Origin of the sequence: Pseudoalteromonas byunsanensis (assembly GCF_001854475.1) — a bacterium.
Lineage (GTDB): Bacteria > Pseudomonadota > Gammaproteobacteria > Enterobacterales > Alteromonadaceae > Pseudoalteromonas > Pseudoalteromonas byunsanensis.
Window position 1 is genome coordinate 173015 of sequence record NZ_MNAN01000032.1, and the last position, 55236, is coordinate 228250.

Consider the following 55236-nt stretch of genomic DNA (forward strand, 5'->3'; position numbering starts at 1 on the left):
GCAGAGCATGGCGCAGCATATTGTTGCTGGTTGTTCACACTGTTGATACCAAATACACCGATTGAGGTTTCACCCGTGGCCAGGTTATCTGTAGCGGCTGGAATGTCATAAACCGTCCAGTAAGAATGTGCTTTTGAAAAGTCGTCTGCGTCATTTGGATTAGGAAAGTGATGCATCGAAAGTGCATATGATTGTACGCCAGATGGTGCGCCACTCCATTGCAATGGAATCGACATTCCTCCATTAGCACCATCACATGTTGCTGACAGTGGTACTATGTTGTCGCTTTTCACTGCTTTACTCGTCAACTGAAAATCGCCGCTACCAGTGTCACCGCCGTCATCTCCAGTATCACTACCGACTATGCCTCGCACTAACACTTCATTATCTAATACTAAATTTGAGCTCCAGATAAACTGTGCATCACTTTGGGCGTCATCAAATACAGCTGTAAAGTTGGTATAAGCTTGCTTGTTATCAACACCAACAGTGTCGTTGGTATATGTTACTGCACTTGGCCAACTACTGTCGTCAAAGCTTGCACTCATCCAATTAGTTGGTCTACTCCAATGCACACCATAAACAGTAGCAATATCACTGACAGCCCCTGTACTACAAGTTGCAGACAAACGCTGAGTACCCGATTCACTCAAACAAGACTTTTCAACAATCGGAGCTGTATAAAAAGTTTGTGCTTTCCACTGATTGTTTGTTACCCCAACAATTTCACCATTGCTGTCTTTGAATACCGCAACCATACCACCGTCACCAGCAGCATAAGCGCTTCCTTGATTATTTTCAGTCCCCGTCCCCAAGGTTTCTTCCCAATCGACTAATGCCATTGCTACAGTAAAAGGCTGCTTTACCTTAAAGCGTATAATGTTGGAATTAAACTCTGTAAATGGAACTGGGTCTTTACCCACCGCGTTACCATTAACATACATCTCAAAATAATTGTCTGCGAAGATATAAGCGGTAATAACCTCACCATCGCTGTCTATTTCAATAATATCAGTACCATCCAACGCAGCCTCGGCAGCAGCAGCATTTGAATAATTGTGTCCTGATACATAACTGTTATATAAATCCGATGCAAATGGCATCGTATTGTCTTGAAATAGCGTATCAGCAGGGACTACCCAACTTTGTTGATTACTATCGGTGATAGTACCAACCGCCGCGACACGGCTACCCGCAACAAACAAGTTGTTTATGGTTGTCGTCGCAACACCCTGAGTTATAGCACCAGACCCACTATAAGTACCATCATCGCCTGAATCACCGTCGCCTGAATCACCGTCGCCTGAATCACCATCGCCTGAATCACCATCACCAGGGGTATCACCTGAGTTATTGTCTGTTGGAGGGTTAACGGTACTAGAATCGTCACCGGATCCACCACAGCCGCTTAACAGCGTGATGGTTAACAAGCCTAGAAGTAGACTTGAAGTAAGTTGTCTGATTACTTTTATCATTGTGTTACACCTTAATACATATTATTAGGGAAGCATTAAAGTTAAGCACAAAATGTGGATGAATTATGCACAGAGTAGGAAAATGATACTGGTCAGATGAATTTAGCTGATAATAAATAACTAATATAGGAACGTAGCTCAGCCACGCCTCGGGTCACCTAGAAGATTTAGCGTTCAATAGTAAACCTGTGATTCTTTCTCACTTTAACTAGAAGGTCACAGTGTTTTGGCAAATACTCAAACCCCCACTCTGTGAGGCGTTGAAAGTATTGAATAAAGTCAAATACTTGGGATTCTGTCATTCCTGTCCCCATTATCTCTTTGAGTTGCAGCTCTTGTTTTAAACGCCAATCAAATACGCGCTCAAAACTGCCAACATTGAGGTAGATCAGCTTATCCAAGTAGACAAAAGCATTTTGATATTCACTAGCTAAAAACCTATTTACTTGCGTTCTAAATTTACCATCTCTATCTTGTTTTTGCTCAAAAGCGTTCACACTTTGAAGCAGTCGCTTATCGGGTTGAGCAGCTAGACCTAAGCACCACCCCTCTAAAAATAGTACTTCAAGTTTTTCTTCACACTTTAACCATTCGTATTTTGGTTTGGGTGAATCTGTTGACTTATCAAAGCTTGGCAGTACTACTGGCTGTTGATTTTTAAAACTGCTCAAAACGGTATGTAATAGTGCCACGTTATGAGTTCCCGGTACGCCACGGGTTGCAAATAGTGGATGGTATTTGTTTGCCACAGCTTCACGTTCAGATGGAGATAGATAAAAGTCATCAAGCGACACACTTTGCGCCTTGTAGCCTAGGTTGCGCAAATGCACAGTCAAAAATGCTGCCAAAGTTGACTTACCCGATCCCTGTGCACCATTGATCCCAATACACAGAGGCTGCGAAGCGGATTCAACAAGCTTTGTAACCCACTGACAAATCTCATGTACATCTTCGACATAGCTAGATGGAAGTTGTTGCTGAACAATAAAATGTTGTTGCCAAGGCGTCACGTTTTACTCCTTAGACAATATAAAGGCCACTTAGGTGGCCTTTATATGCTGCAGAAATTTTATGCTTGTCTTGCTTCAAGCATAAGACGTTTCATATCTCTTACTGCTTTTTCCAATCCGTCTATTGCAGCACGAGCGACAATAGCATGACCTATATTTAACTCGTAAATTTCACTCATCTGCGCTATGGGTTTTACATTGTGATAGTGTAAACCGTGACCCGCATTGACGATAATACCCAAGCTATGTGCATACTTAACCCCTTCACGAATACGCTCCAGCTCTAGTGCTTGCTCTTTATCGTTATGTGCGTCTGCGTATGCCCCTGTGTGAATTTCGATATAGGGTGCGCCTGCAGCTTTGGCAGCATCAATCTGAGCCTTATCTGCATCAATAAACAGCGAAACTTTGATACCCGCTTCAGAAAGCGTTTTAACCGCTTCTGTTATTTTCTGCTGGTTACCAATCACATCCAAACCACCTTCAGTAGTAAGCTCTTCACGTTTCTCCGGTACTAAGCATACATATTCTGGTTTGACTTCTTGCGCAATCGCCAGCATTTCATCTGTAACAGCTATCTCAAGATTCATGCGAGTTTGAATCGTTTTTGCCATCACGTATACATCCCTATCTTGAATGTGGCGACGGTCCTCGCGCAAATGAATCGTGATACCATCAGCTCCAGCATGTTCCGCCACACTCGCTGCATGGGCAGGATCTGGGTAGCTGGTACCACGAGCTTGTCTTAGTGTGGCAATGTGGTCAACATTCACGCCCAATAAAATATCTTTCATAGCCTTACCTTGATATAAATAATTCCCGACTTTTTAAAGCCTTGTTTCCTAATAATGGTTTCAATATGTACCGACTAAGATGTTTTGCCGCTGTTCGCACGGTAGATTTAGCAAAGTCATGCTCGGCCATCGCCAATAGCGCTGCGCCAGCAAAGCCATATTGAGGCACATCTGTTGGCACAAAACCCAGCTCAGGCACGTATTGATAACTAAAATTGGCACTGATGGGTTGCCCGTGAGCATCAATATCGAACTCAACGCCAAAGCCAAGCAAGCTAAGCAACTGAAACTCAAAACTGCGTAGTACAGGTTCTACATCAGTTTGCTCTGCCAATATATTCAAATGCTGCTGATAAAGCGTAAACACCTGTTCCTGAGGTTCATTACGAGGCACGATCCGATAAACCAATTCATTTAAATAAAAGCCACAATATAGCTGTTTACCATGTAATGATAATGGATTTTGAGCCAATTCAAATGAGTTTAGGTATTTCAAATCATGGCGGCCGCCATATTGAGCCAAAATGGGAGTGAAAGGTCTTAGGTGAGCATTATGTTTGAGCGCTTGTCGGCCCTTTATTCTGGCAATCATACTGAGGTGCCCGACTCCTTCAACAAGTGTATTAAGCATCAACTGCGAGTCGCTATGCGCCCGTCGATGCAATAAATACACTAGTCGAAAGTCGTTTTGCAATCAGTCTTCTCCATATCCTAGACTGCGCAGTGCACGTTCGTCATCGGCCCAACCAGACTTCACTTTTACCCAAAGTTCTAAAAATACCTTGTTATCCAACATATTTTCTAAGTCTTTGCGCGCTTCACGGCCAATCACTTTGAGCTTTTCACCCTTGTTACCAATCACCATACGCTTTTGTGATTCGCGTTCGACTAAGATCAGAGCATTAATTTGCCAAACACCGTTGTCTTGCCATTTAAACTGCTCTATTTCCACCGTTACGGAGTATGGCAGTTCATCTCCCATAAAACGCATGAGCTTTTCACGAACAATTTCTGCGGCCAAAAAGCGCATAGAACGATCGGTCACATAATCTTCAGGAAAGTAAAACTCGCATTCAGGCAAACGCTTATGCACAGCTTCTTTTACCAGGTCAACGTTCTTGTTCTGCTTGGCCGAAACAGGAACGATGCCAACGAACTCACCTTGCTCAGATAACCATTGCATATGTTTAAGCACATCTTCATGTTCTTTAACCTGATCAACTTTGTTCATCACCACAAGCACAGGACGACCACTTTGCATAACTTTGTTAAGCACCATTTCATCATCGCTGTTCCAAAGCGTTCCCTCAAGAACAAAAATGATAAGCTCCACATCGCCAATTGAGCTCGATGCGGCGCGGTTCATTAAACGGTTGATCGCTCGCTTTTCTTCAATATGTAGCCCAGGTGTATCCACATATACCGCTTGATAGTTATCTTCAGTGTGGATCCCCATAATACGGTGACGAGTGGTTTGAGGTTTGCGTGAAGTAATACTTACTTTTTGCTCAACTATTTTATTTAAAAGTGTTGATTTACCGACATTCGGGCGACCAACAATGGCAACCATGCCACAATGTGTATTAAGCGTCATTTTTTAAAATCTTCAATGCTTTTTCGGCAGCTTTCTGCTCAGCTTTGCGACGAGAGCTACCTACTGAAATTATGCTCTCCATCCCTTCCACAATACATTCGACCGTGAATGTTTGGTTATGCGCTTGACCTTTTGTGTCTATCACAGTGTAGCCCGGCAGCGGTAATTTGCGCGCTTGCAAATATTCTTGCAGTAAAGTCTTAGGGTCCTTTTGATTATGACCCGGTGAAATAGCCTCTAATCGTGTGGCGTACCAAGTTAAGATCAATTCACTGCAAGTATCTATATCTGCATCTAAGAATACGGCGCCAATAATCGCTTCTACCGCATCGGCTAAAGTTGACTCGCGACGAAAGCCTCCACTTTTTAATTCACCCGGCCCTAACCTTAAATAGTCACCTAAATTAAACTCAACACCGAATTCAGCTAAGGTTTGACCTCGAACCAAAGTGGAGCGCATTCGGCTTAAATCACCTTCGCGCGCTTTTGGAAATTGATGATACAAGGCATTGGCGATTACAAAACTTAAAATTGAATCCCCAAGAAACTCTAATCGCTCGTTATGCTGGCCTTTATGACTGCGGTGCGTCATAGCCTGCTCAAGCAATGCCTCGTTGTTAAAGTGATATCCTATCTTACTGTATAATTCTGCTACGTTTCTTTTCATTGTTACTGAATATTACCTAGGCGTCCAAAACGAACACCAGTTGGAACCCAACCTGGAAGCAGGCTATCTGGGCCATTTTCAAAATCAAAACTCATCCAAATAAAGACAGCTTTACCGACAAGGTTTTCCTTAGGAACAAAACCCCACATACGACTGTCTTGGCTATTGTTACGGTTGTCACCCATAGCAAAATAGCTGTTCTCTGGCACGACCCACTCGTCACGACGAGTACCATCTTGCTGATAATAACGCTCAGTCAGTTCGATAGCTTGTGGATTAATTAAAATATCATGTGGCACATTTGGCAAATCCTCAGTCAAACGTACCAACGGCATTGCCCCTTGCATATATTCGTCTCGGTTCACTATATCCAACTTAATCTTGTTATATTCACCACAAACTAAGCTACCTTGCTGTTGCTCGCCCTCGGCACAGTTAGGCTTGATATATAGCTGACGATTTCGGTAAACAATATGATCTCCAGGAAGGCCTATCACACGCTTAATGAAGTCAATGCGCTCGTCTAGTGGGAATTTGAAAACAGCAACATCGCCACGTTCAGGTTGTCCCACTTCAACTAATTGTGAACGCCATACTGGGTCTTTAATGCCATAAGCATACTTTTGCACCAGAATGAAATCACCATCAAGTAAAGTTGGCATCATAGAACCTGACGGTATTTGGAAAGGCTCAAAGATAAATGAGCGAAAAATTGTGATCGCTGCAATCATCGGGAAAATAGACTTTGCACCTTCAACAATGGCAGGTTCGGGTGCTATTTGTGCGATAACATCCTCATCCAAAGGTTGCTCTGACGCACCTTGAGCAATCGCGATCCGTTCTTTTCTCTTTGGTGCATATAGCAGGTGATCTAGTAACCACAGTAAACCTGAGCCTATGGTTAATACCACCAAAAATATTGAAAAATAGCCTGCCATTAAAAATTTCCTGTTATTTGCCTACTTTTAATATGGCAAGAAACGCATCTTGAGGAACTTCTACGTTACCCAACTGCTTCATGCGCTTTTTACCTTCTTTTTGTTTCTGAAGTAGCTTTTTCTTACGACTAACGTCACCACCATAACATTTTGCGATTACGTTTTTACGCAATTGTTTCACTGTAGTGCGTGCAATTACATGCCCACCTATTGCTGCTTGAATTGCAATATCAAACATCTGGCGAGGGATCAGTTCTTTCAGAGCATCTGCTAATTGACGACCACGGCTTTGAGCGCCATCACGGTGCGCGATAATCGCAAGTGCATCAACACGATCACCATTGATAAGAATATCAACACGTACCATATCAGAAGGTTGGAAGTGCTTAAAGTTATAATCAAGCGACGCGAAACCGCGGCTCGTAGATTTTAACTTATCAAAAAAGTCCATTACTACTTCAGCCATTGGTAGCTCATACGTCACCGCTACTTGCTTGCCGTGATAGGCCATCTTGGTCTGCATACCACGTTTTTCAACACATAATGTGATCACGTTACCAAGATATTCCTGAGGTACTAAAATGTTTGCCTCTACGATTGGCTCACGAATTTCAATAATATCGTTTACTGGTGGTAGTGCTGATGGATTATCAATCTGAATAGTGCCATGCTTGGTTTCTATCTCGTAGATTACCGTAGGCGCTGTGGTGATCAGATCCATATCGTATTCACGTTCTAGACGCTCTTGGATGATCTCCATGTGTAACATACCAAGGAAGCCAACACGGAAACCAAAACCTAGTGCAGTAGAGTTCTCTGGTTCAAAGAACAATGATGCGTCGTTGAGGCTCAATTTGTTCAATGCGTCACGGAATGATTCATAATCGTCTGAAGAGATTGGGAACATACCAGCATAAACTTGCGGTTTAACACGTTGGAAACCCGGTAAACGCTCTGGGGCTGCGTTTTTAGTTAACGTGATAGTATCACCCACTGGCGCACCGTGGATGTCTTTAATACCTGCTATCACATAGCCTACTTCACCCGTTTTCAGTGAACCGGTATTTGTTTGTTTCGGAGTAAAAATCCCCACTTTATCGGCAAGGTGTGTTTGGCCTGTCGACATTATCTTGATCTTATCACCCTGACGTAATTCACCGTGCTTGATACGCACCAATGACACAACGCCTTGGTATGAATCAAACCAAGAATCAATGATCAATGCTTGTAGGGGGGCTTCTGGGTCACCAACTGGTGGAGGAACATCACGCACGATGTTTTCTAATACATCATCAATACCCACACCTGTTTTAGCACTACACTGAACAGCATCTAGTGCATCGATACCAACGATATCTTCTATTTCCTCCGCTACGCGCAGTGGATCGGCTTGCGGCAGATCGATCTTGTTCAGAATTGGAATAACTTCTAAATCCATCTCGATTGCAGTGTAACAGTTAGCTAACGTTTGTGCTTCTACGCCCTGACCCGCATCAACAACCAAAAGTGCACCTTCACACGCAGCCAAAGAACGTGATACTTCATAAGAAAAGTCAACGTGTCCTGGTGTGTCGATAAAGTTCAACATGTATGTTTCACCATCTTTGGCAGTGTAATTTAAGGTAACACTTTGCGCCTTGATAGTAATACCGCGCTCACGCTCGATGTCCATCGAATCCAGAACCTGCTGTTGCATTTCTCGGTCTGTAAGGCCACCGCATACTTGAATTAGGCGGTCAGAAAGTGTTGATTTGCCATGGTCAATGTGGGCGATGATAGAAAAGTTACGGATATGCTTCATATACTGGATTCTAAACTTCTATTAAGTCACTAAATGGATTAAAGCGCAGATTTTACCTGTTATTTAACTCAATCACCATCTATTTGCGTCACAGCCATGCTAATTGGGTAAATTTTTACCACTTTTACATCATGCTTAATCGACTGGACGCGCCTTTTGGCAATTAAGAAACCCAAGAAACCACCAGCTATCGCTGATAATATCTGCCAAGGTTCACTGAGTTCTAGCCCCAGTGATGCAATAAATACGAATATAAATGCCATCAGCAAGGGTAACATGTAAACATAAAAGGCATGGTTTACCACTCTAGAGTCATCTAGGCTAAGTTTGACTTTTTGACCGATCTGTAACGTATCATCCATTTGTATTGGAAATGTTTTTTTATGAGTGCCGAAAAGTTTACTAAAGATTTGAGAGCCGCACTTACCATTACAGCCTTCACATGCGGTTTTTTGCTGGGCTTTTAAATAAGCTGTAGTGCCAGACACTGACACTACAGTCAAAGTTTGTTCAATCATAGCGGTCGCTTAACTGACTCAGCTATACTTTTTGCTGTCATCGCAGGAATGTTGCCCACCACCGACACATCAAATGCCCCTGAGTTGTGAACATATACCGTAGTTGCCCCAGAGGACAAAGCACCACTAGGTCGTTGTCCTGGTAACGGTCGCTGTACGAAGACAGAGACGTCAACTAACCCATCAGAAAACAAATAGTAATCAGCCAATTCATTGTTTAAATCTAACTTATGTCTGTCCGATTTTAACAATTTAAATCCTTCAGGTAACCAACCTATTCGCCAATTATTTTGCAACGTATCATCTTTATTTAATTTCAATGCGGGCAATGGTGTTGGAAATTCTCTTTGGGTTAATTCTAACAACTGCTCTGCTGGTTCTGGCGTAACGCTAATATGAGTAAGTTGTAATTGCTCAAGCAATTCACCTTGTTGGTTAACATATGCAGCCTTCAATAACAAAGAGGACTGAGTATCAATCCATAGCCAATAGTTGTACTTACTACTATCTTTTGCTTCCACCCTAACGAGCTGTGCAGGCCGTCCTGCAATACGACCTTTACCACCTAATACAAAATCATAGTGCTCTAAAAGTGTACTGACATCTTTAAACAATACTTCAGGGATTGGGCCTGCGATTGAGTCGGTTTTCACTGAGTAGGGTGCTGATTGGGGTTCGTAATAAGTGACTAGGTCATCAACTCTTACAATTTCTAGGCCTGCTCCGTTTAGCAAACTTAGTAACTCTAATTCTTTGTTTTCGTGTTTTGCATGAACCCAACGATAAGGCTCCATGCCTTTACCTTTGAGAACCACAAAAGAAGCATCAAAGTTTCTGTTGTGGACCGCTGAGGCCATGTTTTGTAGTAACTGCCTTGCAGAAACGACTTCCTCAGCATGTACCCATGAAGCCAAACATAAACCTAAAATACAGGCAAGTAATCTCATTTAACTACTTCTTTTCCTCTGGTTGTTCTGACTCAGTACTGCCCTTTTGTTGCAAAGCATAGGCAACACGAGACTGTCTTTGATGTTCAAGCACAAGTGCACCAATGCGTTGCTGCTGCAAATCACGAATGCCCTTTTCTGCGCTTTGTAGTGCTGACTGTTCCGTCGAAAAACTCACAGGCGCTACTCCACCAGCTAATGGTCTTGACTGTAAAACAGGCATTTCGTCGATTGCGGGGGCACTTTGTTGTGGCATGGTGTTGACCCCTAGCACTGCGACTAACGCCACACTTGCGGCTATTGCCACTTGAGAGATTGGTTTACGCCAAGCACTTAGCTTTACAACTTTGGTACCTTGAACAATTTGTTCCTGATACTCACTTTGCAGATTTACGTTATGACATGGCTCGTTTTCCAATGCCTCTGCCACTTTTGCAGTAATATCAATGCTAATACCACCCGTTTGAGCTTCACGCATTACATCACCTATTTTCGCATAGCGCGCAAATTTACTTGCGTCTATCTGACTCAAAGATGATTGGTCAAGCTGCAAATCGCCATCAAGTGCGCGTGATGCCATCTCTTGTGGTGATTTTGTGAGGTTCGCTTTTGTCATATTATGACTCACCTATTAGTGGGTTTAAATTGTTATCTATTGCCTCTCGCGCTCTAAAAATTCGAGAACGAACAGTACCAACTGGGCAATCCATTACCACTGCAATTTCGTCGTAGCTCATTCCTTCGATTTCTCTCAAGGTGATCGCTGTTTTTAAGTCATCAGGTAAACCGTCGATAGTTGCAAATATCACCGATCGCACCTCATCACTTAGCAATAAATTTTCCGGGGATGCATTTGAGCGTAATTGCTCAGCGCCATCATAAAATTCGGCTTCTTCAGCATCCACATCATTGGCTGGGGGTTTTCGCCCTTGAGCCACCAAATAGTTCTTTGAGCAGTTGACCGCAATACGATATAACCAAGTGTAAAACGCGCTCTCGCCCCTAAAATTGGGGAGTGCGCGATACGCTTTGATAAACGCTTCTTGCGCAACATCTGCCACATCACCGTGGTTTGACACATAACGTGAAATCAACGCGGCGACCTTATTTTGATACTTGGCAACTAAAAGGTTGAAGGCGTTTTTATCTCCTTGCTGAACCCGCTTAACCAGTTCTAAATCCAAATCCTGCTCGCTCATTCGAGCCGGTACTCCTCTTTGTTATCGTTATAACTTAATATTTCGTTGCCATTATTTACTGCTACTCTGACTAGGCTATGAATAAAAAGTTCTGTTTTTTTTGATATTTTTTTAAAATAATGGCAATTAGCACCCAAGACACATGTATTACAGTGCAAATACGACTCACATAAAGCGCATATGGTTTGACCCAATTAGGTGTATAATAGCAAAAAATGCTGTATGTAGCGCGTAAAAAAAGCGAAGATTCAAAAACATGAAGTCAACAAAAAATCATAGCACCGATGTGGTTGTCATCGGAAGTGGCGCGGCGGGTTTAAGCTTAGCCTTGTCTTTGGCAAATCATTGTCATGTTACTGTGATAAGCAAAGGCGCCTTGAAAGAAGGCTCAACTCTTTATGCTCAAGGTGGTATTGCCGCTGTATTTGACAAAAAAAATGACAGTATAGAATCACATGTGGAAGATACTCTAGCCGCGGGAGCTGGGCTTTGTGACCGTGATGCGGTGCATTACACTGCTAGCAACGCTAAAAACTGCTTGAAGTGGTTGATTGAACAGGGTGTTCCTTTTGATATGGAGTTTGACAGTAAAGGCAAAGAGCGTTTCCACTTAACTCGTGAGGGAGGCCACAGCCATCGTCGAATTTTACACGCAGCGGATGCTACTGGCAAAGCGGTGCAAACTACCTTAGTTAGCCAAGTGCAGGCGCACAGTAATATCACTTTGCTAGAACAATACAACGCTATTGATCTTATTAGCGATAAAAGTGCGTCAGAGCGCCGTGTTAACGGCGTATATGTGTTCAACCGAGAAAAAGACCAAGTAGAAACAATTTCTGCAAAATTTGTTGCACTCGCTACAGGAGGCGCCAGCAAGGTTTATCTATATACATCTAACCCCGATGTCTCTAGTGGTGACGGTATTGCTATGGCTTGGCGCGCAGGCTGTAAGGTAGCCAATATGGAATTTAATCAGTTCCACCCCACCAGTTTGTATCACCCTGAGCTACAAAACTTTCTAATCACAGAAGCCATGAGAGGCGAAGGTGCATTACTAAAAAGGCCAGACGGCACTCGCTTTATGCCCGAATTTGATGAGCGTGAAGAGCTGGCTCCTAGAGACATCGTCGCTCGAGCAATTGATTATGAAATGAAACGCCTAGGGGCTAATTGTGTATACCTAGATATTTCACATAAAGAAAAAGATTTTATCATTGAGCACTTTCCAACCATTTATGCAAAATGCCTAAGTGTCGGTCTAGACATTACCAAAGAAGCCATACCAGTAGTTCCTGCTGCCCATTACACATGTGGAGGTGTAATGACCGACTTTAATGGCAAAACGGATATAGGCAACTTATATGCAGTGGGTGAAGTTGCATATACGGGCCTTCATGGTGCAAATAGAATGGCCAGCAACTCACTACTAGAATGTATTGTATTTGCCCATGCAGCAGCTAAAGATATTCTAACTCAAATTAAATCAAGCCCAACACCACCGGAGTTGCCAGAGTGGGATGAAAGCCGTGTAAATGATTCAGATGAAGAAGTCGTCATTACCCACAATTGGCATGAATTGAGATTATTTATGTGGGACTACGTTGGTATTGTTAGATCAACCAAGAGATTAGAACGTGCATTGCGTCGTGTTGAGCTGCTGCAGCAAGAAATCCAAGAGTATTATGCACATTTTAGAGTCAGTAATAACTTGCTGGAACTAAGAAATCTAGTTCAAGTTGCCGAACTTATTATTCGTTGTGCTTTAGCACGCAAAGAAAGCCGCGGGTTGCACTACACTATAGATTACCCACAACAACGTCAGGATCCTAAGCCAACTATTTTGGCTCCATAGCCGCATAGTGCAGCAAACTTAGTCGACACAGGCGAGCCCAAGCTTGTGTCGAAAGTGCTGAGCGCACTATAAATACCTTTTTACGCTCGCCAGAATAACTTACTAACCGCAAAATTAAGATATCATAAAACACCATCGCTTTAGATATTTTTCCCACAAACTCAGTGCTGCCATCATGAAGCTCAATAAAATTGTCATCCTGCGCTAATAACACAACACCTTGTTTTGGCGTACACAAACGACATTGCCAAAGGCATAGCCAATAACCAGACATGCCCATCAGTAGCGAGAGCAAAATAGACATAAAATGAGGGAATAGTAGTATGCAAAGAAACGTCACACATGTGAACGAGACCACAACGGGCTTGTGGTCTAATAGGTTGTTTTTAAATTGAAACCTATACGCGGACTCGGTCAAGGATTAACTTTACCATGGCGTTAAGTTCAGCATCGGGGCAGCTTTCATGACCCATAAACCACGCGAACAAGTCTGGGTCTTCAACAGCTAACAAGCGTTGAAAAACAAGCTTATCTTGCTCGCTCAATGCGTCATAGGCTTCGTCTACAAACGGCCCCAACAACACATCCAGTTCTAACATACCACGACGACATGCCCATTTCGTGCGAGACTTTGAATACAGCTCTGCCATTAAAATACCCTTAATCTATCATTGTTTTGTTTGTCGCATGCTGGATTATATCTTAGTTTACTGAATGAAACACAGATCTTTACTTGAAAAACAATGGCAGTGTCGCCATCCATATATTTCTTTTGATACGACCGTTTATGCGATTGTAGATATAAGTTACCATTACGCCAGTTCTCTTTTTAAGGATTAGTTCTATGTCACTTGCGTGTGCCGTTAATCTCCCATATCAACTAATTGCCGTTTCAGGGCCCGAGCAATTAAGTTATTTACATGGTCAACTGACCCAAGATATGAACCTGATCACTGAGCATAATTTCTTATGGGCAGGTCACTGTAGTCCAAAAGGTAAACTTTGGGGCGCATTTCGTGTATTCAAACATCAGCAACGCTATTTGTTATTGGGTTCAGATGCTGAAGTTCAAGCCTCTGCTCGAGAGCTAAAAAAGTATGGTGTATTTGCAAAGGTTGAGATAGAAACAGTTAAGGATCATAGAGTCATTGGGGTACATAGCCAAACACAATTGAACAATGTATGTGATTTGCTAGGCTTAAAATTTAACAATGAAAACACGGCCTGTGACTTTGGTAACAACAAAGCATTAAAACTAGACGAACAACGTTTGTTGTTATACGTCGATAGTGAGTTTAGCTTACCAGATGATATCGCATTTAATGAAAACCCTAGCTTATTTATCGAAGCTGGGATCTTAGCGGGTGAACCGCAGGTCAATGAAGCAAATATTGAAGAATTTGTACCACAAATGATTAACTTGCAAGCACTCAATGGCATCAGCTTTAAAAAAGGATGCTATACGGGTCAAGAAACTGTAGCACGTATGCGCTATCTAGGAAAAAACAAACGAGCTATGTTCATCGTACAAGGTTCATGCCCTGAGGCGATTGAAGAAACAGAACTAGAATTACAACTTGGTGATAACTGGCGCCGTGCAGGTAAAGTTATTCATCAAGTGTTTAATAGTGCCACCAACACCTATAGTGCGTTGGCAGTATTACCCAACGATACGGAGCACTCAGTAAGTCTTCGTGCAAAACACTCACCAGAGGTCGCATTAACCATTATGCCCCTCCCTTACTCTCTAGATGACCAATAAACGGGATATATTATGAAAATCGCACCAAATAAAGTGGTAAGCATGCATTACTCTGTTTTAGATAATGACAACAACACCATAGACAATACATTTGATGGTGAACCACTGGTGTTTATCGTAGGTACTGGCTATTTAATTTCAGGCCTAGAAAATGCGTTGATTGACAAGCAAGCGGGTGACAAAATCAGCGTAACCGTAGACCCTGAACAGGGTTACGGTGAACGCCATGATAACCTCATGCAAGCTGTACCAAAGTCAATGTTTGAAGGTATGGAAATTGAGGTTGGTATGCAGTTTCGCGCAACCACTGACGATGGTGATCAAATGGTTATGATCATTGATATACAAGATGATGAGGTGGTCGTTGATGGCAACCACCCGCTATCTGGGATCACGCTCAATTTTGACGTTGAGATCCTTGACGTTCGCGATGCTACAGAAGATGAACTGGCTCATGGCCATGTTCATGGTGAAGGTGGTTGTGGTCACGACCACTAACGACATAATTGCAAGCGCTAATCGGCGCTTGCAATTTTTTCACTTAACGCGCTCAACAGATTAGTCTGATCATTCGTGCCCAATCTATACTTCATGCCATCGGGTAAACATACCTCTATCGCAGAAAAACCTGATGCGGAATAAACCCACCCGTCGTTGGTAATTCTCATCCCTACCCCATGACGAAACGAATTAGTAACCCCTTTGATTTCAGTAATATCATCAAAAAATAGCGTTTTTTTCGCAATTCCCGGACCAAACCACCAACTAAGCGTACGCTGTTCCTTGTCCACTTCAATGGTTAACGCATAGAATGTGCAACACAACAAGCCTAGAATAACGGCAAAAACCAACACCATTACGTTATATCCAAGCAACCACGTTGCCATTATTAAAAAACTCGCAATCCAAGCTAATATTGCCATAATTGCCCATGCAAATTGAGTATGTCGGTACATAACCTTCCTCTTTAAAAACTGTATACCAAAGTAGCGCCAAGTTCTGTATCTGTTTTCAGTTTACCTTCTTCTGGCTGAGAATTATAACGGTAGGTGTAAGATACCTTCAACGACACACCACCCAAAACCTGACTCACAATCGCCGTTTCGCTCACCATACGATCGTTTAATCCAGAAAGAGATATTTCCATACTCATATCGTGATTAAAGCGGGTCCGCTTAGAAATGCTCCGCTCCCATTGTAAAGCCAAACGCAACAAATGACCCTGCTGCAACCGTGACTGGCCTTTGGCTAACGTTGTTTTTTCATCCGTTCTCGACAAATACAAACCAGGTCCAATATCAAAATCAACTGTATTCTTACGTCCCTCAAAAAGTCGATTACCATAACCAATGGCTACCGTCGTAGTATAATCTTTGCCACTGAACTTATCGTTTGAGTAATCTCCGTAAATGAAGAAGGATTCATTGTCCTGACCGACCTTATAGTTCCCTTGAGCTGCAACAAAGTATCTTGAAGCCGTCACTTCGTTGTGCCCCGTGTCACTATCGGTATCCTCACGATACAACGCATCAATCTTGAATTGATTGCGCCATAGAGTAAAATCTTGATATACGTTACTTTTTAACTTAAACGCTGTGTTCTGAGAATTGCCCTTGTTAGCAATTAGGCCAAATTCAACATCCCCATAAAGTAAATCCCCAACATGCAGTTTATGAATTTCATCATCTGAAACTTCACCATACTGATGAAAATCTTCAAAAGGGTCAGCACTAAAGCCATACGGAACCCAAATCAGACTAAAAACAAAAATACAGGCTTTGAAGTATTGCACTACTTAACAACAACTCTTAGAAATAGTTATTCAGAACCGTTTTGCTTCCACAAAACATGACAAAATGGTGCATCCAGATCACGACTGATCAGTATTTTTGCGAAAACCTCATCACCGTCTTCGTACTCAATACCAATAAGTACTTGGACAAAATGCTCAGGCTCAATTTCCAGCGAAACGAAATCTTGCCAACTGTCATCTGGCTCGCTATCTTCGATAAAACCGTAATCCTCATAATGCAGATTAAATTGTTCAATATCTTGCTCTGATAAATTATCTGGCGCTAATTGCTGGAATATTTCATATGCTTGATGTGCGATTTCTTCAACGCTACATAAACGGGCTGACATGTTAGACGTACTCATTATTAATGCATTAATCGTTATGATAGCAAAACCTCAAAATTAAAGGCTATGGAGTTTCGTTAAATGGGCGAATTTCTATGCTGAAATTATTGTCGTTAGAATATAAACTCTAATTCAAGTACTTATAATAAAGAGAACAGGATGCCAAAATGCTAACTCTAGAATACCGCGGTGATGTGGCATGGCTAACGCTTAGTCGCCCAGAAAAGCAGAATGCACTTACTTTCGAGATGTTTGTTGCTATTGACCGTGCTATCAAACAGCTTGCTAAAAACCGTCAGTTAAGAGCCGTCGTACTTCAAGGTGCAGGTGAGAATTTTTGTTCTGGTCTGGATGTAAAGTCTGTCATGAAAAAGCCTTTGGCCATTTTCAAGTTGCTGTTTAAATGGTTACCCGGCAATGCAAACCTAGCACAAAGAGTTTGCCTAGGCTGGCGTAATCTGCCTGTACCAGTTATTGCATTAATTGATGGTAATTGCTTTGGTGGGGGTATGCATATTGCTCTAGGTGCTGACTATCGCATTGCCACACCCCGCGCCAAGCTCGCTATTATGGAGTCTCGCTGGGGGCTGTGCCCAGATATGGGCTCAGGTCCACTGCTACCCAATACAATTCGCTATGACCAAGCGCTCATGCTTGCCTGTTTAGCGACGCCTGTGAATAGTCAAGAGGCGCAGAGTCTCGGTTTAATATCCGTAGTGAGTGAAGACTTACATTTTGAATGCGAGAAGTTACTGTCGCAATTACTGACCCGCTCTCCCGATGCACTAGCCGCAATAAAAGCAAATAACCAAGTAGCCTATCGACAGAATCGCAGAGCAACACTTGCAAAAGAAACATATTCCCAAATACGACTGTTATTAAGCAAAAATACTAGAATCGCGATGCATAATGCCACCTGTGAAGATCACAAGCCTTATCAACAACGTGCCAAATGGTAAATCAGTACAATTGAGGTATCCTTGCTGGTCAATTATGATTGTCAGCAAGTCACACCTATCTGCGGAGAGTAATTTGTTAACTATCTCAAGGTTTTGTACAGCACTGGCACTGTTACTTATGTGTTTATTTAGCGCTAAGCTACTTAGCTCTTGGCTGCAATTATCGATACCAGCACCGCTTATCGGTATGGCTCTGATGTTTTTATTACTAAGCTCAAACCTATTAAAGCCACAATGGTTAGCCCCAGCTTGTGCACCCATTTTAAAATACATGGCACTTTTTTTTATTCCAGCTGGTGTCGGTATCGTGCAATACACCTCACTGCTAAGCACTCATTGGCCACTGCTACTGAGTGTATTAACTCTAGTGCCACTTACTGGGTTATGCTTGGTAGGGTGGCTCGCTAAAAAAGTGGCCTTTTATGATTAGTTCACTGTTTGTATGTGCCTTGATCTGCATACTTTTCGTACTCTTGCGCAAGTTATCTGCGAAGTACCAAACACCAATTTTTAATCCGCTATTACTCTGTATTGTAGTGATAAGTACATGGTTATTAACATTTGATGTTAACTACCATGATTTCTTCCAAGCGGCACAACCAATACATTTTTTTCTCGAAGTTGCAGTCGTCGCACTAGCCTACCCTTTGTACACCCAGTTTCGCAGCATTAAGCATTATTTTTTGCCACTCGTGGCTTGCAGCTTTGTAGGCGTAACCTGCGCTACTTTAGTTGCTTTTTTGCTTTGTCAGTTATATTCCGCCGATGCACAACTAAGTGCTTCATTAGCAGCACTGTCTGTCACTACCCCCATCACACTGCTGATCAGTGAAAGTTTGGGTGGCATGACTGCCATCGCCGCTATCATGGTGATCCTTGTCGGGATATTTGGAGGCATATTTGGCTTGACTATACTGACCCAGTTAAATGTTGTGCATCCACAGGCAAAAGGCATTGCGTTAGGTGTCTCTTGCCATGCAATTGGCACCGCAAGTGCGTTAGAATATCACCCAGCAGCCGGAGCTTACGCCTCTGCTGCAATGACTATTAGCGCTGTGGTGACCGCTGTGTGGGTTCCACCTTTTTACCATTGGCTTATTACACTCTCATAAAAGGATGCTTATTTTGATTGAACAAGAGATGAAACAGTTTGAACACTATTTCAATCTGCTCAGAGACTATCTAGTCACCTACAGTATGCAAGTATTGGGCGCCCTTATCATTTTATTACTCGGGCTATGGATATCTAATCGTATCTCAAAAATGGTTGAAGCGCTCATGCAGCGCCATCAAATAGATGTTACTTTAACTAACTTTATCAGTAATTTAGTTAAAGTTTTACTGATTGTAATGTTCGTTATTATAGCTCTTGGCAAAGTTGGAATAAGTGTTACTCCTTTTGTTGCGGCAATTGGTGCTGCTTCATTGGGTGCCGGCTTAGCACTGCAAGGCATGTTATCAAACTATGGTTCCGGGCTTGCTATTATTGCTACCCGCCCTTTTATCGTCGGAGATACCATCCAAATTAAGGGAGTCAGTGGCCAAGTTAAAAAAATTGAACTGGGACACACCATTTTGGTTAATGAAGAAAAAGTAGCAATTACTATTCCCAACAAACACATCATAGGTGAAATATTACATAACTCGTTTGAATACTCGCTTGTAAAAGGTGAAATAGGTATTGCTTATAGTGCTTGTAGCGATACAGCAATAAGTGAAATCGTCGCAGTTATTTTAGCCAATGAACAAGTTGCAAAAAGCCCTCAGCCACAAGTTGGTATCGAGCACTTCGGCGATAGTGCTGTGATCATCAGCTATCGTTTTTGGGTGCCGACCACGCAAATTATTGAAACCAAACTCGCTATCAATAAGCAAGTTTACAGCGCTATTAAAGCTGCTGAAATAGAAATACCATTCCCACAACGAGTTATCACATTAAAAAAAGAACATGAATAAAAAAGAAAAGGCACCTTGCGGTGCCTAATAGGTTGGGAATTCTTTTTAGCTGCTAGTAAACCAAAGTGCTTGCAAGTGCTCTAGCTGCGTCATGATCAGACATCATACGGCACAATAACTCTTGGGCACTCACAGACTCCTGAAACAATTCATTTTCTTCTAGGAAAAATGTCATTGACGGGCCTCTGCGAACCACGATAAACATGGGTAAAATGCTATGGCCTTGAGCCTTAAGCGCATCGACGACCGCTAATTCTTGCTCGCTCAAACTACAATCGAAGCTATCATGACTCGTGAGGGCAAACTCAGATACTTCTCTACAAATAAGGATAGTTTCGGCATCTCGAAATGGACTTTTACGCCGAGCATATAGACAAAACTGGACCCCGCTACGCGCCATAGTCCTGAATGTAAACACCTTGCTGCAAAGGTGACTGAGCCCGTTATTCATGGCGTCAATAAAGGTAGCCGTATGATCAAAATCAAACTTCACTACACCATCAGCCATAGGCTTAATCACTCAGTTAAATTACACTAATTTAACTATAATGCTAATTTCATTTTATGCAAAATTAATATTTACATGATGACAACTTTAATCTCAAAAAAGTTAAACATAAGACTAGAGCTGTTTATTCAAATGATACCTAAAACAAAGATTTATTAAAAAACTGTTCATTATAACAACAAACTCGAGACTTATTATCCCCACTTCTGCGATGCACGAGATTTCATCAACACCCCTTATTATTTAGTTATTCTGCACAATCTTTTATATCAACCGTTGACCGTATATGTATATCCCGCTGTGGAAATGGGATTTCAATACCATATTTGCGAAGTGCATCGTCAATAGCCCATAAGTAATCTGAGACCAACGCAGTAGGACGTTTCACTTGCTCAGGTTGCACCCACACACCCAAAGTGAAATTTAAGCTACTATCCCCAAAGCCAGTCATCCATACAGTAGGCTCCCTGCCGACACTGCTCAATGTATATGGCACGTTATCAGCAGCTTCTAGCACTGCTTGCTTGACCAATTCCTTATCACTGCCATATGCCACTGAAAATGAGATACGAAACCGCCTCACCTTCTCGGCTAATGTCCAATTTGTCACCAGCCCAGATACCAATTCAGCATTAGGTATTAGGATATCGACGTTATCGTTGGTTCTTATCAAGGTCGCGCGCATATAAATCGCCATTACCTCGCCAACAAGGTCATTGGACAGCTCCACAAAATCCCCTACTTTGACGGTCTTTTCTAGTAGTAATACCAGTCCGGACACAAAGTTGTTCACCATGCCTTGCAAACCAAGACCAATCCCAACTCCGAGCGCACTAGCAATCAAAGCAAGCTCGGTCATCTCCATCCCCAAAGCGGTCAGTGCGATGATAAAACCAATAAACAAAACGATATAATGAATAATACGACCTATAACATAAGCAGAAGTATGAGCTATCACTCCCTGGCGCATGGCTAAACGCTGAAACGCTGCTCGCAGCACACGTGATAAAACGAAAGTCACAATTATCACCACAAAAAATGATAACAACTCCCCCACTAGCAAAGAAAAATTGCCAACTTTTATCAACTCTTGATCCAGCCAACTCATATCCATTTATTTTTCCTCAAAAAAAAACGCCACACTTTTGAGTGTGGCGTTTACATTTAAAATTCGCAACTTATTTGCTTGGTGACTTAAGCCTTACGCCAAGTGGTTTTCCCAGCGCTATCTTCTAGCACCACGCCCAATGCATTTAGTGCATCACGAGCTTCGTCGGCGGCGGCCCAATCTTTGTTTGCTCGAGCTTCATTTCGCTGAGTAATGAGGGCTTCAATTTTTGCCACTTCGTCGTTATCTTGCTCACCCTGTAAAAAACGCTCTGGGTTTTGCTGAGCAATGCCTAACACGCTTGCCAATTGAACCAGCACATAAGCGTGCTCACCCGCCGTGTTTAGATCTTTATCTTTTAGAAGGTTTACTTCCTTCGCTAATTCAAAAATCACCGGCAGCGCTTCTGGAGTATTAAAGTCATCATTCATTGCCGCTTCAAAACGTTTAGCGTACTCATTCCCTTCAAGAGCCACTTCGACTAACTCTACACCACGTAACGCCGTGTAAATACGCTCCAGTGACGAGCGAGCTTGCTCTAAGTTCTCTTGTGAGTAATTTAACTGACTACGGTAGTGACCATTGATCAAAAAGTAACGAACCGTTTCGCGGTCATATTGCTTCAACACCTCACGTACAGTAAAAAAGTTGCCCAGAGACTTAGACATCTTTTCTTTATTTACCTGCACCATACCAGTATGGATCCACGTATTCACATACTTACCATTATTGGCACAACATGACTGCGCGATTTCATTTTCGTGATGTGGAAATTGCAGATCAGAGCCACCACCGTGAATATCAAAAAACTCCCCGAGGTGTTTTGAGCTCATCGCACTACATTCAATATGCCAACCAGGTCGACCCTCACCCCAAGGTGATTGCCAAGCAGGTTCACCAGCTTTGGCTTTTTTCCACAACACAAAATCTAATGGGTCATCTTTATCTTGCGCCACTTCAACACGCGCACCAGCTTGTAGCATATCTAAGTCTTGCTGTGATAATTGACCGTATTGCTCAAAAGTCGACACATCAAATAGCACATCACCACTGCCCGAAACGTAAGCGTGGCCTTTAGCGATAAGTGTTTCTATCATCGCTATAATTTCATCCATATGACCCGTTACCGTTGGCTCAATATCAGCAGGAAGAATATTCAGCGCGTCGAAATCTTCGTGCATGGCCTTGGTCATACGTACCGTTAAATCATTAATTTCTTCTTTGTTTTCGCCAGCGCGCTTAATGATTTTGTCATCGACGTCAGTAATGTTACGTACGTAGGTTACGTCATAACCAAGATAACGTAAGTAACGATTCATTACATCAAATGACACATACGTACGTGCATGGCCTACATGGCAGAAATCATAAATGGTGATACCACACACATACATGTCGACTTTGCCTTCGACGAGAGGTTTAAATGGCGCTTTTTGGCGAGTAAGTGTGTTGTATATCTGCAACATGTAGTGTTATTCCTAAACAAAATAGACATGAAACGTAATGATAACACTTGGCCCGTCACCACTCTATACCCAATTCGCTGCAATTTTCCCAAATATAGAACATTTTGGCGAATACACGATTAAATCCTTCTGGAAAATTGTCAGACAAGGCGATTCTGCTATAGAATAGCCTCTTTTATATATTAATGATTAGGAAGCCGAAATGGTTGTTCTACACACTAACTTTGGTGAAATCAGCATTGAATTATTCGCTGAAGACGCACCTAAAACAGTTGAAAACTTTTTAAACTACGCAAAGTCAGGCTTTTACGATGGCACGATTTTTCACCGTGTTATCGATGGATTCATGGTCCAAGGCGGTGGTTTCGCACCTGGTATGGAGCAAAAGTCAGTTCAAGCGCCAATTGAAAATGAAGCGAACAACGGCTTGAGCAATAAGGTTGGTACGCTAGCAATGGCACGTACACCGGATCCACACTCAGCGACGGCTCAGTTTTTTATCAACGTTAACGATAACGACTTCCTAAACTTCAGTAGCGAAACGTCACAAGGCTGGGGCTATTGTGTATTCGCTAAAGTGGTTGAAGGCATGGATGTGGTTAACAAGATCAAATCTGTCGCAACTGGTTCATCTGGCTTCCACCAAGATGTACCTCTTGAAGATGTGATCATCGAAAAAGTAACCGTTGCCTAACCCCTAAGGTGTTTAAGCGGGCTTAGTCCCGCTTTACCTACAAAGAAGCTCATGCGTAAAACCTATTTTATCTCCGACCTACATCTAAGCGAAGATCACCCTGCCATCACAGAGGCATTCTACGAGTTTTTATCGGTGCACATGAACCACGATGTTGATGCACTATATATCCTTGGGGACTTTTTTGAGGTTTGGATAGGAGATGATGAACATTCTGCGCTTGCCCAAGAAGTTGCCCAAAAACTGGCCGCTTTGCAAAAACTGGGGATCCGTACTTATTTCATACATGGCAATCGAGATTTTTTATTAGGAAAACGCTACGCCAAGCAAGCTGGGATGACCTTATTGCCTGAGCAGTGTGTCATTGACTTATACGGCACACCCACCGTCATTTTACATGGCGATGAAATGTGCATTGAAGACATTGCCTATCAAAAATTTCGTAAAAAAAGCCGTGGTTGGTGGTGGCCAAAATTGATTTTGTCCTTACCTTTGAGCGTTCGCCGTAAAATTGCTCGTGATGCAAGAGCCAAAAGTAAAGCCAACCAAATGGGTAAAGCCGCAGAAATTTTAGATGTGACAACCAGCGCCGTTTTAGAGATGTTCAAGCGTCATAATGTAGCACATATGATCCACGGTCATACCCATCGCCCTGACATACACCAATACGAGCATGAAGGTAACACTTTGACTCGCACCGTATTGGGAGACTGGTATAGCCAAAGTGCTTACTTAGTGGTGAATGAATTAGGCGAGCAAACGCTAGTTAAAGATCAAACTGCGTAGCGCTCTGATCTCCTTTCTATCACTTCTCAGATACCTGCCCTATCCTCATGAACAGGCAGGCAAACCACTGTGAAACTTAAAGTCTTCATCTGGCGTTGCGATAAGCTCAGCTTCAACCTTACCAAAATAAACAACGCGCTCCGTGATATCAAACTCACTGATCTCTTGTGCCAATGTTAAGTAATCTTGATAGTGACGTGCTTCAGAGCGCAGCAATGAGATATAAAAATCCCCAAGGCGCTTATCAACGTGTGGTGCAAGTTTAGCAAAACGTTCACACGAGCGAGCTTCGATGTAAGCCCCGACAATTAACTTATCAACCAACGCGTCAGGCTCATAGGTTTTAACGTGTCTGAGCATGCCTTTTGCGTAACGACATGGCGTGATACTTTGATAATCAATTCCATATTCGTCCATGATCTCTAAGACTTGGTAAAAGTGGTGTAACTCTTCTTTGATCAGCATCACCATTTTATCAATCAATTCTTGCCCATAAGGCGTATTTGATTTTGGGATCATCGACTTGGTAAGTTTATTCTTATCCGCTAAGTCACGCCAATTCCCTTCGCGCTTATAGATGAGCGTTTCAAACGGTTTTAACCACTCAAGTAACGCATCTCCACTGTCTTTATCAACCGCATATTTGCGAATTAAAAACATGGCTGATTGGGCAGCCTTTAGTTCACATATTAAATGATCTATCAGTACGACTGGCAGGTTTTCTTCTTTTACGGCTGCTTCGATCCATTCGTTGGGCGTTTCACAGCCCAAAAATTCTTTGATCGGTTCTAATAATTCTTCCAATTTTATATCTCTACATAAGTAACTGTTTTTAATCAGCTACTGAAAGTCTCAATATCAATCTGGAGGCCATTCTACCATAAACAATCATGAACTGACTTAACTGGGATCAATTTCATATCACAGCACTATCACGACGATTATAGTTACATCACTGTATGCAGCTAAACTGTTGTTGATACTCGGATGTCATGATTCTGCTCTACCGTTAGCGATAGTTTTGTTCACTTGCCGGGGTTGATACCTGATAACAAAAGTATATGAAAAGTGGCTTATGTAACAAATCTGCATGAACCAAAAGCTTTAAGTACAATCAGAGTTTTTACGCCAAATTAGTTGATTTTGATCAATTCTGAACATTTCAATTAGACAAAAGTTTAACCTATTCTTGACAAAAATCAGACCGTCTCTCATAACTAAACAGGTACTGTATAAAAATAACACAACAAATTTTATGAGGGACAGGTTATGATCCTTAATCATTTATGGGGCTTATATGCTCACCCACTCGAAGAGTGGCAAACCATCGACAATCGTCACGAAAGCATCAAATATAGTTTATCTCACATCGCCCTGATAGCGCTTATTCCAAGCATTATGGGGTATTATTCATCGGTTCACTTAGGTTGGAAAATCGGCGCGGGAGACGCCGTCTATCTAACCCATGATAGCGCCCTACTGATTGGTGTTGCTATGTATTGCGCCTTAATCGTGGGCATTTTTGCACTGTCTTATCTGTCACATTGGATGGCGGTAACTTTTGGCGCTAAACCCACGTTTACACAAACATTAGAGTTATCTGCTTACACTGCAACGCCCATGTTTATGTCAGCATTTTCAGCCTTCTACCCGGAGCTGTGGTTTGTAGCAAGCGTTGGCCTCATAGCATTGGCTTACTCAGTCTATCTACTCTACACAGGCGTGCCAATTCTCATGCACATTCCTGAGGAGCGCGGCTTTATTTACGCAAGCTCGGTGGTTACCTGTGGCCTCATCCTATTAGTAATCATTTTGGCTGCAACCGCCATTCTATGGACCAACGGCATTATCAGTCCAACCTTTAGCTAATATAATAGCTAACATTCTATGTACTTCATCAGGAAGAGGCGTAAAGCTTCTTCCTGATATACCCTATCACTTACCTACTCCTCCACAGGCCCTTTACCAAATATTATCTTGACCACTTTTAGGGTAATTACCCTATATAGTGCCGCCTGATACTTTGCCATCATAACCTCGTCTTCAACACATTTTGTTAATTCGAGGAACTATCATGAAAATAACCAAACGTTTTTCCATCTCTGTATTAAGTGCAACAATCTTAATGAGCATCAATGGCTATGCTAGCGAATATGTAAAGCCAGGTGAAACCTGTCCGAATGACTTACGTCATGTCACGTTAGAGGAAGTTAAAGAAAATACTCATAAATATTGTGAAATGATTGGCCGCTGGTCAATTGTAAGGATTGGTGATGGTGCATCAATTAGTGGTCGCGGTTACGGATGCCCTGTTTTTGAAAATGACACTCGGGGGATGGGCGAAACAATTTGTACAGATCAACCGATTCTAAACACATTGTCACCAAAAACACTTTTTACAGATGATAAGAACTTTCTTCTGACAGCGGATGAATGGATTGATATTCAAAACTATGTCGCTACCGCCTTCGCCTTACCAACAGATGAGCCTTCTATGAGGCTGCAACTTCATATGCCAACAGACTTGGCATATGACGCAAAATTCCACGCATTAGCCAACCTATATACCCAAGTAAAATCCAATGCTCGAAATTGGCGAGTAGACACCTATCCATCAGCTGTAAACTTAGCGCATAAAATTTATTCATATGCCGGTGATGTGGACGACTATTACGACCCACTAATTGAGGCAATAGATGGCTTTATCCAAAATGATGATGATAGCTCAGCCGAGTTCGCACAATTATTGCTCGCCGAATTAGCTGCAACCGCTGAAGAAAACCAGGCAGAAGCAAAATATGTCTTTGAAAAAATCCAACAATTCTCCGCTAACAACAATCAATACCATGCAGCATTGGTTGGAATGCAAGATGGATTCAAAAAAGATGTTTTAAGTCAGAGGCTTGAGCAGGTTCGTCAGCGACTAGCAAATGCTCATGCGACCCTTAGTGATGTAGAAGATGAGTATCAGCATTATGTCACAGTCGCAGCCACTACTCCGACTTATGCATGGGTACCTTTTTATGGATGGGTTGCGGCCCCAGTAGTGGCTGGGATTTTTGGCTCAAAAGCTGCACAAGCTATGTCTGCAATGCACGATGTAGAAAAAGAAATACATGAGTTAGAGCAATCCGAACGCCACTTAGTGATAACCATTAAAGCTTATGATGCATCGGTTAACAGTCTAAAAAGCACAGATACATCTTTACAAGAAGCCCAACAATCTGTAGCTAAGATTGAGGCACATTGGCAATTCATTGCCAACGATCTAGGCCAAATAGTTCAAGATCTCGATAAAATTAATAGCAACCTCGAAACGCGCAACGCCCTCAAGGCTCGTTTGGCCAAGATCAAATTAGATGGGCGAAATGGCGTGATCAATGATTGGAAAGAAGTTGGCAATAAAGCTTACAAATTTATGGCAAATGCTTACGCCACATATTCCAACTAGCTCAAAACATCCAACTGTAATTAAAAACACGAAGCGGTGGCATTCATGCCACCCCTTAAACTGGGATTGTTATGAAACATCAACATGTAATCAACTCAATACTCGCTGGACTAATCCTGCTTTATGTTTTCACATACTCTCAAGCATATGCACAGTCTTGGGAGCAACGCCACCAGCTTAATACTATTCAGCAACATAATTTTAGGTTTGAAGCCCCTTCAGACGATAGCTACTTTCTCGCTTCTCCTTTGATTGAATTCGATTCACTTTTAAATAGCAATCATTGGAACAACAACAATATTCTATATATTTTGTTAGCCGATACACTCATTATGCCCACTCAGGATATCGACCTAGGTGATAAAATTGTTCTTGTCATTGCACGTGAAGTGATCTCTCCCAACGATGAAACGTTCATCTTATTAGATGGCGAAGAAAGCTCAATGGGTTCGTTCATCAGTTTGCACCAAACTTTTAACGGAGGCTTACAATTTGGCGCTATTTTGCCAAATGGTTCTGATCAATATCACTATTATCAACAAAATACTTCAAACAGTGACAAACTAGGGTTTGAGTACCACTTTAGCAGTGGCAATATCCAGTCTGGATTAGTATCTAATACCTCAGAATATTTAGCATTAATAAGTGACACTCAAGCGGAACAGTTTCACGAGTTCATGAAATTAGCGATGGCAACTTTCGCGCAAAACCAATCACTCAGTATTGAGCAGTTTAATTGGCTCGAGCGAATATTTCACGCAGGACAAGGCATACAAAACAACAATAATTTCTCTCAACTATATCTAGATATCGTCGCTGCTAAGTCATTTTACCAGTCAACATATATGGCAAATCAAATTAATGCTCGCTATGTCCCCAAACTCAACCAGGAGCTATATATTGATGCATTCGATGCGCACGCATCACGCATGCAATACTACCAGCAACAATTTGAACGTTTTACTGACACTGCTAATTCATTTGATGACAAGATCAGTGCAACAAATGCGATGAGAGAACTACATAATGATACCTCTTATGCACACAAGCAGTTCCTCGCGCGAATTCAAAGTAATATTGAGGGACTGATAGCCGACATTCAGGTAAGTCGAGAAACTATATTCAGCCAGCGGCTGTCACTTATCAACGCTCAAACACAGTTCAGTATAGGCTTAACTCGTTGGAAACATGACCAGATTATTGGTGCAATAATAAATGGTCTAAACGCTTCAATGTCTTTTGCAAAGGGTGCTGCAAGTGTTTCCGCAGGAGATCCAAACGGAGCATCAGACATCCTATCGGGTGTTACTTTGGCACAATCAAGTTCGATTTCGTTGGCAAAAGCAATGAAATCACTTAATGGGATGATAGACAACTTAAACGCCATAGAAACTCAATTAAGCAATTTATACAATGAGCTAAATGCTGACTTACAGGTATCTGAAATAACAGAGAAGTTACAAATAATAGAGGCTATCTCAGTAAGTACAGAATTTGATTTGATGCTGTGGGATGCATTTTTATCAGAAGCTTCTATCAACATTCAAACCGCAATTTCAAAAGGTGTTGCTGGAGCATCCAATTATTTAGCTGAATTAAATAAGCTAGTAATTTATAGTAAAGCATTGACACAAATGAAAAATACCATTGCAGTTGAGCAGGCGAGATATTTAGATATACTGCTGATGGACAAAGTTAACCAAAGCCATGCTCAACGTCTTTCACTGCTAATCGATGACTACCAAAAAACGCAGCAAGGGTATGACACATTGGTAGGGCAAATTGAGCGTGAGCTTGAACAGGCCAAACGTCCCTTATTTACCACGCTACAACACTATATCAACGCTTATGAATATTGGAGTTTGCAGCGCTCTGCAATTAATTTATCTTTTGACATGAGTTATGCGGACTTATTGTCATATCGTTCACAAATTGAACAAGATTACCATCAGGCATTAATTGCTTTTCCAAGGTTTCCTCAAACATTTTCTAATATAAAGCTGATTATTGATGATGAAGCTCAAATAGCGCGGTTTAAAGAAACCCGTTCGTTAAACTTTACTGTCCCTTTATCTCAGCCAGAATTTACAGGTTTAAATCGAGTGAGATTAAATAAAGTCAGAGCATGGGTTAAAGGTGAGAATATTCCCTCTGGCACCAAACTAACACTCAATCTACAAAACTCTGGTGTCTATGAAGACAAATACAATAACAATGTATATCGATTTGCAGGCAATGCTACGAAGCGCGGATTTCAATACTACAATTGGGCACAGTATCCAGAAATACTCATTGATGGAGATGTGAGTAACGAGTTTCAATTTGCTTATTTTGAACCTACGCCATTCACTCAATGGCAAATCACATTACCCAGCAACGGGTTAAATCAAAACATTCAAATTCAGGATATTGAGAGCGTAGAGATAGAGTTCTTCGGTAACGCCATTACTCGGTTTTAAACGCTTTGTTTAAATGAACTACTATAGTTAAGTACATGACAAAGCTCGACTAAATGTCGAGCTTTTCATCATATGCATAGCGCGCAAGTTCAACTGATTTATGCAAGTTAAGCTTGCGCATAATTTTAACTCTATGCGCATCAACTGTTTTGTGTGAAATATATAACCTCTCCCCAATTTCTTTATTGGAGTAACCATTCGCGATGAGCCGAACAATTTCCTTTTCCCGCTCTGTTAGTTGCTGTTCAGGCGAGTTTGCTTTATACACATCAAGCTCTTGTTGTATTTGACTATTTAAAAAGCGCTTTTTCCGTAAAACGCTATTAATTGCCAAGGCCAATTCTTCGAATGCTGCATCTTTAACAATATAGCCGTCGGCTCCAGCACTCAAAGCTCGCTCTACTACGCGCACATCGTAATGCATAGAAAGCATAAGTACTTTACAAGGCAACTGTCTTTGTTTTAGTCGGCGAGTAAGCTCGATGCCGTTTAACATTGGCATTGATATATCCAAAATTGCCACATCTGGGCTTTGCTCAAGAATTAGTCGCAAAGCGGTTTCACCATCTGACGCCTCGCCATCTAAATGCAGATCCGGAGTCGACTCTATGAGCGATATTAGCCCTTGCTTAAATATTTTATGATCATCAGCTACAAAAACTGTTATTTTTTTCATCGCTTATCCCTTTTGCATAGGTAACTGAAATTCGACTCTCGTCCCCTTTGGGTTCGCTGACTTAATGAAAAACTGTGCACCTATTAAATTTGCCCGTTCTTCCATTGTTAAAAGCCCCAGTCCAGTCTGCTTTTCTAGCAGTGAAAGTCCTCTACCGTTGTCTTCAACCACCAGTACAATGAATGTGTCTCGTACATATAATTCAACACGAATTATCGATGCAAAAGCATGCTTTTGCGCGTTACACAAAGCCTCTTGAAAACAGCGAAAAAGATGTTCTTTGTGGCTCTCATTGGGTAACTGTAAACAGGCAAGAGACAGCTGTATTTGTACTTCATTGCCGACAAAGTTTTCTACAAATCCTTTAATTAGCTCAGATAAAGAGCTTTCAGCATAATCAGGTGCGCGTAGTCCGTGTGCAAGATGCCTTAACTCTTGTGATGCTGAAGCAATCATATCTACCACCTTACGCAAAGACTCCCCACCTTGCGCTGAGGCAATACACATTTGAATATGTATTTTTATTGCCAGAAGTTGAGGTGCGACACCATCATGAAGCTCTCGAGACAGTCGCGTACGCTCCTCTTCTTGTGTATTGAGGAGCTTTATTGCCAGCGACTGTCGTTTGTTTGCTAGCAACTTTGCCCGCATAGCAACCTTTTTGAGTTCAGCTCGCTTTTGGGCTACCTCATCTGCGCGCATCACGACCTCATCAAGCAGTATTGTGTTATCAAATTTTAAAGCGTGTTGATCGCGTATTTTTTCCCCTAACTCACATAACATGTGTTGTCGATTAGTAAATAATGAATCTATAAACTCATGCATCACTGTCTGCAGCTTTTGCACCTCGCTGCATTGAACTTCTGTCATAGGTGTTGGAAAGTGGGCAGTCAATCGCTTAGGCTCATCTCGCAGTTTGGAAAAAAAAGCGGTGAGCTTGCAAATACTTTGCACTGCGCGGTGGTACTTGATGTGGTAGTACCCACATGCCAATCCCCCTATCAAAGTCAGTACTATCAAACTTACAAAGGAATAGTATCTAGAGCGCCATATACTTTGTTCATAAGCCAATTCGACTTTGAGATACATACGGTTAATTGGTTGAGCCTTGTTTGGCCGAACCGTGTAGCTATCAGCAATATATATTGGAAATATCTCACTGCTTGGCGCAATAAAGTGCTTGTTGCCATGACTGGCCTTATTTTGGACAAAAGAAAAATTAAGCCCTGTTGTTACTTCTAACTGTTTCACCTGCCTAAGCGACAGCAGCTGCCTTGCAATCAAAATGATAGGACCCTCATCAAATTCGTCATTGATGAGCTGGGTCTCTAAAACCAAGTATGATTCTTCACTGTGCTTAAGTTCAAAAAGTAAACGTATATCTGGAGCTTGCCTTAGCTGGGAGTAACTTGGCAATGGAGGTAACGTGATATCAGATTTGCCTGCAAAGTATGTATGTGAAGAGTGCGGCGATACTTTTACTATCTGCATATCCTTAGGAAACAGCGGACTTTTGGCCAAATCTGTCCCTATGGCGCTATATTGGGCATTTTGGATCATTTGCAATAAAATGATGTTATTGCTTGCTTGTAGAAATAGCTTCTCTAAAAAAAGATTTGCCCCGCTCATAAGTTGGTTTTGAGTATCTGTTGTTAATCGATTTAATTCGAGTATTGTTAGAGTCAATGCCACGGTTAAAAATATATACAGCGCGATAAGCCGCTTAATTGACTCCAACATTATCAAAGTACAACTCTATCTTCTGGCAAAAGCGGGCGATGCTCAATTGGATATGTCAAAACAATATCTTTACTTTTACTATAGTTAGAGAAACATGAAGACATAGAATGGACATACGCTAAAAGTTCATCATAGCCCTGATCTTTGGGCACAAGCACAGAAGCCGTTAAGCGCGTTCCCTGCTTCACTCCGCTATAGCTAATTTCATATCTAACATGTTCAGCAATAACAACCAAATTACTCCTATGGATGTGGGGAATAAGCACCAAGTAGCTGTAATTTAACCAGTTTCCTATGTAGCTACCATCGGGTAGCAGATCTAAACACTGCATTTCGAACTGCTTCTGCACTTGAAAGAACCTTTCTAGGCTAAGCTCTTCTGTTAAAAAGTCAGCACCATCCATTTTCAATAGCATCGGCATGTAGTTGCCCGTATTATTTTTACAGTTGGTTTCAATAAGTATTTCTTGGATTTCGCTTCGACTATATACTCGCCTATTCGGTGGTGGTAGGCCTTGTGACTGGGTTAATAGAGGTTTACTTTGCTGTTTTCTTTTCATGGAAAAAATAAAAATCAAACATATAAGGCCATAAAAAACAATTGCACTTTTAGAAAAGAAAAGCACCCAAGCAGGGACTAAATCTGTCGTAACATACTTTGTCTCCCAATACTCCTGGATCTCCCTTTTTTCATTTTCATTGATATTTTGTACAGCTTTATTTAAAACTCTAAGTAGAACATCATCATCATTTCTAACCGCGATACTCAGCCTCATGTGTTCGGGCAAACGCTCTGCTATTTTCAAATTCATGTATCCATCATGGTTAATTGAATAAGCAATGACCATTGCACTGTCTACAAACCCATCCACTTTAAGCGCTGATGCTAAGTTCATCCCTTCACGCACAGATTTAACATGGCGTAGCTTAATATCAGGATAATTAGCTCTTAGCTTTTCTTCGTAAGAGTAACCCTCTACCAAAGCAATTGTTTTGCTTTTATAAGATCCACCTGCATTCCAATCTATATCTTTATGTACAGCTATAGCGAATGCATAAGAGAGATATGGCTGGGTAAAATTTACATAGGGCTCTCTGACGTGCGTTTGCATAGCAGCAGAGATGAAGTCGCAGTCTCTTCGTTTAATTGCTTCTAGAGTACTGCTCCAAGAATTCGTGGGCAATAACTTGAAATCAACGCCTAACCCATGTGAGATCAGAGCTAAGTAATCAGCAATATAGCCTTGATGGCGGTATGCACTATCTATCCACTCTAATGGCTTCCATTGTGGATCTACACAGTATGTAAATGAAGGGCGTTCCTCCAAATACTGTTTTTCTTCTGAAGTTAAGTAAGTAAGTAAACTTTCTTTCTCTTGATGGAAAAAAACATTGGTCTCTCGCCCTTCGCATGTATTCCAAAGTACGATGTAAAATTGGGACATAATGAGGGCAACTCTCAAGCAGATAAGTCGCATGGACTACTCACAAAGAAAATATAACAGCCTAGCTCCAATTGATACCAAAATTTAACATATGTTTCAACATTGGAAACCATATTTTTGCAATTTAACACCTTTTATTTACAAAAACCCGCATTTTACACTTCGATTGTTCGGTATTATGAATGGAAGGACAGAAACTAGAGGGGCGTTGGCTTATAAAAAAATGCCTGATGATAAACATCAGGCATTTCTCTTGCGTAACCGCAATGTGGGCATTAATGAACGAGCAAGGCGTTACTCTTCACCCTCTTCTTGGTTATGTAACTCTAAGCTCGCTGACATTGCTTTCTCACGTGTTGACTTAGCAGAGTCATTACGTAAAGCATCAACGCGGTTCAAGTAATTTTGGTCGATATCACCTGTGATGTATTGACCGTCAAACACTGACGTTTCAAAGCGTGTGATCTCGGGGTTTTCTTCACGTACAGCAGAGATTAGATCCGGTAGTGATTGATAGATCAAACCGTCTGAGCCAATGCTTGCATTAATATCTTCTACTTCACGGCCATGTGCAATCAGCTCAGCAGCCGATGGCATATCAATACCATATACGTTCGGGAAGCGTACCTCTGGTGCCGCTGATGCAAAATAAACATTTTTCGCGCCAGCCTCACGTGCCATTTCTACGATTTGCGCTGATGTTGTACCACGTACAATCGAATCATCAACCAACAGTACATTCTTACCTTTAAACTCGCTGTCAATCGCGTTGAGCTTACGGCGCACAGACTTCTTACGCATTTCTTGGCCTGGCATAATGAATGTACGGCCGATGTAACGATTTTTCACAAAGCCTTGGCGATAAGGTAAATCCAGCACTGATGCAATTTCTAACGCGATATCACATGACGTTTCAGGAATTGGAATAACGACGTCAATCTCTTTGTCTGCCCATTCTCTGGCAATTTTCTCACCAAGCTTGGTCCCCATATTTACGCGGGTTGCATATACAGACATTTTATCGATAACAGAATCTGGACGAGCAAAATAAACAAACTCAAAAATACATGGCGCATATATGGTCTTTTGCGCACACAATTGCGAGTGGAATTCTCCATCTTCTGTCACGTAAATTGCCTCACCAGGTGCAACATCACGTACGAAATCGTAACCGTCAATTTTCAGGGCAACGCTCTCAGAGGCGAACATATATTCTGTTCCCTGCTTTGTCTCACGTTTACCAAATACTAATGGGCGAATACCACTTGGGTCTCTAAACGCTAAAATACCATGGCCGATAATCATCGCAATGCTTGCGTAACCGCCTGTAGCTTGAGCGTTAACTTCACTGATAGCAGCAAACATATCTTCAGCATCAAGCTTCAATTTATCTGATTTGCCAAGCTCGTAAGCTAAAATATTCAGTAAGATTTCTGAGTCCGATGTGGTGTTAACATGACGGCGAGCCTGAGTGAATAAACGCTCTTTCAACGCTTCAGCATTGGTCAAGTTACCGTTGTGCGCAAGCGCAATACCAAACGGAGAATTAACGTAAAAAGGCTGCGCTTCAGCTGAACTTGAAGAGCCCGCAGTTGGGTAACGCACATGCCCGATACCGATACTGCCCTGTAGTCGCTTCATGTGACGAGTATGAAATACATCCTTCACTAAGCCGTTTGCTTTGCGCAAACTAAACGTATTGTTGTCAATGGTAATAATACCAGCCGCATCTTGGCCACGGTGCTGCAAAACAGTTAAGCCATCATAAATCGCCTGATTAACAGGAGACTTTCCGACTATCCCAACGATACCACACATTAAAATTTCCTCGCCGATTAACGGTTTACTGAATTCAAAAAGCTGGAGTTATGTTCTAGGTAGGTAAAAAACCACTCTATAACAAAGCCAAATTCAGGGATCAAAGTTGATGCTGGCCACCATTGCGTACTTGGCGCACCGGTGAATGCATCGAGAAAAAACAATAAGGCGCTAACGACCAATACGCCCCGTAAAGCACCAAAAACGAGTCCGAAGATTCGATCGGTACCGGTTAAGCCTGTGCGTTGCACAATCTCACCTAAAATATAGTTAACAAACCCGCCTAACAGTAAGGTCGCAAAAAATAATATGGATATTGCGGCTGCATTTCTTAAAAGGGGTTCTGAAATGGGAGTTAGGAAGGTTGCTAGATATTGGTAGAACAAGCTAGAGATGAAAAAGGCACCAATCCAAACGGCTAATGACATAGCTTCTTTGACAAAACCACGAATTAATCCGAAGAATGTCGATAAACCGACAATACCAAGAATTGTGTAATCAACCCAGTTCATATAAACCAATAAGTCGTTAATTTGGGCCGCATTCTATAAGAGCCGCGGGGCAATTACCAGATCATTTTGCAATTTCGAATTGTGTCAAACGCCCGTTTAGCTTAGTTAACTTCTTTAGCTCTGGTAACTTAGCTTCAAGTTTTGTCTTATTTAAATCTGGTCCAACGAACACCTTTGTCAACGTACCATTAGGAGTCTGTACCGGACGAGTGAACGCTTTAAAGCCATTTTTTTTCAATTTTTCCACCAATGCATCAACATTGGGCTTATGAGAAAAACTACCTAATTGAATCACGTACGCCATGCTGGTTAGGTTAGAGCTGGGTGCTCGTGTAGCTGTGGGAGTTTTTGCTACAACTTTTGGGTCTGTATCAGACTTATTGGTCTGAGTGGATGATGGCTCTGTAGGCTCTGCACTTGGTGTTTCAAAAACGCCATCATCTGTACTGGCAGCTACAAACTGTTGATCGTCAGAGGCAATATCTTCAATTGGCGCCCCCGTCACCTCAGGTGCCATTTCCGCTCTTTCGTCAATGACATCTTGTAAATCAACAGTGGTGAATTCAGGACGTTCAGGAATAGCTTTAAACCCTTCTTTATAATGAACTTTTTCACCATCAAGAATGTTAGGAATAAAAATTATGGCGGCTACCACAACAATACTGGTACCCACTAAGCGATTTACAAACCCTGAATCCACTTTACTACTCTCTATTTTTGCCAATATTTAATGGCGTCAGCCACCGTGAGAAATGAACCAAATATGATTAACACAGTATCATCCTTGTGTGTTGCCAATACATTGTCCAAGGCAGCTTCCACGTTGTCATAACCAAAGCACTCTGTTTGTGTATACTGTGCTACCAAGGTCTGTAAATTCTCTGCTTGCTCAGCTCTGGGCCCAGACAGTGAAGCACATGACCAAACATCAATGACGTCAGAGACTTCTTGAATAACGCTTGCCTTATCCTTGTCTGCAAGCATAGCGATTAATGCGTGGATTTTAAACCCTTGAGCTTTAAGCTGAACCATTTTTTGCTTCAAATATCGTGCTGATTCAGGGTTATGAGCCACATCTGTATAAACTTTAGGCGAATCACTAAGACATTGAAAGCGCCCCTCTACTTGCAATTGTGACAAGCATGAGCGGATCATTTGCTCGTTTGGCAGTAACTGAAGTTTAGCTAATGTGGTCAATGCAGTTGCCACATTTTGCATTGGAATGGCTGGCGTCGCAAATTCATAGTTGTAGTTTTGATAGCGCCACTCAAACCCTTGAGCATTCACAATATGATTAAAGTCTCTATTTGCCAGTACCATATCAGCGTTGATTTGTGCACCATAGTCAGTCACTGTGTGAGGTATATTTAAATCGCCCACTATGGCTGGGGTATTGCTTCTGAAAATACCCGCCTTGTCATAACCTACCAACTCTCTGGTATCACCCAAATACTCTTTGTGATCTAAATCTATTGTGGTTATCACACAGGCATAAGGCGTAACAATATTCGTGGCATCAAAACGACCGCCAAGGCCCACTTCAAGCAAAATATAATCCACGGCATAGCGCTTAAAAATGGCAAGAGCTCCAAGGGTACCATACTCAAAGTAGGTTAGCTGTGTCTCGCCTCTGCCCTGCTCCAGCATATGAAAAGCATCAATGTGGTCCTGATCACAAAGCTGTGAACCATTTATACGCACACGTTCATTGTAACGAACCAAGTGTGGTGAAGCGTAAGTGCCAACACTATAACCTTGAGCAAGCAATAGCGACTCTAAACAACGTGCGGTTGTACCTTTACCGTTGGTACCACCAATAAGGATAATTTTACTTGCTGTTGTAAGTAACTGAGTTTGTTCAGCGACATGCTTTACACGTTCCAAACCCATTTCAATGTTTGCAGGGTGAACGCTTTCTAAATAACAAAGCCAATCATCAAGACTTGATGATTGGCCTGGAATTTGAACTGTCATCAATAAAATAGCTTATATTAAAAAATTTACGCTACTCTATGCTCTTGTTCGGTAGAAGGCAAGTCCATAAACTTGGCCAAAACACGTGCTAGGGTGTCACGCATTTCTCTGCGGTCAACTATCATGTCAATAGCGCCGTGTTCGAGCAAAAATTCACTGCGCTGAAATCCCTCTGGTAAAGTTTCACGCACGGTTTGTTCAATAACGCGCGGGCCTGCAAAGCCAATTAATGCCTTTGGTTCAGCCACGTTAATGTCACCTAGCATTGCTAATGACGCCGATACCCCACCCATAGTTGGATCCGTTAATACAGAGATAAACGGCAAGCCACGCTCAGACATCTTGGCAAGTGCAGCACTAGTTTTAGCCATTTGCATCAGCGACATTAGTGCTTCTTGCATCCGCGCCCCACCTGAAGCTGAGAAACAAATCAGCGGCATGTTATGCGCCAAGCACTCGTCGACAGCATCCACAAATCTAGCGCCAACAACCGATGCCATTGAGCCACCCATAAAAGCGAATTCAAAAGAAACAGCAGCTACAGGCATCCCCTTCAGGCGACCTTTCATTGCCACTAAAGCATCTTTTTCACCGCTTGCCTTTTGCGCGGCGGTGATGCGGTCCGAGTATTTTTTCGAGTCTTTGAACTTTAATATATCTTTTGGCTCATGTTGCGCTCCTAATTCTTGGCGCTCAGCATCATCCAAAAATAGTTCAAGACGTTTTCTAGCACTCAAACGCATGTGATGATCACACTTAGGACATACATTCAAAGACTTTTCTAATTCTGCTTTGTATAAAATAGAATCACAATCTGTACATTTTGCCCAAACACCTTCAGGAATTTCTTTTTTACCTGACGATTTTGTGGTCTTAGGTAAGATTTTTTCTAACCAACTCATGGCAACTCTCTTATTGCTAATCTGTGTCGCTAGTCTGTATCTTTACAGACAAATTTTCTTAATTAAAACATGAATTAGTTATCAGAGATATAAAAAACTGGTCTTAGTAGTCCAATATTATTACATTCTCTGAAAACTATTTAGATACATCTATTCAGGTAAAAACAACGGTCCCAGAGGTGTTGAAGGGATCTGCCACTTTTCAGGATAATCCACATCGACCAAATATAATCCATTTGGCTTAGCTGTGGCACTTGCTTGCGTTCTATCTCTAATATCAAGTAGATGCTGTAACCAATCTGGAGACTCTTTACCAATCCCAATATCTATCAAACATCCTGTTATATTGCGTACCATATGATGCAAAAATGCATTGGCTTTAATATCTATCACTACATAGTTACCGATGCGTTCTACATTGAGGTGATGGATGTTACGAAATGGAGTGTTCGACTGACAGTGTACTGCGCGAAAAGAAGTAAAGTCTTGCTCTCCTATCATTGCAGGGCATGCCGCCTGCATTAATGTCTCATCCAGGGGGTGATGATAATGTGTCACACCACTGCGCAAAATTCCTGGACGAAATGGATGGTTGTAAATGACATAACGATAGCGTCTTGCCGTGGCACTAAAACGGGCGTGAAACTCATCATCTACTTGCTGTGCATAACGAATCGCAATGTCATCGGGCAACTGAGAGTTAAGCCCCAACGTAAATGCGCTCATATCACGTTGTGCGTGTGTATCGAAATGCACAACTTGACCTGTAGCATGAACGCCAGCGTCGGTACGACCTGCGCATACGATATCGATAGGATGATTACAGATCCGCGACAACGCGGTTTCTAATTCTTGCTGAATACTATTTACATGTGACTGTCTTTGCCAACCACAATAATTTGCACCGTTATATTCGATACCTAATGCAACACGCATACTGACTACTACCTCCATACACAATAGCGGAGCATTTTATGCGATTGCACCGGTGAATAAAAGCTTAGCGGTGTTCTAAGCCCAGTTATTACATATTTATCGATATATTAATATGCAGCTTCGATTTATATCGGACGTTGTAAGCTTTGGTAAAAGTCATGAACTTCAGACTCGTTGATAGGTGGGCTATAAAAATAACCTTGTACAATAAAGCAGTTATTCTTTTGTAAAAAGTCAACTTGCTCTTGAGTTTCAACGCCTTCTGCAACCACCTGAAGCTTAAGCTTTTGCGCCATCGCAATAATGGCGGCGGTGATCTCCATATCATTTTGATCCTCTGGTATATCTTGTACGAAAGAACGGTCAACCTTGAGCATATCAACTGGAAAACGTTTCAAATAACTCAACGATGAGTAACCTGTACCAAAATCGTCGATCGATAAGGCGACACCCAACCTTTTTATCTCGTGTAACTGTGTGATTGCAGCCTCAACATCGCCCATTAGCATACTCTCTGTGAGCTCTAAATGGAGCAAATTCGGTGGCATTTTTGTACGTTCTAGCACATCTGACAAGGTACTTATTAAACGGTCGTCTTTAAATTGCCGCGCTGATAGGTTAATAGACATATTTCCTGCTTGCCCCAAAGCTTGTAAGCGCATAGAAAAATGACATGCTTCATCTATCACCCACTCACCCAACTCCACTATCATGCCAGTGGCTTCTGCAATATGAATAAATTTATCTGGCGGGATAAACCCTTTTTCAGGATGATACCATCTGATCAATGCTTCATAACCAATCACTTCCATGGTTTGACTGTTAACCTGTGGCTGGTAATTTAACTTAAACTGTTTTGCTTTGAGGGCGATACGCAACTCATTTTCAATAAACAGCCTCTCATTAGCTGCGGCATCAAGTTCTTGAGAATAAAAGTGAAAAGTGTTCCGCCCCTTTGCTTTTGCTTCGTACATCGCCAGATCGGCATGCTTTAGTAATTGCTCTTCTTCTTGACTATCAAAAGGTGCCATCGTAATACCAATGCTGGCGCTAACAATCACTTCATTATTACCAAGCTTGATGGGTTTATTAATAGTCCGCTGAATAATATGAGCCACTTCCATAGCATTATCTCGATTATCTATGCCACTCAGTAACACAGCGAATTCATCTCCACCTAAGCGTGCTATGGTATCTTCCGCTCGTAAGCGATTTTTTAATCGCTCAGCCACTTCCACTAAAAGCCTGTCACCTGCATCGTGACCTAGCGTATCGTTGATACGTTTGAACTCATCCAAATCAAAATAAAACAATGCGAATGCATAATGACCACGGCCGGCCAACGCCATTGATTTGCGCAACTGCATTCTAAAAAATGTTCGATTTGCTAATCCTGTCAGGGTATCAAAATACGCAAGCTCCTCCATTTTACGCTGACTTTCTTTAACGAATGATATGTCTTGTGCTGAGGCTACATAACTTGAAATGGTGCCATCAATTTCGCGTATCGGTGAAATGCTCAAGCTGACCCAGATAGGGTCGGACCCAGCCCCTTCTAATACAGTATCACCACGCCAGTAATTGCGACTTCTCAAATCAATATCGATATCATCAATTAAAATGGCCATATCCGACGAAATAATGCTCAATAACGGGGCATTTATAAACTGCTCTTCTTTGAACCCTGTCATTTCAATCATTTTTGGATTCACATATTCAATTTCAAAATTGCCATTGGTAATAGCTACCGCAGTACCGGAGAAAGACACTGCCTTTGATAAACGGTTAGCTTGCTTTTCAGCTTTTTCTTTTTCTTGTATGCGTTGGTTTAAACCGCCAACCAAGGCTTTAATTTCAGCACTCATTTTGTTGAACGCATCATTCAACAAGCCTATTTCATCATTACTGCTTGGCAGGTTTGGCGTTTCCCACTGTCCCTTACCAAAACCAGACACGGCTCCAACCAGCGCGTTGATACGGCTTAGAACTAATTGATATAACACCTGATGCAACAGCAACGCGACAAACACAGCATATAAAATGAATAACCCGAACAGTTTAACTTTTAAAGCCTGAATGGTAGAAAGAGTAAAGTCTCGCTTTTTATATGTGCCCACATACCACCCCAACCTTTTTAGAGCGGTGATATTGATTATATGACCTTGGCCTTCGCGCTCAAATTCTCCTTGGTACTCAGCCAACTTAGAGGATAATACGGGTTGAAAGACTTTACTTAATGCAGGAAATAGCTCAGATGCGTTTTGCGAATCGTGGTTATGAAATACCGCTTTTCCTAAACTGGGAGCGGCGATAATTTCCCCCTGCTCACTAAAAATAACATAACCTTGATGTTCATCAGGGGAGAGCAACTGGGCAAGCATATGATTTACTTCAACGTCTGAACCTGTAAAACCAATATATTCATCCTTATGATATAGCGGTACCAATACGCTGATAAGCCACTTGTTCCAAACGTCGTCAAAGTGGACATCTGACCACAACGCTTCTCTTGTTGGATTTAACTCTTCCCTTAGCAAAGGTAAGATATGAGCATTGAGTGATTTCTTCCTATCAATTTGATTTATAAGAACATTAGGAGGAGCAACGCGTACAAAGTCATCTGAGGTATATAGATAAAAATTAAAGAAGTCTTGTAATAATGGAGGGGCTATCACATTCCATAAAGATTCAGAGCGAGCAAATAGATGTTTTTGCTGCCCATTCAACTTAGCATCAGAAGTCAGTTGTGCCGCAGATAAACCATTACTTGCGGTACTGACATACACCCCTCCCTCTTGTTGAATTTCGATAAACGGGGCACTGATGGTATTGCTGCCCTGTGAATACAACTCTTTTGCGACAATAGCGTTTGCTTGCTCTGCCAGATTAGTTTTGTGATCAAGGTGGTGGTTAAACTGCTGAATAAGCTGATTACTTACGCGTTTAAGTTCATTGTACTCTTCGTGGATCAGTTGTCTTTCTTCTGATTTCAGCATGAGCGCTGCAGCAAAAATTCCCGCGATCACGCACACTGCCGAGATAAGTATAGATAACTTAACACTGAGCGAGTGTATTCCAAATCGTGAAGGGGGTCGGCGATTGACCACAGCTAAACCCTTATATTAGTTGTTATTTTTAATAATTATAATCGACCAAATATAACAGATACTTAACGGCGACGCCAAGTCCATAAAACACCAATCAACCCGAAAGTTAGTTTTTATAAAGCCTTTTACGAAACTAATACTTGTAGAAACAAATTAAAGTATGTTAATAATGTAATTAGATTATTTTAAATCTCAAAGCTTAACCATGAATTTAATTGTTATACGCATTTACACATTTTTCTTTTTTAGCTTCTTCCGATGAGGAGGCTTATCTGTTTGCGCGTAACACAAATAGTAGGCCTCCCAACTGGGAGGTTTTTTTTTGCCAATGGGAATGAGGACCTATGACCGAAGATACTTTAAACGCTCTGCGCAGCGATATAAACGAGATTGACTCTGAGCTGTTGATCCTATTAGCCAAACGCCGTCGCATAAGCTATAGCGTTTTAGAATATAAAATAGCAAATCAGAAACCGATTCGTGACGAGCACCGCGAACAGATACTGTTAGAAAAACTGATCAGCTATGGCAAGTCACTAGGGCTAGATGCTTTTTACATCAACAATGTATTTCAAATCATTCTTGAAGACTCAGTTTTAAACCAGCAAGCGTTATTACAGAAAAGTTTAAACCCAGAGGCTGTTGGTGACACGCACCGCGTCGCCTACTTGGGCGGCCCAGGCTCATACAGCCAGTTAGCCTGTCACAAGTATTTTAGTCGCAGACCCGGTAAACTTATTGAAATGGGCTGCCAAAACTTTGAACAGATCACCGAACACGTAGAAAAGGGGCAAGCAGATTTTGGCCTGCTCCCTATTGAAAACACAAGTTCAGGCAGTATCAATGAAGTATTTGATTTGCTACAACACGCACAAGTTTCAATTGTCGGCGAAGTCACACACACTGTTGAACACTGCCTGTTAGCGCAGCCAGATACTCTGCTCAAAGATGTAACTAAACTATTTGCTCACCCACAGCCTTTTGCCCAGTGTAGTAAGTTTGTTCAGGGCTTAGGAGATGTATTACACGAAACATGTGATTCGACTTCAAGTGCCTTACAAAGTGCTTTGAATACACCAAATAGTGCGGCCATCGGCTCAGCTCAAGCAGGTAGGGATGTTGGCCTTGAAGTCATCAAAACAGGATTGGCAAATCAGGCAGAAAACCATAGCCGCTTCATTGTTGTTGCACGTAAAGCACTACAAGTATCAACACAAATCCCTACTAAGACTAGCCTGATAATGGCCACTAAACAACAAGTTGGCTCTTTGGCAGACGCGCTTATGGTGTTTAAGCAACACAATATTAATATGGTAAAACTAGAGTCACGGCCAGTGCCCGGTAATCCTTGGGAAGAAGTATTTTACGTCGATTTAGTCGCCAATATTGCATCACCAGATGTGCAAAGGGCAATGGATGAGCTAAAAGACCACACACAGTATGTGCGTATTCTAGGTTGTTATCAAAGTGAATCAATGAAAGCTGTTGAGGTGCTCTAACCTTATTGTCTTACAAAGCAGACAAGCAAAGGAGGGCCCACTTCCTTTGCTTTAACCTAGCACTTAGTTAGTCCAATACTTTTGCATCATTGGCTTTGTTCAATAAGCCACGACTTTGCGTTAAGAACTGCGCTGCACTATCAGAAAAGTAATGCTTTGCCTGACTAAACGCTTCAATAAGTGAGTCCTTATCACCCATCTTTAGCTTTTCCAAGGTGCTAGCAAACGTTTCCTGATAACTGGCTAACAGCCCTTCAACATCATCGAATTGTGCAAGCATAATGTCTGAATATAGCTCGGGGGATTGCGCAAAAAGCCGCCCTACCATCATTAACTCCAACTGGTAGATAGGTGACGAACAGCTGCGTAACTCTTCTAGCGTGTGACACTGCTTCGATAAAAACTGACCATACACAAAAGTCGTCAAATGTCGCATGACCTGAATGATTTGCATCGCTTGATCATGCTTTTTAGCATCTATTTCGACTAATTGGCTACCCCACACACTGAGCTGCTGTAACAGACCTGTACATTGCTCATGGCCGCGCCCTTCACAGGCAACAATCGTTTGTTTTACCCAGTGGGAGATATCTGGACCGAACATTGGATGCAGTCCAACCACAGGTCCACTGTGTTTGTTTAACATAACCTTCAGTGGTTTTTGTTTTACAGAAGTAATATCAGCCAAAATACAATCTTCGGGTAACCTAGGCAGACGATTAACAACACTCTCAATTGCATTAATAGGCACACTGATCAGCACTAATTTGGCATCAGATAATAAAGCGCTGGCCTGTGCCTGCTCATCTTTATCCAAAATTCTAACTTCATAACCAGAGCGCTCCAGCTGTTTTGCGAACAACTGCCCCATCGCTCCTTTACCACCAACAATCACCACAGGTGATAATTCTGGCGCAACACACGCAAGTCTGCTTTGTTGATTTTCATAGGCTTCACGCATCATTCTGCGAAGAATATCTTCTACTAAATCGGGGTTTACATTCAGGTTTTGCGCTTGCTCACGTCGCGAAGCTATCAGTTGTGCTTCTCGTTCAGGAGCATGTAATGGCGCACCCGTTTGTTGTTTGATGATGCCGACCTGCTCGGTCAAAGCACGACGCTTTGCCAATAAGTTCACTAACTCGGTATCACACTCGTCAATACCTTGCCTTAATTCATTTAAATCCATTACGCTCGCCAAAGGGTGTAAAGATAAGATTACATCAGTAAAAAATATGATACAGAGAGTCTATCAAGATAGTAAGGAGGATAAAAGCGCAAAGCCACTTTATGTTAGATGAAATTTTCTGGCTTACAAACCAAAACAGGCCACTCAATGAGTGGCCTGTTTTTTTAGCGTGGTAAACGCGCGTATTAGTTAAGTTTCTCTTTAATACGTGCTGATTTACCTGAACGCTCGCGCAAGTAGTAAAGCTTAGCACGGCGAACTGCACCGCGACGCTTAACTGCAATGCTGCTGATTAGAGGGCTGTGCGTTTGGAATACACGCTCAACACCTTCACCGCTCGAGATTTTACGAACTGTGAAAGCTGAGTGTAGACCACGGTTACGCTTAGCGATTACAACACCTTCAAAGGCCTGTAGACGCTCTTTTTCACCTTCTTTTACACGAACCTGAACAACAACTGTGTCACCAGCGCCGAATGCAGGTACGTCTTGCTTAAGCTGTTCAGCTTCTAGCTCTTTAATAATATTTTGGTTTACTTTTGCCATTTTATTTCTCACATTCCTAGGTGTAACTGTCTTCTAGCCACAAGCTTCTTGGTACTCGTGCTGAAATTCAGCGAGTAGTGTCGCTTGCTCCTCAGTCAGAGCTAGGTTACGCAACAAGTCTGGACGTCGTAACCAAGTTCTGCCTAACGACTGCTTAGTGCGCCATTTGGCTATCTCTTGGTGGTTGCCACTGAGTAATACAGCAGGCACCCGTTTGCCATCCAATGTTTCTGGCCGAGTATAGTGAGGACAATCTAACAAGCCATCCGAAAATGAGTCTTGCTCCGCAGATTGGTTATGACCTAACACCCCTGGCACTAATCGCGCTACTGCATCGATTAATGTCATGGCCGGTAGTTCTCCACCACTGAGGATAAAATCACCAATGGACCATTCTTCATCTACATGAGATTCAATGATCCGCTCATCTATACCTTCATAGCGACCAGCTACTAAAATCAATTTTTCTGACTTGGCCAATTCGGCCGCGCCTTGTTGATCTAGTTTTCGCCCTTGAGGGGACATATAAATTACTTTAGCGCCTTCGCCTGCTGCCGCTTTGGCTGCAAGTATTGCCTGTTGTAATGGCTGAACCATCATCAACATGCCAGGACCACCACCGTAAGGTCTGTCATCCACCGTTCTATGCTTATCAGTGGCATAGTCGCGTGGATTCCAACAGTTAAAATCGATTAAACCGTTTTTAACCGCACGGCCTGTAACGCCTTGTTGGGTTATTGCATCAAACATTTCAGGAAAGAGTGAAATCACCCCAACCCATAATGGATTTTGCTGGCTCATTAAAAGCCTGGATCCCAATCAACAATAATTTGTCGTTCATCGTGCTTAACTTCTTTGATAACTGAATCAGTTAAAAAAGGAATTAAGCGCTCTGACTGACCAAATGCATCTTTTTTGTTTGCTTTCACAACCAAAACATCATTTGATCCTGTCTCCATCAAGTCATCAACCTGCCCTAAGTCATAACCTTTATCAGTTACAACAGACATGCCGATGAGATCTCGCCAATAGAACTCCCCTTCAGGTAGTTCTGGCAGTTGCGCAGCATCCACAGAAATTTCTGCATTGGTAAAAGCCATTGCTTGGTCTCTGTCGTTTACTTGCGCAAACTTGGCGATAAAGCCCTTGTTGTGGCGACGCCAGTCGCTTACTTCAAGGGTTTGCCATTTACCTTGTTGCCCTATCAACCATGGGCTGAAATCGAAGATCCCTTGGGGATCGTCAGTAAATGAATGCACCTTAAGCCAGCCCTTAATACCATAAGGGGCACCAAGCTTACCTACTACAATAATCGTGGTGTTTTCTTGACTCATGGTTACACTTACGCCTATTAAGCCGCTTTACGAGCGTCTTTAACTAACTTAGCTACACGATCAGAAAGACCTGCACCTTGACCTACCCAGTGTTCAACACGGGCAAGGTCTAGACGAAGTTTTTCTTCTTGACCAGCAGCAATAGGGTTAAAGAAACCTACTTTCTCGATGAAACGACCGTCACGCGAGAAACGGCTATCCGCAACCACAATTTGATAGAAAGGACGCTTTTTAGCGCCACCACGTTGCAAACGAATAGTTACCATACCGTCCTCTGAATAGATTGACTGTTTTCATTAATAAGATTTACTTCCCACTATTGGGAAGCTGGGGAATTGTACGAGTTTTTTTCAACAATGCAAGTAAGAATTGACTTTTCTCACTATGTCACTTGAATTGAGCGCACTTTTGCGACGCTGCGTTTATACAAAGTGTACAAGGTGAGTTACTAGAGGTGGCTCTTAAGCAAAGCACACCTCCACCACTATATTACAATGTGTACTTTATATTTATCGCTAAATGGCGACCTGGCTGCGTATATTGGCTTAAATCGCCCTCTGCGCTTTGCCCTGCCACGTTATTATACAGCGTATACTGTTTATCGAATACATTAAATACCCCGCCATTGAGCTTCCAGCTTCCAAAGCTATATTGAGCAAATAGATCTACACTGCCCCACCCATGAGTTTTTACCTTACTCTCATCAGGTACTTTATCCATCTCTTGCGCCGCTCGTATAGCTGTAGTGAAAGACAAATCACCTAACTCATATCTAGCTTTAAGGTAACCATTGAGTGGACTAATCGACTCTAAGTAGGTGTTATTCACCTTATCTTTACCATGTATATAAGTTACACCGCCATCTATGGCTAGGTGGTCATTGAACCATACGGTATACGAAGCCTCTATTCCTTCGATTTCTACATCTGAAAGGTTCTGATATTGATAGTACGCTTTATTTACGCCTGGAATACGAGTGGCTTCACTACCAACCAATTGAGAAGCTATAAAACCATCAAATTGCGTATTGAAGGTCGTTAACACAAACTGGTGATTGTCAAAGTCACCGCGCAACCCTAATTCGACACCTTTACTGTACTCAGGCTCTAACTGTGCATTGGGCAATATTTGATAGAAAGGTTCGACACCATGACTTTGATATGCTTGATCATGCGGTGGGATCTTAAACCCTTCAGCATATTGCGCATACACTCGCAGATTAGTGCTTAATGAATAAACCAGACCGATTTTTGGTGAGAAAGCGGTTTCGTCGATATCTTTAAATTCAGCGCTATATAAATCGCTTTGCTTGGCACGCATATCGAACCTGTCCCACCGTAACGCCATTTGTAAGTCAAGCGTATCTTTAATTAGGGCCGTATTATTTTGCACAAAAATACCCAACATGTCGGTATCCGCGCCAGGAAATGCTTTTTGTGGCTCATTCATAAACACGTTTTGCCCCGACACATCGAAACGCGACTTTAACCGTGGACGTATGGTGTCATAACGCTCAAAATCTACGCCATAAACAAACTGATTTTTGATGCTGTCCGCCACCCACTCTTTATCCAATACCAACTTAGCGCCCACTATTTGTTGCTCAAAGCGATAGTCGTTATGATCAATATACGGGCCTGAGCGTCCATTACCTGCTCGTAGTTGGTCACTTTGTTGCTCAAAGTTAGTGATATAAACTTGCGCGTCTAAGTTGTCATAGGCAAACGCTGGAAGCGTACTTTTATACCCTAGAGAAAAGGACAGGTTGCTATTGTCATCTAAGGTTTCATAACGGCCTAGGTCAATAAGTTGCTCGGTTTCTTGCACAAAGTAATCCACTGATGCCAATACCGAGCTGGTATCCGTCAAGCTATGCTGAGATTTTAACACTACTGCTGTGCTTTGATAATCAAACTTGGGGAGCGTTTCTTGGTAATTTTGCGTCTCTTTACCATCGCGACGAGTCAATTGAATTGACGTGGCATTGCCACCAAAACGCTTTGCAAATACACCCGATAGTGATGTTTCATCACTTAAGCCATTAAACCCCGCTTGTACGCTGGCATATTGTTCGCCGCCACTTAGGTAGTCGGTGGGGGTCTTGGTTGTGATCACCACAATACCACCCAACGCATCAGATCCGTAAAGCGAAGAGGCAGCACCTTTTGCGACTTCGATTTGACGAATTCCATCCACATCCAAGTAACCTCGACCGACCAACATTCCTTGGCCCCCGTCATAAGCATCGTTAATTCTGCGGCCATCTTTAACATAAACCACTCGGTTGCCACCCATGCCTCGAATGTTGAGCGCTTGTGGCTGCCCCGCATTGCCAGTTGCACTAACCCCTGTTTGATAACGAAATGCGCTACTCAGGTCAACCGCAAGCTCATCTTCAAGATCTTGTTCGGTTACAACAGTCACACTGCCCGCTACATCGCCAAGGGCCTGCTCTACACGTGAACCTGTTACAACGATCACATCCTTATTTTTCTCAAATTCTTCCGCCTGCACACTCGGTGCCCCTGACCAAGCGACTAAAATACCCAAATAAATTGCCGTGTGTCTTAATACCATTTGTAAATACCTCAAAAAGGGAATGCATCAATTTTTTTGCACTATAAAAGCCCCCACCCTTAATTGCAAATAAAAATGGTTATCATTTGCGTATTTATGTAGATTTGGATGTTTTTATTCGCTATTATTCGCTCATACACTCACAACCAGACTGCGCTCATGGCTTAAAACCGTAGTACTTTGCGCAACACACAATGAGAAGAAAATAAGGTACAGTATGAAATTACGTTTATATCTGTTAATCGCTTTACTCACCCAAAGCTTTGCAGCCCAAGCTGAACGAATCGTAATTGCTGGAGGCACACTGACGGACATTGTTTTTGCAATTGGTGCTGGCAAGCAAGTTGTCGCGATTGATACTTCAAGTACCTCCCCTGCACAGGCTCAATCACTGCCCAAAGTAGGCTACTACCGTGATTTATCCGCAGAAGGCGTGTTATCACAATCTCCATCTTTGGTTTTAACACTCGAAGGCAGTGGCCGCCCAGAAGTGCTCACCCAACTTAAGAGCACGGGAGTGCGTGTTAATCACTATCCAAAACCAACACAAGTAAAAGAACTGTTTGCCTTAATAGAAAGACTCGGTAGCGACTTGAACAAGCAGCAAAATGCCAGAGCCCTTATTCGTAAATTGCAACAACAGCTCCCAAACAAGGCAACACCGACACAAAATAAGGCCATGTTTATTCTATCTGCGTCTGAACGCGGTGTGTTAGTGGCTGGTACCGATACAGTGCCAGATATTCTGTTCAGCTATGCAGGTATTAAAAACCTTGCGACTGAATCAGGATTCAAACCTTACAATATTGAGTCAATGGTTGCCGCTAACCCTGATTTTATCGTCGCGCCAAGCCACACCGTCGACTCTCTTGGCGGTAAGAAAAAGTTTTGCCAGTTACCCGCTCTTGCACTTATACCTGCTGCACAAAAGTGTCGCTTACTGGTGATGGACTCATTGATTTCAATTGGTATGACATCACGATTACCTGAGGCGATTGCGCAACTTAGTGCATTCCAACGAGAGATATTATGAGCACTTTGGCATCTCCTTTTGTCGAAAGTAAGCGTCATATTCAGTGGTATTGGGTCAGCTGCGCTTTGTTAGGGCTGCTTGCATGGCTGTCGCTTAGCAGTGGTGCCATCGGCTGGGACTGGAAAATGCCTATCGTGTGGTTACTGCCCGATTCCATGACAGGTGATGTACAACCTCTACACCTAACTGTAATGACACAAATTCGTCTGCCCAGGTTACTGCTGGCAATTTTAGTCGGTTCGGTACTTGCCAGTGCGGGCGCGGTAACCCAAGCACTGTGTCGAAACCCATTAGCCGACCCAAGCCTTATGGGGATCACAGGTGGCGCCGCGGTCGGGGCTGTGTCAGTGATAGCGCTCTCAGCGCAAATAAGCTTTATTCACGAGGCCATGGTTGCGCCTGCTGCATTTGTGGGGGCCTTGGCAGTCACGGGGTTAATCTACAGAATTTCTAACCATCACGGGCAAATTCAAATCACTACTTTATTATTGGCTGGTGTCGCGATAAACGCCATGGCCATGGCAGTTATTGGCCTATTTAGCTTTTTTGCTGATGACAGTTCACTGCGCTTAATGACCTATTGGCAAATGGGCTCTTTGGGTGGTGCGAGCTGGTCTGGTATGCAGTACGGCGCTCCACTTATTGTACTGAGTGTCTACGCCCTCTTTGTGCGCCGCAAGAAAATCAATGCCTTGATGTTAGGCGAGCGCGAAGCCCGCCATTTAGGTGTCAATGTGAAACAGCTCAAAGCTGAAATCGTGTTTATTGTGGCATTGGGAGTGGGTAGCGCAGTGGCGCTTTCAGGCATGATTGGTTTTGTCGGCTTACTCGTCCCACATATCGCGCGATTGTTAGTCGGCCCTGACTTAAGACGCATGTTACCGCTGAGCATCTTACTTGGCTGCGTCGCATTGCTGCTCGCAGATTGGGTGTCACGCTTGATTGTTGCCCCATCGGAGTTACCCATAGGCATTGTTACAGCACTATTTGGTAGTCCATTTTTTATCTATCAATTGTTAAAACAAAAGCGAGGTCAACATGCTTAGCTGTCAAAATGTATCAATTGAGCGCGGTAATAGGCCAATCTTAGACAGCGTCAACTTCACTGCTAATACTGGGGAACTTATCGTTCTACTGGGTGAAAATGGCGCTGGCAAATCAACGCTGTTAAGTGCCATTTGCAACGATATCTCGTACACCGGACAGATCACCATAGATAATCAACCGCTCCAGAGTTTTGATGAGCTCACGCTCGCCACAAAAAGAGCGGTGCTGTTACAAAACAATCAGGTTAACTTTTCATTTAGCGCCACAGAGCTTATTGCGATGGGCCGCTATCCTTATCATGAATCGATACATGAACAAAAACAGGTGGTTAACCAGCTCATTACGCAATTAACCCTGGAAAAACTGGCTGTGCGAGATGTGACAGCATTGTCAGGTGGTGAATTTCAACGAGTGCAATTTGCACGCTGCTTAGCACAACTTGATGCCCATAAAGCCAATACCAAAGGCAAGCTGATGCTACTGGATGAACCCACATCCGCTCTTGATATGCACCACCAGCATTTAACATTGAGCAAAGCTAAATCATTTGCCCAACAAGGTAACATCGTCATTGCTGTTTTACATGATCTGAACTTAACTTCTCTGTATGCTGACCGTGTACTACTGCTAAATAACGGACAACTATGCCATGACGGCACACCCCAAGAGGTTTTACAATCCTCAGTACTACAACCAATTTATAAGACTCACATGCAAATAACAACGCATCCAACCTATCAAATACCCATGATATTTTCAGAACCACAACTAGGAGTTACCCATGCGTGAACAAGCTGCTTTTGAAGCACGCACTTTAGTCAGACAATCCAATGTTTGCGTTATTTCAACCATTTCAAAAAACTTAGCTGGATACCCATTTGGCTCAGTTTCCCCATTTATGAGCGACAATGAAGGACGTTTAATCTTCTATATCGCAGGCATAGCGCAGCATTCTCGCAACCTGACTGAGAACAGCAAAATGTGTGCAACCGTATTTGATGCCGCCGAGCAGGGGGATCAAAATGCCCATGCCCGCGTCACGATAGTGGGCGACGCCGCACCTGTTCCACAAGATGAACATGACGCCCTACTCACTCGCTATGAACGCCAATATCCAGAGGCCATAAGCTACCGCCAAGCGCACGACTTTCAACTATGGCGCATGGACGTAAAACGTGTACGCTACATCGGCGGTTTTGGTCATATTTTTTGGATTGAAAAAGACGAATGGCAGCAAAGTGCGCCGCAATGGAATTTAGAGGACGAAGCACACATGGTCAACCATATGAACCAAGATCACAGTGATGCTAACCGACTGATTTTAAAGCTCACGCACTGTATCGACAGCGACGATGTAGTGATGACCACCCTCGTCAGCGATGGCTGCTATCTACGTGCCAATGAAAAAAACTACTATGTGCAATTTGATACGCCCTGTTTAGAGAGCACCGATGTGCGAAAAGCACTGGTGAAGCTCACCAAAGCGGCGCGAGAGCAAAGCGAGCACAAAGAAAGCGCGGAAATAACCGGCTAACCCTACTTTTAACAACCGCTGATGTGTTACTGTCAGCGGTTGTCATGCTCATTGAGCCGCCTCCCAACATGTTGACAAGTTACCTCTCGAACTTTCAAAAAACGCCACACATTACCGCTACCATGCAATTTTTTTGCATTTGCTGTGACGCTTCTCTAACATCCTATTGGGTATAGGTCAGTTTTAGGGATAGCGCGCTTGGTCAAATTAATAGCAGTACTCATCCGTTGGTTTAAGAAAAACGATGGTGTTTCTCAAGGTGTCACGGGTAATGACAATTCGTCGGTTCAAGTTGGCGGCAATGTCTATGGTGATATCATTCTGGGCGACCCGAAAGCGAAAGCCGCAATTGACGCATTAACAAAACAACTAGAAAGCCAGCAATTAGAGCTGGATATAAAAAACCAGCTTGTGCAATCCCACACCGAAATTATTGCCAGCCTCGTGGCCGCTAAAAATAATCATACCTTAACGGAGCTTGAAGTAGATAACGGGCTGCAAGCCATTATTGACAGTGGCAATGTAGAACGTGCAGAAGCGCTACTGGATAAACAAATTAACCAGAGTGAACCGTCGATTTTATTAGCGGCAAAATGTCACTACCAAAAAGGCACGTTAGCGTATTTACATAACACCCAGCGCGCTCTTACTCACACCTTGCGCGCCACACAGCTTAACCCCGACTACATGGAAGCCTGGAATCAACTGGGTCATCTTTATAAAAGAATAGGTCAATTAGATAAGGCCATAGAGGCTTATACTCACATAAAAGACCTTGCTCAAGGTAATAACGATAACCTCTGGATTGCTATATCAATGGGCAATATGGGCATTGTATATCGGACACGCGGTGAGCTGGATACCGCCCTTAAGATGCACCAACACAGCCTGTCACTCAATGAAGCGCTGGGCCGCAAAGAAGGCATGGCCAACCAATACGGCAATATGGGCCTTATCTATCAGACACGAGGTGAGCTTGATACCGCCCTTGACATGTACCAACAAAGCTTAGCACTGAGTGAAGCGCTGGGCCGCAAGGAAGGTATGGCCAACCAATACGGCAATATGGGCCTTGTCTATGGAGCACGCGGTGAGCTGGATACTGCCCTTGAGATGTTTCAGCACAGCCTGTCACTCAATGAAGCGCTGGGCCGCAAAGAAGGCATGGCCAACCAATACGGCAATATAGGTAATGTGTATCGAGTACGCGGTGAGCTGGATGCCGCCCTTAAGATGCACCAACACAGCCTGTCACTCAATGAAGCGCTGGGCCGCAAAGAAGGCA

At 42.5% G+C, this 55236-nt stretch carries 55 protein-coding genes (1 of these 55 running past the window's edge); 18 read left to right on the forward strand and 37 right to left on the reverse strand.

Features of this window, described 5'->3' with window-relative positions; all coding sequences use genetic code 11:
* The 12 genes from BIW53_RS12730 to rpoE all read right to left on the reverse strand — a co-directional run.
* Positions 1 to 1475, reverse strand: partial view of a YHYH protein gene (locus BIW53_RS12730; RefSeq protein WP_070992396.1) — the 5' portion only. 1231 nt of this gene lie to the left of the window's left edge; the window shows 1475 of its 2706 coding nt (coding positions 1–1475); the start codon lies at positions 1473 to 1475; its stop codon lies beyond the left edge, outside the window.
* A gap of 167 nt (positions 1476 to 1642) precedes the next feature.
* Positions 1643 to 2485, reverse strand: coding sequence for a hypothetical protein (locus tag BIW53_RS12735; RefSeq protein WP_070992397.1), 843 nt, complete (start codon positions 2483 to 2485; stop codon positions 1643 to 1645).
* Between the two features lie 59 nt (positions 2486 to 2544).
* On the reverse strand, positions 2545 to 3279 hold the full coding sequence (pdxJ, locus tag BIW53_RS12740; RefSeq protein ID WP_070992398.1) for a pyridoxine 5'-phosphate synthase: 735 nt from the start codon (positions 3277 to 3279) through the stop codon (positions 2545 to 2547).
* A 4-nt stretch (positions 3280 to 3283) separates the two neighbouring features.
* Complete coding sequence (recO, locus tag BIW53_RS12745) at positions 3284 to 3973, reverse strand: DNA repair protein RecO (protein ID WP_070992399.1); 690 nt, start codon at positions 3971 to 3973, stop codon at positions 3284 to 3286.
* On the reverse strand, positions 3974 to 4873 hold the full coding sequence (gene era / locus BIW53_RS12750; RefSeq protein WP_070992400.1) for a GTPase Era: 900 nt from the start codon (positions 4871 to 4873) through the stop codon (positions 3974 to 3976).
* Positions 4863 to 5540, reverse strand: a complete 678-nt coding sequence (rnc, locus tag BIW53_RS12755) for a ribonuclease III (RefSeq protein ID WP_070992401.1) — start codon at positions 5538 to 5540, stop codon at positions 4863 to 4865. The genes era and rnc overlap by 11 nt, the downstream gene beginning before the upstream one ends.
* A gap of 2 nt (positions 5541 to 5542) precedes the next feature.
* Complete coding sequence (lepB, locus tag BIW53_RS12760) at positions 5543 to 6478, reverse strand: signal peptidase I (RefSeq protein WP_070992402.1); 936 nt, start codon at positions 6476 to 6478, stop codon at positions 5543 to 5545.
* A 13-nt stretch (positions 6479 to 6491) separates the two neighbouring features.
* Positions 6492 to 8279, reverse strand: a complete 1788-nt coding sequence (gene lepA / locus BIW53_RS12765) for a translation elongation factor 4 (protein ID WP_070992403.1) — start codon at positions 8277 to 8279, stop codon at positions 6492 to 6494.
* Between the two features lie 68 nt (positions 8280 to 8347).
* Positions 8348 to 8797, reverse strand: a complete 450-nt coding sequence (locus BIW53_RS12770) for a SoxR reducing system RseC family protein (RefSeq protein ID WP_070992404.1) — start codon at positions 8795 to 8797, stop codon at positions 8348 to 8350.
* Positions 8794 to 9744, reverse strand: coding sequence for a MucB/RseB C-terminal domain-containing protein (locus BIW53_RS12775; protein ID WP_070992405.1), 951 nt, complete (start codon positions 9742 to 9744; stop codon positions 8794 to 8796). The genes BIW53_RS12770 and BIW53_RS12775 overlap by 4 nt, the downstream gene beginning before the upstream one ends.
* 4 nt (positions 9745 to 9748) lie before the next feature.
* A complete protein-coding gene (locus BIW53_RS12780; protein ID WP_070992406.1) occupies positions 9749 to 10360 on the reverse strand; it encodes a sigma-E factor negative regulatory protein in 612 nt (203 codons plus the stop codon).
* A 1-nt stretch (position 10361) separates the two neighbouring features.
* Complete coding sequence (rpoE, locus tag BIW53_RS12785) at positions 10362 to 10943, reverse strand: RNA polymerase sigma factor RpoE (RefSeq protein ID WP_070986769.1); 582 nt, start codon at positions 10941 to 10943, stop codon at positions 10362 to 10364.
* 256 nt (positions 10944 to 11199) lie between these two features.
* Here rpoE and nadB point away from each other — a divergent pair, with 256 nt between their 5' ends.
* A complete protein-coding gene (gene nadB / locus BIW53_RS12790; protein WP_070992407.1) occupies positions 11200 to 12795 on the forward strand; it encodes an L-aspartate oxidase in 1596 nt (531 codons plus the stop codon).
* Here nadB and BIW53_RS12795 read toward each other — a convergent pair.
* Both BIW53_RS12795 and BIW53_RS12800 read right to left on the reverse strand, forming a co-directional pair.
* The gene (locus tag BIW53_RS12795; RefSeq protein ID WP_139158844.1) at positions 12779 to 13099 is read right to left on the reverse strand and encodes a hypothetical protein; all 321 of its coding nucleotides are present in this window, start codon (positions 13097 to 13099) and stop codon (positions 12779 to 12781) included. The two genes, nadB and BIW53_RS12795, sit on opposite strands and share 17 nt — an antisense overlap.
* A 94-nt stretch (positions 13100 to 13193) precedes the next feature.
* A complete protein-coding gene (locus tag BIW53_RS12800; protein WP_070992409.1) occupies positions 13194 to 13445 on the reverse strand; it encodes an FAD assembly factor SdhE in 252 nt (83 codons plus the stop codon).
* A 194-nt stretch (positions 13446 to 13639) separates the two neighbouring features.
* On the opposite strand from BIW53_RS12800, the gene ygfZ reads away from it, so the two are divergent.
* Complete coding sequence (ygfZ, locus tag BIW53_RS12805) at positions 13640 to 14557, forward strand: CAF17-like 4Fe-4S cluster assembly/insertion protein YgfZ (RefSeq protein ID WP_070992410.1); 918 nt, start codon at positions 13640 to 13642, stop codon at positions 14555 to 14557.
* A 12-nt stretch (positions 14558 to 14569) separates the two neighbouring features.
* Positions 14570 to 15055: an FKBP-type peptidyl-prolyl cis-trans isomerase gene (locus BIW53_RS12810; protein ID WP_070992411.1), complete on the forward strand. Its 486-nt coding sequence runs from the start codon at positions 14570 to 14572 to the stop codon at positions 15053 to 15055.
* 17 nt (positions 15056 to 15072) lie between these two features.
* Here BIW53_RS12810 and BIW53_RS12815 read toward each other — a convergent pair whose 3' ends face one another.
* The 3 genes from BIW53_RS12815 to BIW53_RS12825 are packed head-to-tail and all read right to left on the reverse strand — an operon-like array spanning position 15073 to position 16699.
* Positions 15073 to 15513, reverse strand: coding sequence for a hypothetical protein (locus tag BIW53_RS12815; RefSeq protein WP_070992412.1), 441 nt, complete (start codon positions 15511 to 15513; stop codon positions 15073 to 15075).
* Positions 15514 to 15524: 11 nt separating this feature from the next.
* A complete protein-coding gene (locus tag BIW53_RS12820; RefSeq protein WP_070992413.1) occupies positions 15525 to 16349 on the reverse strand; it encodes a DUF481 domain-containing protein in 825 nt (274 codons plus the stop codon).
* 26 nt (positions 16350 to 16375) lie between these two features.
* On the reverse strand, positions 16376 to 16699 hold the full coding sequence (locus BIW53_RS12825) for an HI1450 family dsDNA-mimic protein (protein ID WP_070992414.1): 324 nt from the start codon (positions 16697 to 16699) through the stop codon (positions 16376 to 16378).
* A gap of 164 nt (positions 16700 to 16863) precedes the next feature.
* Between BIW53_RS12825 and BIW53_RS12830 the strand changes: the two genes are divergently transcribed.
* Genes BIW53_RS12830 through BIW53_RS12845 form a run of 4 tightly spaced genes read left to right on the forward strand, consistent with a single transcriptional unit; the run spans position 16864 to position 19611 of the window.
* Complete coding sequence (locus BIW53_RS12830; RefSeq protein ID WP_070992415.1) at positions 16864 to 17655, forward strand: crotonase/enoyl-CoA hydratase family protein; 792 nt, start codon at positions 16864 to 16866, stop codon at positions 17653 to 17655.
* 34 nt (positions 17656 to 17689) lie between these two features.
* Positions 17690 to 18085 carry a CidA/LrgA family protein gene (locus BIW53_RS12835; protein WP_084228155.1) on the forward strand — a complete coding sequence of 132 codons (396 nt, stop codon included), beginning with the start codon at positions 17690 to 17692 and terminating at the stop codon, positions 18083 to 18085.
* A complete protein-coding gene (locus BIW53_RS12840) occupies positions 18078 to 18767 on the forward strand; it encodes an LrgB family protein (protein WP_070992416.1) in 690 nt (229 codons plus the stop codon). Before BIW53_RS12835 ends, BIW53_RS12840 begins: the two co-directional genes overlap by 8 nt.
* Before the next feature lie 28 nt (positions 18768 to 18795).
* Positions 18796 to 19611 carry a mechanosensitive ion channel family protein gene (locus BIW53_RS12845; RefSeq protein WP_415839080.1) on the forward strand — a complete coding sequence of 272 codons (816 nt, stop codon included), beginning with the start codon at positions 18796 to 18798 and terminating at the stop codon, positions 19609 to 19611.
* 52 nt (positions 19612 to 19663) lie between these two features.
* Here BIW53_RS12845 and BIW53_RS12850 read toward each other — a convergent pair whose 3' ends face one another.
* The 3 genes from BIW53_RS12850 to cysS form a co-directional block, all read right to left on the reverse strand.
* A complete protein-coding gene (locus tag BIW53_RS12850; protein ID WP_070992418.1) occupies positions 19664 to 20119 on the reverse strand; it encodes a hypothetical protein in 456 nt (151 codons plus the stop codon).
* Between the two features lie 247 nt (positions 20120 to 20366).
* Positions 20367 to 21233 (reverse strand): mechanosensitive ion channel family protein, encoded by an 867-nt coding sequence (locus BIW53_RS12855; protein WP_070992419.1) that lies wholly within the window; start codon positions 21231 to 21233, stop codon positions 20367 to 20369.
* An 80-nt stretch (positions 21234 to 21313) separates the two neighbouring features.
* Positions 21314 to 22693: a cysteine--tRNA ligase gene (cysS, locus tag BIW53_RS12860; protein ID WP_070992420.1), complete on the reverse strand. Its 1380-nt coding sequence runs from the start codon at positions 22691 to 22693 to the stop codon at positions 21314 to 21316.
* A gap of 202 nt (positions 22694 to 22895) precedes the next feature.
* Here cysS and BIW53_RS12865 point away from each other — a divergent pair, with 202 nt between their 5' ends.
* A complete protein-coding gene (locus BIW53_RS12865; protein ID WP_070992421.1) occupies positions 22896 to 23387 on the forward strand; it encodes a peptidylprolyl isomerase in 492 nt (163 codons plus the stop codon).
* A 51-nt stretch (positions 23388 to 23438) separates the two neighbouring features.
* Positions 23439 to 24173 carry a UDP-2,3-diacylglucosamine diphosphatase gene (locus BIW53_RS12870; RefSeq protein WP_070992422.1) on the forward strand — a complete coding sequence of 245 codons (735 nt, stop codon included), beginning with the start codon at positions 23439 to 23441 and terminating at the stop codon, positions 24171 to 24173.
* Positions 24174 to 24218: 45 nt separating this feature from the next.
* Here BIW53_RS12870 and miaE read toward each other — a convergent pair whose 3' ends face one another.
* Positions 24219 to 24983 carry a tRNA isopentenyl-2-thiomethyl-A-37 hydroxylase MiaE gene (miaE, locus tag BIW53_RS12875; RefSeq protein WP_084228156.1) on the reverse strand — a complete coding sequence of 255 codons (765 nt, stop codon included), beginning with the start codon at positions 24981 to 24983 and terminating at the stop codon, positions 24219 to 24221.
* Between the two features lie 459 nt (positions 24984 to 25442).
* Between miaE and BIW53_RS12880 the strand changes: the two genes are divergently transcribed.
* The 3 genes from BIW53_RS12880 to BIW53_RS12890 all read left to right on the forward strand — a co-directional run bounded on the left by BIW53_RS12880 (position 25443) and on the right by BIW53_RS12890 (position 30083).
* On the forward strand, positions 25443 to 26042 hold the full coding sequence (locus BIW53_RS12880) for a Yip1 family protein (protein ID WP_070992424.1): 600 nt from the start codon (positions 25443 to 25445) through the stop codon (positions 26040 to 26042).
* A 205-nt stretch (positions 26043 to 26247) separates the two neighbouring features.
* Entirely contained in the window at positions 26248 to 27624 is a 1377-nt protein-coding gene (locus BIW53_RS12885) for an alpha-xenorhabdolysin family binary toxin subunit A (protein WP_070992425.1), read from the forward strand.
* A gap of 71 nt (positions 27625 to 27695) precedes the next feature.
* Positions 27696 to 30083: a hypothetical protein gene (locus BIW53_RS12890; RefSeq protein WP_070992426.1), complete on the forward strand. Its 2388-nt coding sequence runs from the start codon at positions 27696 to 27698 to the stop codon at positions 30081 to 30083.
* Positions 30084 to 30132: 49 nt separating this feature from the next.
* On the opposite strand, the gene BIW53_RS12895 is transcribed toward BIW53_RS12890, so the two are convergent.
* From BIW53_RS12895 to BIW53_RS12940, 10 genes are all read right to left on the reverse strand, one after another.
* On the reverse strand, positions 30133 to 30759 hold the full coding sequence (locus tag BIW53_RS12895) for a response regulator (protein WP_070992427.1): 627 nt from the start codon (positions 30757 to 30759) through the stop codon (positions 30133 to 30135).
* A 3-nt stretch (positions 30760 to 30762) separates the two neighbouring features.
* Complete coding sequence (locus BIW53_RS12900; protein ID WP_070992428.1) at positions 30763 to 32499, reverse strand: sensor histidine kinase; 1737 nt, start codon at positions 32497 to 32499, stop codon at positions 30763 to 30765.
* Between the two features lie 2 nt (positions 32500 to 32501).
* The gene (locus tag BIW53_RS12905; protein WP_175442135.1) at positions 32502 to 33944 is read right to left on the reverse strand and encodes a transporter substrate-binding domain-containing protein; all 1443 of its coding nucleotides are present in this window, start codon (positions 33942 to 33944) and stop codon (positions 32502 to 32504) included.
* A gap of 294 nt (positions 33945 to 34238) precedes the next feature.
* Positions 34239 to 35762: an amidophosphoribosyltransferase gene (purF, locus tag BIW53_RS12910; protein ID WP_070992430.1), complete on the reverse strand. Its 1524-nt coding sequence runs from the start codon at positions 35760 to 35762 to the stop codon at positions 34239 to 34241.
* A 17-nt stretch (positions 35763 to 35779) separates the two neighbouring features.
* Positions 35780 to 36274, reverse strand: a complete 495-nt coding sequence (locus tag BIW53_RS12915) for a CvpA family protein (protein ID WP_070992431.1) — start codon at positions 36272 to 36274, stop codon at positions 35780 to 35782.
* A 61-nt stretch (positions 36275 to 36335) separates the two neighbouring features.
* Entirely contained in the window at positions 36336 to 36974 is a 639-nt protein-coding gene (locus BIW53_RS12920; RefSeq protein ID WP_070992432.1) for an SPOR domain-containing protein, read from the reverse strand.
* Between the two features lie 11 nt (positions 36975 to 36985).
* Positions 36986 to 38248, reverse strand: coding sequence for a bifunctional tetrahydrofolate synthase/dihydrofolate synthase (folC, locus tag BIW53_RS12925; protein WP_070992433.1), 1263 nt, complete (start codon positions 38246 to 38248; stop codon positions 36986 to 36988).
* A gap of 26 nt (positions 38249 to 38274) precedes the next feature.
* A complete protein-coding gene (accD, locus tag BIW53_RS12930) occupies positions 38275 to 39150 on the reverse strand; it encodes an acetyl-CoA carboxylase, carboxyltransferase subunit beta (RefSeq protein WP_070992434.1) in 876 nt (291 codons plus the stop codon).
* Positions 39151 to 39300: 150 nt separating this feature from the next.
* Positions 39301 to 40086: a tRNA pseudouridine(38-40) synthase TruA gene (gene truA, locus BIW53_RS12935; protein ID WP_070992435.1), complete on the reverse strand. Its 786-nt coding sequence runs from the start codon at positions 40084 to 40086 to the stop codon at positions 39301 to 39303.
* A 125-nt stretch (positions 40087 to 40211) separates the two neighbouring features.
* The gene (locus tag BIW53_RS12940; RefSeq protein ID WP_070992436.1) at positions 40212 to 43193 is read right to left on the reverse strand and encodes an EAL domain-containing protein; all 2982 of its coding nucleotides are present in this window, start codon (positions 43191 to 43193) and stop codon (positions 40212 to 40214) included.
* Positions 43194 to 43537: 344 nt separating this feature from the next.
* Between BIW53_RS12940 and BIW53_RS12945 the strand changes: the two genes are divergently transcribed.
* On the forward strand, positions 43538 to 44692 hold the full coding sequence (locus BIW53_RS12945; protein WP_070992437.1) for a chorismate mutase: 1155 nt from the start codon (positions 43538 to 43540) through the stop codon (positions 44690 to 44692).
* Between the two features lie 67 nt (positions 44693 to 44759).
* Here BIW53_RS12945 and tyrA read toward each other — a convergent pair whose 3' ends face one another.
* The 6 genes from tyrA to BIW53_RS12975 form a co-directional block, all read right to left on the reverse strand.
* Positions 44760 to 45881 (reverse strand): bifunctional chorismate mutase/prephenate dehydrogenase, encoded by a 1122-nt coding sequence (gene tyrA / locus BIW53_RS12950; protein ID WP_415839082.1) that lies wholly within the window; start codon positions 45879 to 45881, stop codon positions 44760 to 44762.
* Between the two features lie 185 nt (positions 45882 to 46066).
* Positions 46067 to 46426, reverse strand: coding sequence for a 50S ribosomal protein L19 (gene rplS, locus BIW53_RS12955; protein ID WP_070992439.1), 360 nt, complete (start codon positions 46424 to 46426; stop codon positions 46067 to 46069).
* Between the two features lie 33 nt (positions 46427 to 46459).
* On the reverse strand, positions 46460 to 47227 hold the full coding sequence (gene trmD, locus BIW53_RS12960) for a tRNA (guanosine(37)-N1)-methyltransferase TrmD (RefSeq protein WP_070992440.1): 768 nt from the start codon (positions 47225 to 47227) through the stop codon (positions 46460 to 46462).
* Positions 47227 to 47760: a ribosome maturation factor RimM gene (gene rimM / locus BIW53_RS12965; protein WP_070992441.1), complete on the reverse strand. Its 534-nt coding sequence runs from the start codon at positions 47758 to 47760 to the stop codon at positions 47227 to 47229. Before rimM ends, trmD begins: the two co-directional genes overlap by 1 nt.
* Before the next feature lie 17 nt (positions 47761 to 47777).
* A complete protein-coding gene (gene rpsP / locus BIW53_RS12970) occupies positions 47778 to 48026 on the reverse strand; it encodes a 30S ribosomal protein S16 (protein ID WP_070992442.1) in 249 nt (82 codons plus the stop codon).
* Positions 48027 to 48249: 223 nt separating this feature from the next.
* Complete coding sequence (locus BIW53_RS12975; protein WP_070992443.1) at positions 48250 to 50337, reverse strand: TonB-dependent receptor domain-containing protein; 2088 nt, start codon at positions 50335 to 50337, stop codon at positions 48250 to 48252.
* Positions 50338 to 50554: 217 nt separating this feature from the next.
* Here BIW53_RS12975 and BIW53_RS12980 point away from each other — a divergent pair, with 217 nt between their 5' ends.
* From BIW53_RS12980 to BIW53_RS13000, 5 genes are all read left to right on the forward strand, one after another.
* Complete coding sequence (locus BIW53_RS12980; protein ID WP_070992444.1) at positions 50555 to 51370, forward strand: heme/hemin ABC transporter substrate-binding protein; 816 nt, start codon at positions 50555 to 50557, stop codon at positions 51368 to 51370.
* Entirely contained in the window at positions 51367 to 52416 is a 1050-nt protein-coding gene (locus BIW53_RS12985) for a FecCD family ABC transporter permease (RefSeq protein ID WP_070992445.1), read from the forward strand. Before BIW53_RS12980 ends, BIW53_RS12985 begins: the two co-directional genes overlap by 4 nt.
* Positions 52409 to 53206, forward strand: a complete 798-nt coding sequence (locus tag BIW53_RS12990) for a heme ABC transporter ATP-binding protein (RefSeq protein WP_070992446.1) — start codon at positions 52409 to 52411, stop codon at positions 53204 to 53206. The genes BIW53_RS12985 and BIW53_RS12990 overlap by 8 nt, the downstream gene beginning before the upstream one ends.
* The gene (locus tag BIW53_RS12995) at positions 53199 to 53951 is read left to right on the forward strand and encodes a HugZ family pyridoxamine 5'-phosphate oxidase (protein ID WP_070992447.1); all 753 of its coding nucleotides are present in this window, start codon (positions 53199 to 53201) and stop codon (positions 53949 to 53951) included. Before BIW53_RS12990 ends, BIW53_RS12995 begins: the two co-directional genes overlap by 8 nt.
* Before the next feature lie 198 nt (positions 53952 to 54149).
* Positions 54150 to 55236, forward strand: a 1087-nt coding sequence (locus tag BIW53_RS13000) for a tetratricopeptide repeat protein (RefSeq protein WP_139158845.1), incomplete at its 3' end; no start/stop codon positions are given.

Coding starts and splice junctions, on each gene's coding strand:
- pdxJ (WP_070992398.1), bottom strand. CDS start 3,279: ATGAAAGATATTTTATTGGGCGTGAATGTTGACCACATTGCCACACTA.
- era (WP_070992400.1), bottom strand. CDS start 4,873: ATGACGCTTAATACACATTGTGGCATGGTTGCCATTGTTGGTCGCCCG.
- rnc (WP_070992401.1), bottom strand. CDS start 5,540: ATGAAAAGAAACGTAGCAGAATTATACAGTAAGATAGGATATCACTTT.
- lepB (WP_070992402.1), bottom strand. CDS start 6,478: ATGGCAGGCTATTTTTCAATATTTTTGGTGGTATTAACCATAGGCTCA.
- lepA (WP_070992403.1), bottom strand. CDS start 8,279: ATGAAGCATATCCGTAACTTTTCTATCATCGCCCACATTGACCATGGC.
- BIW53_RS12770 (WP_070992404.1), bottom strand. CDS start 8,797: ATGATTGAACAAACTTTGACTGTAGTGTCAGTGTCTGGCACTACAGCT.
- BIW53_RS12775 (WP_070992405.1), bottom strand. CDS start 9,744: ATGAGATTACTTGCCTGTATTTTAGGTTTATGTTTGGCTTCATGGGTA.
- BIW53_RS12780 (WP_070992406.1), bottom strand. CDS start 10,360: ATGACAAAAGCGAACCTCACAAAATCACCACAAGAGATGGCATCACGC.
- rpoE (WP_070986769.1), bottom strand. CDS start 10,943: ATGAGCGAGCAGGATTTGGATTTAGAACTGGTTAAGCGGGTTCAGCAA.
- nadB (WP_070992407.1), top strand. CDS start 11,200: ATGAAGTCAACAAAAAATCATAGCACCGATGTGGTTGTCATCGGAAGT.
- BIW53_RS12795 (WP_139158844.1), bottom strand. CDS start 13,099: ATGTCTATTTTGCTCTCGCTACTGATGGGCATGTCTGGTTATTGGCTA.
- BIW53_RS12800 (WP_070992409.1), bottom strand. CDS start 13,445: ATGGCAGAGCTGTATTCAAAGTCTCGCACGAAATGGGCATGTCGTCGT.
- ygfZ (WP_070992410.1), top strand. CDS start 13,640: ATGTCACTTGCGTGTGCCGTTAATCTCCCATATCAACTAATTGCCGTT.
- BIW53_RS12810 (WP_070992411.1), top strand. CDS start 14,570: ATGAAAATCGCACCAAATAAAGTGGTAAGCATGCATTACTCTGTTTTA.
- BIW53_RS12815 (WP_070992412.1), bottom strand. CDS start 15,513: ATGTACCGACATACTCAATTTGCATGGGCAATTATGGCAATATTAGCT.
- BIW53_RS12825 (WP_070992414.1), bottom strand. CDS start 16,699: ATGTCAGCCCGTTTATGTAGCGTTGAAGAAATCGCACATCAAGCATAT.
- BIW53_RS12830 (WP_070992415.1), top strand. CDS start 16,864: ATGCTAACTCTAGAATACCGCGGTGATGTGGCATGGCTAACGCTTAGT.
- BIW53_RS12835 (WP_084228155.1), top strand. CDS start 17,690: ATGATTGTCAGCAAGTCACACCTATCTGCGGAGAGTAATTTGTTAACT.
- BIW53_RS12840 (WP_070992416.1), top strand. CDS start 18,078: ATGATTAGTTCACTGTTTGTATGTGCCTTGATCTGCATACTTTTCGTA.
- BIW53_RS12845 (WP_415839080.1), top strand. CDS start 18,796: ATGAAACAGTTTGAACACTATTTCAATCTGCTCAGAGACTATCTAGTC.
- BIW53_RS12850 (WP_070992418.1), bottom strand. CDS start 20,119: ATGGCTGATGGTGTAGTGAAGTTTGATTTTGATCATACGGCTACCTTT.
- BIW53_RS12855 (WP_070992419.1), bottom strand. CDS start 21,233: ATGGATATGAGTTGGCTGGATCAAGAGTTGATAAAAGTTGGCAATTTT.
- cysS (WP_070992420.1), bottom strand. CDS start 22,693: ATGTTGCAGATATACAACACACTTACTCGCCAAAAAGCGCCATTTAAA.
- BIW53_RS12865 (WP_070992421.1), top strand. CDS start 22,896: ATGGTTGTTCTACACACTAACTTTGGTGAAATCAGCATTGAATTATTC.
- BIW53_RS12870 (WP_070992422.1), top strand. CDS start 23,439: ATGCGTAAAACCTATTTTATCTCCGACCTACATCTAAGCGAAGATCAC.
- BIW53_RS12880 (WP_070992424.1), top strand. CDS start 25,443: ATGATCCTTAATCATTTATGGGGCTTATATGCTCACCCACTCGAAGAG.
- BIW53_RS12885 (WP_070992425.1), top strand. CDS start 26,248: ATGAAAATAACCAAACGTTTTTCCATCTCTGTATTAAGTGCAACAATC.
- BIW53_RS12890 (WP_070992426.1), top strand. CDS start 27,696: ATGAAACATCAACATGTAATCAACTCAATACTCGCTGGACTAATCCTG.
- BIW53_RS12895 (WP_070992427.1), bottom strand. CDS start 30,759: ATGAAAAAAATAACAGTTTTTGTAGCTGATGATCATAAAATATTTAAG.
- BIW53_RS12900 (WP_070992428.1), bottom strand. CDS start 32,499: ATGTTGGAGTCAATTAAGCGGCTTATCGCGCTGTATATATTTTTAACC.
- BIW53_RS12905 (WP_175442135.1), bottom strand. CDS start 33,944: ATGTCCCAATTTTACATCGTACTTTGGAATACATGCGAAGGGCGAGAG.
- purF (WP_070992430.1), bottom strand. CDS start 35,762: ATGTGTGGTATCGTTGGGATAGTCGGAAAGTCTCCTGTTAATCAGGCG.
- BIW53_RS12915 (WP_070992431.1), bottom strand. CDS start 36,274: ATGAACTGGGTTGATTACACAATTCTTGGTATTGTCGGTTTATCGACA.
- folC (WP_070992433.1), bottom strand. CDS start 38,248: ATGACAGTTCAAATTCCAGGCCAATCATCAAGTCTTGATGATTGGCTT.
- accD (WP_070992434.1), bottom strand. CDS start 39,150: ATGAGTTGGTTAGAAAAAATCTTACCTAAGACCACAAAATCGTCAGGT.
- truA (WP_070992435.1), bottom strand. CDS start 40,086: ATGCGTGTTGCATTAGGTATCGAATATAACGGTGCAAATTATTGTGGT.
- BIW53_RS12945 (WP_070992437.1), top strand. CDS start 43,538: ATGACCGAAGATACTTTAAACGCTCTGCGCAGCGATATAAACGAGATT.
- tyrA (WP_415839082.1), bottom strand. CDS start 45,881: ATGGATTTAAATGAATTAAGGCAAGGTATTGACGAGTGTGATACCGAG.
- rplS (WP_070992439.1), bottom strand. CDS start 46,426: ATGGCAAAAGTAAACCAAAATATTATTAAAGAGCTAGAAGCTGAACAG.
- trmD (WP_070992440.1), bottom strand. CDS start 47,227: ATGAGCCAGCAAAATCCATTATGGGTTGGGGTGATTTCACTCTTTCCT.
- rimM (WP_070992441.1), bottom strand. CDS start 47,760: ATGAGTCAAGAAAACACCACGATTATTGTAGTAGGTAAGCTTGGTGCC.
- rpsP (WP_070992442.1), bottom strand. CDS start 48,026: ATGGTAACTATTCGTTTGCAACGTGGTGGCGCTAAAAAGCGTCCTTTC.
- BIW53_RS12975 (WP_070992443.1), bottom strand. CDS start 50,337: ATGGTATTAAGACACACGGCAATTTATTTGGGTATTTTAGTCGCTTGG.
- BIW53_RS12980 (WP_070992444.1), top strand. CDS start 50,555: ATGAAATTACGTTTATATCTGTTAATCGCTTTACTCACCCAAAGCTTT.
- BIW53_RS12985 (WP_070992445.1), top strand. CDS start 51,367: ATGAGCACTTTGGCATCTCCTTTTGTCGAAAGTAAGCGTCATATTCAG.
- BIW53_RS12990 (WP_070992446.1), top strand. CDS start 52,409: ATGCTTAGCTGTCAAAATGTATCAATTGAGCGCGGTAATAGGCCAATC.
- BIW53_RS12995 (WP_070992447.1), top strand. CDS start 53,199: ATGCGTGAACAAGCTGCTTTTGAAGCACGCACTTTAGTCAGACAATCC.